The organism is Lentzea sp. NEAU-D7 (genome assembly GCF_026242055.1).
Classification (GTDB): Bacteria; Actinomycetota; Actinomycetes; order Mycobacteriales; family Pseudonocardiaceae; genus Lentzea.
The window spans coordinates 1-57,671 of record NZ_JAPJDL010000023.1 but is presented as its reverse complement, the minus strand read 5'-3'; the positions used below and the strand labels follow the sequence as shown (position 1 = coordinate 57,671).

Here is a 57,671-nt window from a genome sequence, read left to right as displayed (position 1 = left end):
GCCTGGTCCCGCGCCCGGTCGGGCAGCGCGACCTCGGCGAACGTGTCCTCGCCGCGCCTCCACACCGCGCGCAGGCCCTGGAACGTCTCGCCGTAGTCCAGTCCCAGTGCGGCGAGCTCCTGGTAGTGGCCGTCCAGGCCGACGGCCTCCGCACCGGGCGGCGGCCACTCGGCGAGGTCCCAGGACGTGCCCTGGCTCGCCGTCGTCAGCGAACCGGAGGCGTGCAGCGTCCACGCGCCGTCGACCGCGGCGCCGCTGGGGCGCGAGTGCAGGGTCAGCGGACGTCGGCCCGCCTCGTCCGGCGCGCCGACCCACAGCTGGACGTGCACGCCCGCGTTCTCGGGCAGCACCAGCGGGGCCTGGAGGGTGAGCTCCTCGATGCCGGTGAGCCCGGTCTCGTCGGCCGCGCGCACGGCGAGTTCGACCAGCGCCGTGCCGGGCACGACGACCGCTCCCATGACGACGTGGTCGGCGAGCCACGGGTGGGTCCGGGTGGACAGGATGCCGGTGAACAGGAACCCGCCGGCGTCGGCGACCGAGACGGCGGCACCGAGCAGCGGGTGGTCCAGCGAGCTGAGGCCGAGCCCGGAGGCGTCACCCGCGTGCGTGGTGACGGGCAGCCAGTAGCGGTCCCGCTGGAACGGGTAGGTGGGCAGATCGACCACGCGGGCACCGGAGAAGTACGCGGCCCAGTCGACCCGGCCGCCGTGGACGTGCAGCGCGGCGAGTCCGGACAGGATGGTCGCGACCTCGTCGCGGTCCCGGCGCAGCGCGGGGACGAACTTGCCCTCCGCGCAGTCCTGCCCGGCGGCGGAGAGCACGCCGTCCGGGCCCAGCTCCAGGTACCGCGTGACACCGGCCGCCGCCAGGGTCCTGACGCCGTCGGCGAACCGGACGGCCTCGCGGACGTGCCGGACCCAGTAGCCGGGGTCGCAGATGTCCTCGGTGCGGGCGAGCTCGCCGGTCACGTTGGAGACGAGGGCGATCTTCGGGGTCTGGTAGGTCACGCCGCGCGCGACCTCGGCGAACTCCTCGAGCATGCCGTCCATCAGCGAGGAGTGGAACGCGTGCGAGACCGCGAGCGCCTTGGTCTTGCGGCCGGAGGCGGCGAACCCCGCGGTCATCGCGGCGACGGCCTCGGCGTCCCCCGAGATCACGACCGCCTCGGGGCCGTTGATCGCGGCGATGTCGACACCGTCGCGCAGCGCGGCCCTGACCTCCTCCTCGTCGGCCTGGATCGCGGCCATGGCGCCGCCGGTGGGCAGCGCCTGCATGAGCCTGCCGCGCGCCCGCACCAGCGTCGCCGCGTCCTCCAGCGACCAGACGCCGGCGACGTGCGCCGCGGCCAGCTCACCGACGGAGTGGCCGATCAGGAAGTCCGGTCGCACACCCCACGACTCGACCAGCCGGTACAGCGCGACTTCGAGTGCGAACAACGCCGGCTGCGCGTTGCCCGTCTGGTTCAGCACCTCGGCGTCGTCGATCTCCCGGATGCCCGGCAGCAACGCCGCGATCTCGTCGTAGGCCTCAGCGAAAACGGGGAACGCCGCGTACAGCTCACGACCCATGCCGAGCCGCTGGGAGCCCTGACCCGTGAACATGACGGCGAGCTGGCCGCCCACGGCCTCGCCGGTGGTGACGCCGGGCGCGCCGGCACCCTCGGCGACGGCGCGCAGACCCGCGCGCAGCGAGTCGAGGTCGGTGCCGGTGACGACCGCGCGGCGCTGGGCGGTCGCCCGCGTCGCGGCCAGCGAGTAGCCGATGTCGGCCGGGTTTTCGTCAACCGACAGCAGCGCCTGCGCCTGCGCCCGCAGAGCGGCGTCGGTCCTGCCGGACAGCACCCAGGGGATCAGCGCGGGCGCGGGCCCGCGCTCGGGCAGCTCCGCCGGCTCCGGTGCCTGCTCCAGGAGGACGTGGGCGTTGGTGCCGCTGATGCCGAACGACGACACACCCGCGCGGCGGACGCGGTCGGCCGGCCAGGTGCGGTTCTCGGTGAGCAGCGAGATCGCGCCGGACGACCAGTCGACCTGCGGGGTGGGGGCGTCGATGTGCAGGCTCGCGGGCAGCACGCCGTTGCGCAGCGCCAGGACCATCTTGATCACGCTCGCGACGCCGGCGGCGGCCTGCGTGTGACCGATGTTCGACTTGACCGAGCCGAGGTGCAGCGGACGGCCGGGTTCGCGGCCGCGGCCGTAGACGGCCTGCAGCGCCTGCACCTCGATGGGGTCGCCGAGGGTGGTGCCGGTGCCGTGCGCCTCGATGGCGTCGACGTCCTTCGCGGACAGCTGGGCGTCGGTGAGCGCGGCGCGGATGACGCGCTGCTGCGACGGGCCGTTGGGCGCGGTGAGGCCGTTGGACGCGCCGTCGGAGTTGACCGCCGTGCCGCGGATGACGGCGAGGACCTGGTGGCCGTTGCGCTGGGCGTCGGACAGCCTCTCGAGCACGACCACACCCGCGCCCTCGCCCCACCCGGTGCCGTCGGAGGCCGCGGCGAACGCCTTGACCAGGCCGTCGCGGGACAGGCCTCGCTGGCGGGAGAACTCGACGAAGGCGCCGGGGTCCGACATCACCGTGGCGCCGCCGGACAGCGCCAGGTCGGACTCGCCCGCGCGCAGCGAGCGGACCGCGAGGTGCAGGGTCACCAGCGACGCCGAGCACGCCGTGTCGACGGTGACGGACGGGCCTTCCAGGCCCAGCACGTAGGAGATGCGGCCGGACAGGACGCTGCCCGCGGTGCCGGTGCCCAGGTAGCCCTCGACGCCTTCGACGCCACGGGGCAGGTCGCGTGCGTAGTCCTGGCCGTTCGTGCCCATGAACACCGCGGAGCGGCTGCCCTTGAGCGAGGTCGGGTCGATGCCCGCCCGCTCCAGCGCCTCCCACGAGGTCTCCAGCAGCAGGCGCTGCTGCGGGTCCATCGACACCGCTTCGCGCGGCGAGACGCCGAAGAACTCCGGGTCGAACTCGTCGGCGTCGTGCACGAAGCCGCCGAGCCGCACGTAGCTCGTGCCCAGGTGGTCGGGGTCGGGGTCGAACAGGCCCTCGACGTCCCAGCCCCGGTTGTCCGGGAACTCGGTGATGCCGTGCCGGCCGGTGACCAGCAGGTCCCAGAACTGCTCGGGTGTGCGCACGCCGCCGGGGAAGCGGCAGCCCATGCCCACGACGGCGATCGGCTCGGCTTCCCGGTCCTCGACCTCGGCCAGGCGGTTGCGGGTGCGCTGCAGCTCACCGGTGACCCGGGTCAGGTAGTCGCGCAGCTTGGCGTTCTCATCCATTGTTGCCCCACTCATTGGTCAAGATCACGAGCGCCGGCTCAGGTGCCGAGCTGTTGGTCGATGAAGGCGAAGAGCTCGTCGTCGGACGCCTCGGTGAGGTCGGTCCGCGCCACAGCTCCGCGGGAAGTCAGGGGTGCGGAGCCGAACTCCGCGACGAGCGCGTGCAGGCGCTCCAGGACGGCGGCGTGCGCCTCGCTGCCCGCGTCGAGGCCGCCGAGCACGTCGCCGGCCCTGTCCAGGTCGCGCAGCAACGCTTCCGCCGCGCGTTCGGGACCCGCCACCTCGGCCCACAGGTAGTTCGCGAGCGCCAGCGGTGTCGGGTGGTCGAAGATCAGGGTGGACGGCACCGACAGCGACGCCGCCGCGTCCAGGCGGTTGCGCAGCTCGACCGCGGTCAGCGAGTCGAAGCCGAGCTCGCTGAAGGCGCGGTCCGGTTCGATCGTCGTGCTGCTCGGGTGTCCCAGGACCTTGGCGACGACCTCGCGGACCAGGTCGAGCAGCACGCGGCGCTGCTCGGGCTCGATGAGTCCGGCGAGCCGTTCGCGCAGGTCGGGCCCCGCCGTCGCGGCGGGGACCTCCGTCTGCCGGCGGGGGATCTCCGCGAGGACCGGTGCGTGTCGCGCGGTGTCCAGGTAGGCGGGCCAGTCGAAGTCCGCCACGGTCACCGCGACGTCGCCCGCGGCGAGCGACTCGAACAGGGCGTCGACGGCGGCTCGGGGAGCCATCGGCCGCAGTCCCATCCGGCGCACGTCGTCGTCGACCGTGCCGGCCATGCCGCCCTCGGCCCACGGCCCCCACGCCACCGCGGTGGCGGGCAGTCCGTCGGAACGGCGCTGCTCGGCGAGCGCGTCGAGGTGCGCGTTGGCCGCGGCGTAGGCGGCCTGGCCGCCGTTGCCGAGCACCCCGGCGACGGAGGAGTACAGGACGAACGCGTCCAGTTCGAGGTGCCGGGTGAGGTCGGCGAGGTGGTGGGCCGCGTCGACCTTGGGCCTGGCGACGGCGTCGAACCTCTCCGGGGTGAGGCCCGAGATCAGGCCGTCGTCCAGCACTCCGGCGGTGTGCACGACGACCCGCAGGTCGTCGAGCTCCGACACGATCGGGGCCAGTGCCTCGCGGTCGGCCGCGTCGCAGGCGTGGATGCTCACCCGCGCGCCGAGTCCGGTGAGCTCCGCGGCGAGTTCACGCGCTCCGGGGGCGTCCTCTCCTCGGCGGGACAACAGGACCAGGCGCTGCGTGCCCGCCTCGACCAGCCGCCGGGCGACCACGGCTCCGAGCGCGCCCGTGCCGCCGGTGATCAGCGCGGTACCGCTGGTGGTCCACGTGCCCGTGGCGGGTTCCGCGGGGACGAGGCGCCGGGCGTGCACGCCGGACGCGCGGATCGCGACCTCGTCCTCGCCGCCGGACAGGACCTCCAGCAGCCGCGTGACGGAGCGGGCGTCCGGAACCTCCGGCAGGTCGACGCAGCCACCCCAGGAACGGGGCTGCTCGATCGCCGCGACCCGGCCGACACCCCACACCTCGGCCTGCCGCGGTGAGGTGACGCGCTCCTGCTCGCCGACCGCGACCGCTCCGCGCGTGGCACACCACAACCGGGTGTTCTCGCGCAGCGACGCCGCGGCCGCCTTGCCGTCGCCGACGAAGGCGAGGACGTTGCCCTCGCGAGCGTCGGCGGTGCTGACGACGGTGGTTCCCAGCGCTTCCGCGGCGGCCTGCGCCCAGGCGTCGTCCTGGTCCGCGACGACCGTCCACGGTCCGGCCGGCGTGCCTGCCGCGGTCGCGACGGGTGTCCACCGGATGCGGTGGCGCCAGCCGCTCGCCCGCTCGACCGGCTCCGGCGCGAGCCAGAACCGCTCCCGTTCGAACGGGTAGGTCGGGAGGTCGACCGGCTGGGCGCCGGTGCCCGCGAAGATGCCGGGCCAGTCGAGCTTGACGCCGTGCGCGAACAGTGTGGCTTGGGCCTGCGCGGCGGTGGTGACCTCGTCGCGGTTCCTGCGCTGCACGGGCAGGAACAGCCCGCCGGGCACGCAGTCGGGCCCCAGCGCGGACAGCGCCGCGTCCGGGCCGATCTCCACGAAGCGGCGGACACCGGCGGTGTGCAGGGTGGTCATGCCCTCGGCGAAGCGGACGGTCCCGCGGACGTGCCGCACCCAGTACTCCGGGTCGGTGACCTGGTCCGCGGTGGCGACCGCGCCGGTCAGGTTGGAGACCAGCGGGATTCGCGGCGCCGCGTACTCGACGTCACGGGCGATCTCCCGGAACTCGGCGAGCATGCCGTCCATGAGGTGCGAGTGGAAGGCGTGGCTCACGGCGAGCCGCTTGGAGCGCTCGAACCGGTCTGCCATCCGGGTGACGGCCTCCTCGTCGCCCGACAGCACGAGCGACTCAGGGCCGTTGACCGCGGCGATGCTCACGCCCGGCAGCAGTTCGACCTCGGCCTCCGAGGCCTTGACCGCGACCATCGCGCCGCCCGCGGGCAAGGCCTGCATGAGCTTGCCGCGGGCGGCGACCAGCCTCGCCGCGTCCTCCAGCGACCACACGCCCGCGAGGTGCGCGGCGGTCAGCTCGCCGATGGAGTGGCCGAGCAGGAAGTCGGGCCGCACACCCCACGACGTCACGAGCTCCGCGAGCGCCACCTCGAACGCGAACAGCGCGGGCTGGGTCACCGCCGTCTGGTCGAGGGCTTCCGGCACGGTGCCGTGCACGACGTCCAGCAGCGAGAAACCGGTGTGCTTGTCCAGGTGTGCCGCCACCTCGGCGAACTTGTCCGCGAACACCGGGTAGGCGGACAGCTCGCGTCCCATGCCGAGACGCTGCGCCCCCTGACCCGTGCACAGGAACGCCACCTTGCCGGTGGTCCGCGTGCCGGTCACCACCTCGGGTGCCTCGGCACCGGACGCCAGGGCGGCCAGCCCTTCCTCCCCGAAGACCACCGCGCGGTGCGGCAGCGCCGCACGACCGGTGGCGAGCGTGAGGGCGACGTCCACGGGGTCGAGACCGGGCACCCGGCGCGCCAGGCGCTCCGCCTGGCGGCGCACCGCCTCGTCGCTGGTCCCGGAGAGCACCCACGGGACGCGGACCGGCGGTTCGGTCGTGCGCTCGGGAGCTGCCCGCGGCGGTGCCTCGCGGAGGATGACGTGGGCGTTGGTGCCGCTGATGCCGAACGACGACACCGCCGCGGTGCGGGGGTGTCCGGCGGCGGGCCAGTCGCGGTGCTCGGTGAGCAGGCGCCCGTTGCCCGAGTCCCACGAGATGGCCGGCGAGGGTTCGGTGACGTGCAGCGTGCGCGGCAGTTCGCCCCGGCGCAGCGCCTCGACCATCTTGATGATCCCGGCGGTTCCGGCGGCGGACTGGGTGTGGCCGATGTTGGACTTGATCGAGCCGAGCCAGAACGGCTCCTCGCGGCCCTGGCCGTAGGTGGCCAGCAGGGCGTCGGCCTCGATCGGGTCGCCCAGCTCGGTCCCGGTGCCGTGCGCCTCGACCACGTCCACCTCCCCCGCGGGCAGGCGGGCGTCGGCGAGCGCGGCACGGATGACGCGCTGCTGCGACGGGCCGTTGGGCGCGGTGAGACCGTTGGACGCACCGTCCTGGTTGACCGCGGAGCCCTGGATGACCGCGAGCACGCGGTGACCGTTGCGCTCGGCGTCCTCGAGCTTCTCCAGCAGCAGGACCCCCGCGCCCTCACCGAAACCGGTGCCGTCGGCGGAGGCCGAGAAGGACTTGCAGCGGCCGTCCGGGGAGAGCGCGCGCTGCCGGGAGAACTCGACGTAGGTGTCGGCGATGGCCATGACGCACACCCCGCCGGCGAGAGCCATCGTGCACTCGCCGGTGCGCAGCGCCTGAACGGCTAGGTGGACGGCGACCAGCGACGACGAACACGCGGTGTCGACCGTCAGCGCCGGCCCTTCCAAGCCGAGCGTGTAGGCCACGCGACCGGACAGCACGCTGCCCTGGGTCCCGTTGCCCAGGAAGCCCTCGACGCCTTCCGGAAGCTCGCCGACGCCGACGCCGTAATCGCCGTACATGAGCCCCGCGAACACACCCGTCGCGCTGCCCTTGAGCGTCGTCGGGTCGATGCGCGCGTGCTCCACGGCCTCCCAGCTGATCTGGAGCATCAGCCGTTGCTGCGGGTCCATGGCCAGCGCCTCGCGCGGCGAGATCCCGAAGAAGCCCGGGTCGAAGTCGCCGGCGTCGTGCAGGAAGCTCCCCTCGCGGGAGTACGAGGTGCCGCGGTGGTCGGGATCGGGGTGGAACAGCTCGCCGAGGTTCCAGCCGCGATCGGCCGGAAACCCCGACACCGCGTCGGTGCCGGAGGCGACCAGGTCCCACAGCGCCTCCGGCGACTCGACGCCGCCGGGGTACCGGCAGGCCATGCCGATGATCGCGACCGGTGCGTGGGCGTCGTCGGCCAGCTTCCGGTTGCGCGCGGCCAGCCTGCTGCTCTCCTTGACCGACTCCCGCAGTGCTGCGACAAGTTCTTCGTTGGAGGGCATCAGGAGTTCTCCGAACCGGGGGTGAGTGACACGAACTCGTCTTCGGTGGCCGCCATGACGCGCTTCACCAGCTCGTCGGCGTCCATCTCGTCGATCAGGTCGGCCGTGGCCGCGAAGGACACCGCGTCGGCGGCGGCCGGGTCGTCCACCGCGGCGACCGGCTCGGCGAGTCCCGGCAGCAGCGAGAGGACGAAGACGGCGACCGCGCGTGGCGACGGGTGGTCGAAGACGACGGTGGCGGCCAGGCGCAGCCCGAACATCGTGTTGAGCTTGTTGCGCAGGTTCACGGAGCTCAGCGAGTCGAAGCCCAGCTCGGTGAACGGGCGCTCCGCGTCGATCAGCGCTCCGGAGCTGTGCCCCAGCACGTCGGCGACCTGCTCCAGCACGGCGTCCAGCACCGCGTCCTGCCGTTCGGCCGCGGGCAGCGCGGCCAGGCGTTCGACGAGGGAGTGTTCCCGCACCTCGCGCGAGGTCGCGTTCCGCCGTCCGGCCGTGCGCACCAGGCCGCGCAGGACGGCCGGGATCTCGGTGGTGCGCGCCAGCCGGTTCAGCACGGTGAAATCGATCTTCACCGGGACGGCCAGCGCGTCGTCCACGGCCAGCGCCGCGTCGAAGGCGCGCATGCCTTCCGCGCGGTCCAGCGAGCCGAAGCCGTCCCGGCCGAGGCGGTCCACCTGTGCGTCGTCCAGGTGGACCGTCAGGCCCCGGTCCTGGCGCCACGGTCCCCAGGCGAGCGACCGCGCGGCAAGACCGCGGGCGCGGCGGTAGGCGGCGAACGAGTCCAGGAAGCAGTTGGCCGCGGCGTAGCTGCCCTGCCCGGGAGAGCCGAGAACGCCGGCTGCCGACGAGTACAGGACGAAGTGCCGCAGACCCAGGTCCTTCGTGAGCTCGTGGAGGTGCCACACCGCGTCGACCTTGGGGACGAGCACGCCCGCGAGCCGTTCCGGGGTGATCGCGGTGACGACGCCGTCGTCGAGCACGCCCGCGACGTGGACCACGCCGGTCAGCGGGTGCTCGGCCGAGATGCCGCTGAGCACGGCGGCGACGTCCCGCCGATCGGCAGCGTCGCATCGCTCCACGACGACCTGTGCGCCCAGAGCCGTCAGTTCGTCGCGCAGCTCCGCCGCTCCCGGTGCGTCGAGCCCGCGGCGGCTGGTCAGGACCAGGTGCCGGACGCCGTGCTCGATCACCAGGTGCCGGGCGGCCAGCGCTCCCAGGTCCCCGGTGCCACCGCTGACCAGCACGGTGCCGTCCGGGTCCCACGTCGCCGGGTCGTCAGCGGCCGCGGCGGGAACCAGACGGGGCACCACCAGTTCACCACCGCGTGCGGCGACCTGCGGCTCACCGGTTCCCAGAGCCGCACCGACCGTCTCGACAGGACCGTCGAAGAGGACGAACCTGCCGGGGTTCTCCGACTGGGCGGAGCGGACCAGGCCCCACACCGCGGCGGAGGCCGGACAGGGTGCGCCGGGGTCGGTCGCACCGGTGGTCCGCACGACCAGGGTCGCCGCGGCGAACCGGTCGTCCTCGAGCCAGGTGCGCAGGACGCCCAGCACGGTCGCGGTGAGCCGGTGGGTGTCGGCGACCGGATCGCCGCCGGACAGCGCCGAGAACACGACGTTCCCCTCGACGGCACCGTCGGCGGGCAGCTCGGAGTAGTCCGTCCAGGGCTGGGCGTGCTGAGCCCGCGTGCCCTGCCATTCGACCGCGTACAGGTTCTCCCGCGTGTCCGCGCTGCGCAGCTGGCCCGCGGTGACGGGCCGGACGGCGATCGACTCGACGGAGATCACCGGCTGCCCGGCGTCGTCCACCGCGGACAGCGTTCCGGAGCTCCCGTCCGCGCCCGTCAACCGGACCCTCAGCGTGCGGGCACCGGTGGCGTGCAACGAGACACCGCCCCAGGAGAACGGGAGTGCGGCGGACTCGCTCGCGCCGGGGGCCAGGAACAGGGTGTGCACCGCCGCGTCGAGCAGAGCCGGGTGGATCGTGAAGCCGTCGGCTCCGGCGTCCGGCAGAGCGATCTCGGCGAACACCTCGCCGTCCCGCCGCCAGGCCGCCCGCAGTCCCTGGAACGCGGGACCGTAGCCGAAGCCGGAGTCGGCCAGGCGGTCGTAGAAGCCGTCGAGGGCGACGGGGTCGGCCCCGCTGGGCGGCCACTCCCCCGGTACCCAGTCCTCGCCCGTGGCGGTGGGCCGCAGCCATCCGTCCGCGTGGCGGGTCCACGACTGCCCCGCGGGGTGCCTGCTGTGGACGGAGATCGGCCGGCGGCCGTCCTCGTCGGCGTCACCGACGACCACCTGCAGCGCCAGCGCGACCTCGGAGCTCAGCAGCACCGGCGCGTGCAGGGTCAGTTCCTCGACCGTGCCGCACCCGACCTCGTCACCGGCGCGGATCGCCAGTTCGACCAGCGCCGCCCCCGGCACGATCACCGTGCCCATGACGGCGTGGTCGGCCAGCCAGGTGTGGGAGGAGAGCGACAGGCGTCCGGCGAACAGCGCCCCGTCCCCGTCCGCGGGCAGGATCGACGCCTCGAGCACCGGGTGCTCCGCCGCGACGAACCCGAGCGCGCTCAGGTCGGCGGGACCGTCGTCGTCGTTCGCGAGCCAGTAGGGGCTGTTCTGGAACGCGTAGGTGGGCACGTCGACGCGGCGGGCACCCGTGTCGCCGAAGAACGCCGTCCAGTCGACCTGGGCACCGCTGATGTGCAGTCGCGCGACCATCGTGGCCAGGTCCTGGTCCTCGGCGTGGTTCTTGCGCAGCGACGGGACGAACACGGCGGCGTCCGGCCGTTCCACGATCTCCATCGCGGCCGCGGTCAGCACGCCGTTCGGGCCCACCTCGACGTAACGGGTGACGCCTTCGCGTTCGAGCAGGCTCACGGCGTCCGTGAACCGGACGGGCTGGCGGATGTGCCGGACCCAGTACCGCGGATCACCCACCTCCCCCGCGCCGGCCTGCTTGCCGGTGAGGGTCGAGATGATCGGGATGCGCGGCGCGGAGTACGTGAGCTCCGCGGTCGCCCGGCCGAACTCTTCGAGGATGCCGTCCATCAACGCCGAGTGCGACGCGTGGCTGACGACGAGCTTCTTGGCCTTGCGCCCCCGGTCCTTGAACCGCTGGGCGATGGCCATCGCGGTGTCTTCATCACCGGAGATCACGACCGACGTCGGCCCGTTCAGGGCCGCGAACCCCACGAGGCCGGTCAGCTCGGGAGCGACCTCCTCCTCCGAGGCCTGGATCGCCACCATCGCGCCGCCCGGCGGCAACGAGTTCATCAACCGGCCGCGGATCGCGACGATGCGCGCGGCGTCGGCCAGCGACCAGACGCCGGCGATGTGCGCCGCGGCGAACTCGCCGATCGAGTGCCCCGCCACGTAGTCGGGGACGACACCGAGGGACTCCAGCAGCCGTGCCACCGAGACCTCGATGGTGAACAACGCGGGCAGCATGTAGTCGATCTGGTCGAGCAGGGTGGAGTCCTCGGCGAACACGACTTCGCGCAGCGGCCGCGGAAGATGGGCGTCGAACTCCGCCGCCACGGCGTCGAAGATGGCGGCGAACGCGGGGTGCGTGGCGCACAGGCTGCGGCCCATGCCCAGGTACTGCGCCCCTCCACCCGTGAACAGGAAGGCGGTCTTGCCGCCGCTCGCGCCGCCGTGCAGGACCTGCTCGCTCCTGCCCCCGTCGGCGAGGACGGCCAGGCCGTCCAGCAGGCTGTCCCGGTCGGTGGCGAGGACGACACCCCGGTCGGCGAGCGCGGACCTGCCGGTGGCGAGCGAGTACGCGATGTCGAGCGGGCTCAAGGCGTCGTCGGCCTCCACAAAGGACCGCAGACGCCTTGCCTGCGCCGACAGCGCCTCGCGGTTCGTCCCGGACAGCACGACGGGAACGGGCGGGTGCGCGCGGTCGCCGGGCCGGTCCTCCGCGACCACCTCGGCCGGAACCTCTTCGAGGATCAGGTGGGCGTTGGTCCCCGAGATGCCGAAGGACGACACGGCGGCACGGCGCGGCTGGTCGCGCCGAGGCCACGCCTGGGCCTCCGTCAGCAGCTCGACGGAACCCGACTGCCAGTCCACGAACGGCGTCGGGGTGTCGACGTGCAGGGTCTTGGGCAAAGTGTTGTGCTGCAACGCCATCACCATCTTGATGACGCTGCCGACACCCGCCGCGCACTGCGTGTGGCCGATGTTGGACTTCAGCGAGCCGAGCCACACCGGCCGGTCGCCGGGGCGGTCCTGCCCGTAGGTCGCGAGGACCGCCTGCGCCTCGATCGGGTCGCCGAGCCGGGTGCCGGTGCCGTGCGCCTCGACCACGTCGACGTCCCTGGTCGACAGCCGGGCGTCGGCGAGCGCCTGGGCGATGACGCTCTGCTGGGCGGGTCCGCTGGGCGCGGTGAGGCCGTTCGACGCGCCGTCCTGGTTGATCGCCGAGCCCCGGACGACCGCGAGCACCTTGTGCCCGTTGCGGCGGGCGTCGGAGAGCCTTTCGAGCATCACCATGCCGACGCCCTCGGACCAGCCGGTGCCGTCGGCGGACTCGGCGAACGACTTGCAGCGCCCGTCGGGTGAAAGGCCGCGCTGGCGCGAGAACTCGACGAACACGCCCGGCCCGCCCATGATGTTCGCGCCGCCCGCCAGAGCGAGGTCGCACTCACCGCTGCGCAGCGACTGGACGGCGAGGTGCATCGCCACGAGCGACGACGAGCAGGCGGTGTCCACCGAGACGGCGGGGCCTTCGAGCCCCAGGCTGTAGGCGATCCGGCCGGAGTGCACCGAGCACGTGGTGCCGGTGAGGAGGTACCCCTCCACGTTCAGGGCCTGCTCGTGCAGCCGCGGTCCGTACTCCTGCGACGAGACGCCGGCGTAGACGCCTGTCTTCGTACCGGCCAGGGAGCCGGGGGCGATGCCCGCCCGTTCGATCGTCTCCCACGTGACCTGCAGCAGCAGGCGCTGCTGCGGGTCCATCGCCAGCGCCTCGCGCGGTGAGATGCCGAAGAAGTCAGCGTCGAACTGGTCCGCGGTGTGCACGAAGCCACCGGTGGTCGCGTAGCTGCTGCCGGAGGCCTCCGGATCGGCGTCGAACAGCCCGTCCAGGTCCCACCCGCGGTTGGTCGGGAACGCCGAGATCCCCTCGCGCTCCTCGTCGACCAGGCGCCACAGGTCCTCGGGGCTCTCGACGTCACCGGGATAGCGGCAGGCCATCCCGATGATCGCGATCGGCTCCCTGTCGCGGGACTCCGCCTGGCGCAGGCGCGTCCTGGTCTGCTGAAGGTCCGCGGTCAGCTTCTTCAGCAGACCGACCAGCTTCTCTTGATCCGCCATCTCACAACCTCAAAAGGAATGTTGACCAGGACAGGGGTGCTCGATCAGGACAGGCCGAGCTCTCGTTCCAGGAAGTCGACGAGCTCGTCGGCCGTCGCGTCCGCCAGGTCGCCCGCCGCCTCGTCCGGACCGGCGGCCGTCGCCGAGAACGTCGACAGCAGCTCCTCCAGCCGCAGCACGATCGTCAGGTGGCCGTCCCCGCCGACCGCCGACAAGCTCGTCTCCAGGCGGTCCAGCTCGGCGAGCACGGCGGCCGCGGACACCTTGGCGGCTCCCTGCGGAGCCAGCAGCTGCTTCAGGTGCGTCGCGAGCGCGACCGTCGTGGGGTGGTCGAAGACGGCCGTCGCGGACAGCCGCACCTCCGCCGCGGTGTTGAGCCGGTTGCGCAGCTCGACCGCCGTCAGCGAGTCGAGGCCGATGTCGGTGAACGGCTTGGTCGTCTCCAGCGCCGCCACGTCGCTGTGGCCGAGGACGGCGGCGGCGTGCCCGCGGACGAGGTCGACCAGGAAGGTGTTCTGCTCCGTCTCCGTCAGGGAGGCGAGTCGTTCCGCCAGCGAGGACGCCTGGGGCACCTCGGTGACCCTGCGGGGTGCGGCGCGACCCAGGTCGTGCCACATCTGGTTGATCTCGTTGTGCTTGGCGAACTTGCGCAGTGCGGCGCGGTCGAGCTTCACCGGGACGGCGAGGGGCTCGTCGGCGCGCAGCGCGTCGTCGAACAGGGCCATGCCCTCGGCCAGGGCCAGTGCGCCGAAACCCTCCTGGCTCATGGCGTCCAGGTCGGCCTGGGACAGGCCGGCTCCCATGCCGTCCTCCCACAGGCCCCACGCGTGGGCCTGACCGACGTGGCCACTGCCGCGGCGGTGCTCGGCGACGGCGTTGAGGAAGGCGTTGGCCGCGGCGTAGTTGGCCTGGCCCTCGGTGCCGGTGATGCTGCTGATCGAGGAGAACACGACGAACCGCGCCAGGTCGAGGTCCCGGGTGAGCTCGTGCAGGTGCCAGACCGCGTCCACCTTCGCGCGCTGCACCACGTCCAGTCGTGCGGGCGTGAGCGATCCGATCAGTCCGTCGTCGAGCACACCGGCGGTGTGCACGACAGCGGTCAGCGGCCGGTCCCGCGGGATGCCGTCGAGCACGCCGGCCAGCGCCTCGCGGTCGGCGGAGTCGCAGGCGGCGACGGTCACGGTGGCACCGAGCCCGACCAGGTCGGCGCGCAGCTGCTCCGCGCCCGGCGCCTCCGCTCCACGCCGGCTGAGCAGCAGGAGGTGGCGGATGCCGTGCTCGGCCACGAGATGACGGGCGACCGCGCTGCCGAGCGCACCGGTGCCGCCGGTCACGAGGACGGTTCCGTCCTGATCCATCGGCCTGGGCAGGGTGAGCACCACCTTGCCGACGTGCTTGGCCTGGCTGATGAACCGGAAGGCCTCCTGCGCCTGGAAGACGTTCCAGCTCCGGGTGGGCAGCGGTGTGAGCTGTCCGCGTTCGAACAGCTCGTCGAGCTCCGCCCAGATCTCCGCGATCCGGTCCGGTCCGGCGTCGATCAGGTCGAACGCCCGGTAGGTGATGCGGCGGTGTCCCCGGCCCACCTCGGCGGCGTCGCGGACGTCCGTCTTGCCCATCTCCACGAAGTGGCCGCCCTCGGTGACCAGGCGCAGCGACGCGTCCACGAACTCGCCCGACAGCGCGTTGAGGACGACGTCGACACCGCGTCCCACGGTCGCCGCCGTGAAGACGTCCTCGAAGTCGAGGTCGCGCGACGACGCGATGTGCAGGTCGTCCAGCCCTGCCTCGCGCAGGACGTCCTGCTTTCCTGCGCTCGCGGTGCCGAAGACCTCCGCACCGAGGTGGTGGGCGAGCTGGGTCGCCGCCATGCCGACGCCGCCCGCGGCGGCGTGGATCAGGACGGACTGGCCCTTCTCGAGGCGGCCGAGGTCGCACAGGCCGTAGTACGCCGTGAGGAACACCAGCGGCACCGCCGAGGCCTGTTCGAACGTCCACCCGCGCGGCATCCGGGTGACCAGCCGGCGGTCGGCGTCGGCGACGGGTCCGATCCCGCCGATGACCAGGCCCATCACCCGGTCGCCCGGACGCAGGTCGGTGACCTCCGAACCGACTTCGAGCACCACACCGGCGGCCTCGTTGCCGATCGTCCCGGCGTCTCCCGGGTACATGTCGAGCACGGTCAGCACGTCGCGGAAGTTCAGCCCGGCGGCACGCACGCCGATGCGCACGTCACCCGGCGCGATCGGTTCCAGCACACCGGGGTTGGGCGTCAGGACCAGGTGGTCGAGCGTGCCCTTGCCCGACATCCCGAGCCGCCACGCGTCCGTGCCCTGCGGGGGCGACAGCCGGTCCTTGGCCGCGGACACGAGCCGCGGCGCGAGGACCTGGTCGCCGCGCACCGCCACCTGCTGTTCGCCCGACCCGATCACCCTGCCCAGCAGCTCACGCCCGATCGCCACACCGGGTTCGGCGTCGACGAGCAGGAAACGGCCGGGGTACTCCTGCTGCGCGGTGCGGACGAGGCCCCAGGCGACCGAGGTCGCCGGGTTGTCCACAGTGGAGTCGACGGCGACCGCGCCCTCGGTCACCACGACGAGCTGGGAGCTCGCGAACCGGTCGTCCGCAACCCAGCGCTGGATGAGGCCGAGCATGCGGTGGGACAGCGTGCGCGCCGCTTCGGGCACGTCCACTTCGCGGTCCACCGGCACGTGCAGGACGACGTGCGCGGGAGCCCGGTCGCCGACCGCCTCGTAGTCCGTCCACTCGACGGCGTCGCCGAGCACCGCCGGTGCCCACTCCACGCGCAACGACCAGTCGTTCTGCCGCTGCGGCTGCAGCCCTTCGGCGGAGATCTCCTTCAGCACCAGGGACTCCACGGTCATCACCGGCTCACCGGTGCTGTCCGCCACCCGGATCGACCAGGCGCCACCGCTCTCCTCGCGGAGCCTGACGCGCAGTGCGCCCGCACCGGACGCGTGCAGGGTGACGCCGTTCCACACGAACGGCAGTGACAACGGGGTGTCCTCGGTCAGGCCGATCGCGTGGAGCGAGGCGTCCAGCAGTGCCGGGTGCAGCCCGTAGTCCGGGTGCCCGGCGTCGCCGGAGATCGTGACCTCGGCGAAGACGTCGTCCCCCAGCCGCCAGGCCGCGGCCAGTCCCTGGAACACGGGACCGTAGGAGAGACCTGTGCGGGCGAGCTCCTCGTAGCGGCCGGTGACCGCCACCGGCTCGGCTCCCGCCGGCGGCCACTCCCGGAGGTCGAAGTCCGGCGCGGGCGCGGCGGGCACCAGCGAACCGGTGGCGTGCCGCGTCCAGGGATCTCCGGTGAGGGCGCTCGCCGTGCGCGAATGCACGGTGAGGGAGCGGCGGCCGTCCGCGGCGGCGGGACCGACCTGCACCCGGAGGTCCACGGCGCCCGACTCCGGCAGCACCAGCGGGGTCTGGAGGGTCAGCTCCTCCACGGTGGCGCAGCGGACCTCGTCCGCGGCGCGCACGGCCAGTTCGACCAGGCACGCGCCTGGGACGATCACCTGGTCCAGCACGACGTGGTCGGCCAGCCAGCCGTGGGTCGCACGCGACAGGCTTCCCGTGAAGAGGAACCCGTCGCCTTCCGCGAACTCGACGGCCGCACCGAGCAGGGGGTGCTCGGCCGACGCGAGCCCGAGGCCGGTCGTACCGGCCTGCGTGCGCGGCGCCTCCAGCCAGTACCTCTCGTGCTGGAAGGCGTAGGTCGGCAACGGCACCCGCCGAGCGCCGGAGAACATGGCGTCCCAGACGACGGGCACGCCGTGCACGTGCAACCGCGCGAGCGCCGTGGTGAACGACTTGACCTCGTCGTGCTTCTTGCGCAGCAACGGGACGAAGACGCTGTCCTCCTCCGCGCTCTCCGCGCCCAGGGCGGACAGGGAGCTGTCCGGGCCCAGCTCGACGAACCGCGTCACCCCGAGCTCCGCGCACGCGGCCACCGCGTCGGCGAACCGCACGGGCTGCCGCGCGTGCCGGACCCAGTACTCCGGTGACGTCACCACACCGGGGCCGACCAGGGCACCCGTCACGGTGGACACCATCGGAACCACCGGTTCGCGGTACTCGATCGACTCCGCCACCGCGCGGAACTCGTCCAGCATCGGCTCCATCAGCACCGAGTGGAACGCGTGCGACACCGACAACCGCGTGCACTTCCGGCCTCGTGCGGCAAGCACTTCGGCCGCTGCGAGCACCGGGCCCTCCGCACCCGACAGCACCACCGAACCGGGACCGTTGACCGCGGCCAGCGACACCTCGTCCGACAGGAACTCCCCGGCCTCGTCCTCACCGGCCCGCACCGCCACCATCACGCCGCCGGGCGGCAGTTCCTGCATCAGCCGCCCGCGCGCCACGACCAGCCGGGCCGCGCCGTCCAGCGAGAACACACCGGCCACGTGCGCCGCCGCGATCTCCCCGATCGAGTGCCCCACCAGGAACTCCGGCCGGACACCCCACGACTCCGCCAAGCGGAACAGCGCCACCTCGACGGCGAACAACGCGGGCTGCGTCACGGCGGTCTGGTTCAGTGCCTCGGCATCGGCGCCGAACACCACCTCACGCACGCCCGGCAGCACCGCGCAGACCTCGTCGAAGGCCGACGCGAACACCGGGAACTCGTCGTACAACCCGCGGCCCATCGCCAGGCGCTGCGACCCCTGACCGGCGAACAGGAACGCCACCGGTCCACTGAGGACGGAGCCTTCCACGACCTCGGCGCCGGCGCCTCCGGCGGCGAGAACCTCCAGAGCTGCCAGCAGTTCCTGACGGTCCGCTCCGGTCACGGCGGCGCGTGCCTCCAGCCCGGCGCGAGTCGTGAGCAGCGAGAAGCCGACGTCAGCCGGGGACAGGGTCGTGTCGGCGCCGACGAACGCGCTCAGCCGCCGCGCCTGCTCCCGCACCGCCGCCGGGGTCTTGCCCGACAGCACCCAGGCGGTCCTGGAGCCGGAGGTGCTCTGGCTCGTCGCGCGAGCGGGAACGTCCGCCTGGTCCGGAGCCTCGAGGATCACGTGCGCGTTGGTGCCGGAGATGCCGAACGAGGACACGGCCGCCCGTCGCGGGCGGTCGAGCGCGGGCCACGGGACCTGCTCGGTCAGCAGCGACACCGCGCCGGTGTCCCACTCGACGTGCGGCGTCGGAGCGTCCACGTGCAACGTCGCGGGCAGCGTCTCGTTCCGCATGGCGAGGACCATCTTGATCACGCCCGCGGCACCGGCGGCGGCCTGCGTGTGCCCGAAGTTGGACTTGACCGAGCCCAGCCACAGCGGCGGTCGGCCGGCGCGGTCCTGCCCGTAGGTGTTGAGCAGCGCCTGCGCCTCGATCGGGTCGCCGAGCCGCGTGCCGGTGCCGTGCGCCTCCACCGCGTCCACGTCCGAAGTGGACAGACCGGCGTTGGCCAGCGCCTGCCGGATCACCCGCTGCTGCGACGGTCCGTTCGGCGCGGTCAGGCCGTTCGACGCGCCGTCCTGGTTCACGGCGGAGCCGCGCACCACCGCCAGCACCTCGTGGCCGTTGCGCCGCGCGTCCGAGAGCCGCTCCAGCACGAGCACGCCCACGCCCTCGGACCAGCTGGTCCCGTCGGCGGCGGACGCGAAGGACTTGCTGCGCCCGTCGGCGGCCAGGCCGCGCTGCCGGGAGAAGTCCACGAACGTCTCGGGCGTCGCCATGACCGTGACACCGCCTGCCAGAGCCAGCGTGCACTCCCCCGAGCGCAACGCCTGCGAGGCCAGGTGCAGGGCGACGAGCGACGACGAACAGGCGGTGTCGACCGTGACGGCCGGCCCCTCCAGTCCCAGCGTGTAGGCGACCCGGCCGGACAGCACGCTGGCCGAGGTGCCGGTGCCGATGTAGCCCTCGACCTCTTCGGGGATCGAGCCCAGGCTGTGGGCGTAGTCGTAGTACATGACGCCGGCGAAGACGCCGGTCCTGCTGCCCTTCAGCGACGTGGGGTCGAGTCCGGTGTTTTCGAGTGACTCCCACACGACCTCCAGCAGCAGGCGCTGCTGCGGATCCATCGCCAGCGCCTCGCGCGGGGAGATGCCGAAGAACTCTGCGTCGAACGCGTCCGCCTCATGCAAGAACCCGCCTTCGCTCGCGTAGGAGGTGCCCCGGTGGTCGGGATCGGGGTGGAACAGGGTGTCCAGGTCCCAGCCGCGGTTCACCGGGAAGCCGGAGATGGTGTCCGTGCCCGACGCCACGACGTCCCACAGGTCCTCGGGAGAGCCCACCCCTCCCGGGTAGCGGCACGCCATGCCGACGATCGCGATCGGCTCGTCCGTCGCGGCCGGGGTGAGGGCCGGAGCGACCGGGTCGGGCTCCTCGCCGAAGAGCTGGACGTGGAGGAACGTCGCGAGCGCGGCGGGCGTCGGGTGGTCGAAGACGACCGTGGCCGGAAGCCGCACGCCGGCGGCGGCGCTCAGGTTGTTGCGCAGCTCGATCGCGGTCAGCGAGTCGAAGCCCAGGTCGGTGAAGGCCTTGTCCTGTTCGACGCGGTCCGCGGAGGCGTGCCCGAGCACGGCGGCGACCTGGGCGCGCACCATGCCGAGCAGCGCCACCTTCTGGTCGGCCCTCGACGTCCCCGCCGACGGCGTGCCCAGTGCGGGCGAGGTGGCGGCACGTCGCGGCCTCGTCCTGACCAGGCGCTCGAGCAGCGGCGGGAGGAGGGCGTCGCGGGACCGTGCTTCGAGAGCGGCCAGGTCGAACCGCGCGGTGACGGCGAGCGGCAGGCCGGAGGCCACCGCCGCGTCGAACAACGCGAGGCCTTCGTGCTCCGCCAGCGCCGGGAAGCCCTGCCTGGCCGTACGGTCGGCCTCCGCCGGCGTCAGGCCGCCGCCCATGCCCAGCTGCCACAGTCCCCACACGAGGGACTGGGCCGGCAGGCCTGCCGCGCGGCGGTGCAGCGCCAGCGCGTCGAGGAAGCTGTTGGCGGCGGCGTAGTTGCCCTGCCCGGCACCTTCGAAGAGGCCGGACGTGGAGGAGTACAGCGCGAACAACCGCAGGTCGAGGTGGCTCGTCAGCTCGTGCAGGTGCCAGGCGCCGTCGACCTTCGGGCGGAGCACGCCCTCGATGCGCTCGTCGTCGAGCGACGTGACGACGCCGTCGGCGAGTGCACCAGCGGCGTGCACCACGCCGACGAGCGGGCGATCCGCCGGGATGGCGCCGATGACGGACTCCAGGGCCGCGCGATCGGAGACGTCGCACGCGCTGATTGTGACGTGCGCGCCGAGCCCGGTGAGCTCGGCCAGCAGTTCGCCGGCTCCTGGCGACTCGGCGCCGCCGCGGCTGGTCAGCACCAGGCTCGTCACGCCGTGGGCCGAGACCAGGTGCCTGGCCAGTGCCGCTCCGAGCCCACCGGTTCCACCGGTGATCAGGACGGTGCCGCCGGCGGGCAGGACCCGCTCGGTGCCGGCGGCAGCAGGAGCGCGCACGACACGCGGTGCGAGCAGGACGCCCTCACGCACGGCCAGCTGTGCTTCACCGCTCTCCGCGGCGGCACCGACGAACTCCGCCGGACCGTCGAGGAGGACGAACCGCCCGGGGTGTTCGGCCTGCGCCGCGCGGACGAGACCGCACACCGCCGAGGAGGCGAGATCGGTCACGTCCGGCCCGGCCGCGCCGGTGGTCACCACGACGAGACGGGAGTCCGCGTACCGGGCGTCGGCGAGGAAGTCCTGCACGGCCGCGAGCACGGTGCGGGTGGCCTCACGCACGCCGGCCGGACCGTCAGCCTCCGGCGAGACGAACAGGGCGAGCACGCCAGGAGCGGCGTCCGCCGCGCCGTAGGTGGTCCACGCCGGTGCGCTCCCGGACGGCACGGGCACCCAGTCCACTGTGTACAGACTGGCGGAGGTGCCGTTCTGGGCCGCCGCGGACGGCGCACGGGACACGAGCGAGTCGACGGTGAAGACCGGTGCACCCGCCGGGTCGACGGCGTGCAGGCTGACCTCGTCGGCGCTCTTGACGGTGATCCTGACGCGGAGCGACGTCGCGCCGATCGCGTGCACCGACACCCCGGACCACGAGAACGGCAGCCGTGCCCGTCCGTCGTCGTCACCGGCCCCGCCGAACCCGATCGCGTGCAGGGAGGCGTCCAGCAGGGCGGGGTGCACGGCGAACTCCGCCGCGTCCGCCCCGGCCGGTTCCGGCAGGGCGACCTCGGCGAACACGTCGTTCCCGGCGACCCAGACACCGCGCAGCCCGCGGAAGACGGGACCGTAGGCCAGGCCGGTGGCGGCCAGGTCGTCGTACACGCCGTCGAGCGCGACCTCCCGCGCTCCGGCGGGCGGCCACGACGTCGTGGACCACTGGTGCGGCGCCGACGGCTCCACGGCCAGTGCACCGGACGCGTGCAGGACCCACTCTCCGGATCCCGACAGCCTGGAGTGCACGCTGATCGCGCACCTGCCGGTGGAGTCGGCGGGGCCCGACCGCAGCTGCAGCTGCACGGAGTCCGTCTCCGCGAGCACCAGGGGTGCCTGCAGGGTCAGCTCGTCGACGACGGCGCAGCCCGCCTCCTCGGCCGCGCGCACCGCGAGGTCGAGCAGCACGGCCCCCGGCACGACGACGCGGCCGAACACGACGTGGTCGGCCAGCCACGGGTGCGTCGCGAGGGACAGCCGTCCGGTGAGCACGTGGCCTTCCCCGCCCGCCAGTGCGACGGTCGCACCCAGCAGCGGGTGGTCCCCGGACTCCAGGCCCAGCGCGGCCGCGTCGGCCGCGGCCGTGCCGGACAGCCAGAAGTGCTCGCGCTGGAAGGCGTAGGTGGGCAGCTCGACGGTGGTCGCGGACGCGGGGAACACCGCGGGCCAGTCGACCCGCGCGCCGCGCACGTGGGCGTGGCTCACCGCGCTGAGCGCCTCGGTCTCCTCCGGGCGGTCGCGGCGCAGCACAGGCCGGAACAGCACGTCGGCCTCGTCCGTCAGGCAGTCCGCGGCCATGGCGGAGAGCACGCCGTCGGGGCCCAGCTCCAGACACGTCTTGACACCGGCCGATTCGAGAACGCGCACGGCGTCGTGGAACCGCACCGCCTCGCTGACGTGCGTCACCCAGTAGTCCGGAGTGGACAGTTCCTCGGGGCTCACGAGACGGCCCGTGACCGTGGAGACGAACGGGATGGCCGGAGCGGAGAAGGACAGGAACTCGAGGAGCTGGCGGAACTCGCGCAGCATCGGCCGCATCAACGGCGAGTGGAAGGCGTGGCTGACGTTGAGGCGCTTGGCCTTGCCGCCCTGGGCCTGCCACCGGTCGGCGATCCCCAGGACGACGTCGGCGGCGCCGGAGAGCACGAGGGAGCGCGGTCCGTTGACCGCCGCGATGCCCGCGGCGTCCTCGTGTCCGCTCAGCAGGCCCAGCGCTTCTTCTTCCGTCGCGCGCAGCGACACCATCGCGCCGCGGACCTCGAGCTCCTGCATCAGCCGCCCGCGGGCGGCCACCAGGGTCGCGGCGTCCTCGAGGGTGAGGACCCCCGCCACGTGCGCCGCGGCGATCTCGCCGATGGAGTGCCCGCTGACGTAGTCGGGCTTCAGGCCCCACGACTCCAGCATCCGGTACAGCGCGACCTCGATCGCGAACAGCGCGGGCTGGGCGTAGGAGGTCTGGTCGATCAGAGCGGCGTTCTCGCTGCCCTCCTCGGCGAACAGCACCTCCAGCAACGGGATGTCCAGCTGAATGTCCAGGTAGCCGCACGCGTCGTCCATCGCACGGGCGAACGCCTCGTTGCGCTCGTACAGCTCGAGGCCCATCGCGCGACGCTGGGAGCCTTGGCCCGCGAACAGGAAGGCGAGGGCGCCGGTCCCCGCGACGTCCCGGAGGGCCGGCGCCGACGTGTCGATCACGGCCGCGAGGCCGGCCAGCAGCTCGTCGCGACCGCGGCCGACGACGGCGGCGCGGTGGTCGAGGGCGGCGCGGGTGGTGGCGAGCGACAGTCCGACGTCGACCGGACTGAGCGCCGGTTCGTTCTCCACGAACGCTTTCAGCCGCTCGGCCTGGGCGCGCAGGGCCTCGGGCGTCTTGCCCGACAGCACCCAGGGAACGGCGACGAGATCGGCGTCCTGGACGTCCCCGGTCCGCTCGTCCTCCACCGGCGGGGGTTCTTCGACGATCACGTGGGCGTTGGTGCCGGAGATGCCGAAGGACGAGATCCCGGCACGGCGCGGGCGGCCGGTCACCGGCCACGGCTGCGCCTCACCGAGCAGCGAGACGGTGCCCGCCGACCAGTCCACGTGGGACGTCGGCTGGGCGAGGTGCAACGAGCGCGGCAGGGTTCCGTGCCGCATCGCCATGATCATCTTGATCACGCCCGCGGCACCGGCGGCCGCCTGGGCGTGACCGATGTTCGACTTGATCGAACCGACCCACAGCGGCTTGTCCGCGTCGCGGTCCCGGCCGTAGGTGGCGAGGAGTGCCTGTGCCTCGATCGGGTCTCCCAGGCGGGTGCCGGTGCCGTGGGCCTCGACGGCGTCGACGTCGGCGGCGGCGAGCCGGGCGTTGGCCAGTGCCTGGTGGATCACGCGCTGCTGCGCGAGGCCGTTCGGTGCGGTCAGGCCGTTCGAGGCGCCGTCCTGGTTGATGGCCGACGCGCGCACGACCGCGAGCACGGGGTGGCCGTTGCGCCTGGCGTCCGAAAGTCGTTCCAGGGCGAGGACTCCGACGCCTTCGCCCCAGCCGGTGCCGTCCGCCGACTCGTCGAAGGACTTGCACCGCCCATCCGGTGCGAGCCCGCGCTGGCGGGAGAAGGAGATGAAGTTGCCGGGGCCGGCCATGACCGCCACGCCACCGGCCAGCGCGAAGTCGCACTCCCCGGACTTCAGCGAGTTCGCGGCGAGGTGCAGTGCGACGAGGGAACCCGAGCAGGCGGTGTCCACGCTCAGGGCAGGACCCTCGAGGCCGAGGACGTACGCGATGCGACCGGACACCACGCTCGTCGCGTTGCCGGTCAGCAGGTGGCCTTCGAACCCTTCCGGAGCGTCCGCCAGCCGCGGGCCGTACTCCTGGGGCTCCACACCGATGAACACGCCGGAACGGCTGCCGCGCAACGAGGTGGGGTCGACGCCCGCACGTTCCAGCGCCTCCCAGGAGACCTCGAGCACCAGCCGCTGCTGCGGGTCCATGGCGGTCGCTTCACGCGGGGAGATCCCGAAGAACTCGGCGTCGAACTCCCCTGCCGCGTCCAGGAACCCGCCGTGGCGGCTGTAGGTCTTCCCCGCCTTGCCCGCGTCCTCGTCGTAGATGCCCTCGACGTCCCAGCCGCGGTCGGAGGGGAAGCCGGCCACGGCGTCGACGCCTTCGTCGACCAGGCGCCACAACGCTTCCGGCGAGTCGACCAACCCCGGGAAGCGGCAGCCGATGCCCACGACCGCCACGTCGTCGCCGTGCTCGAGGGGCCGGAACGCGGACGCGGAGCCGGGCTCGTGGTCACCCGCACCCAGGCGTGCGGCCAGCGCCATCGGGCTCGGGTGGTCGTAGACGACGGTCACGGGCAGCTCGAGGCCGGTGGCCGCGACGAGACGCGCGTGCAGCTCGACCGACGCCAGCGAGTCGAACCCCAGGTCGAGGAACGACCGGGTACCGCTGCCCACCGCGGGTGCTCCGGGCACCATGTCGGCAATGACTTCCGCGGTCACACGCATGACGAGATCGCGCAATGCGTGTGCCGCCTCGCCCGAGTTTCCCGCGGGCAGCTCGTTTCCCCGGTCCACCACCTCGCCGGTGGCAGGACGGAGGTCATCGAACTCGCTCAAGTGCGCACTCCCCAACTACTCCGTGGGACGTCAGTGATGGCGAACAACTTCGCAAGGCGATCCCGTCACAACGGACGGGAATCAGAACTGCTGTAACGTAATCACAGGTCGAGCAAGTGCGGGATGTGCGAGATTCCACCCGCCGACCATCGGGGAAGAACTCCCCTTCCACCGCGGCCACGACCACCGGAATTACTTGGCGATGACCGGAACGCGGAAACGCTCCATTACTCGGCGCACTGGCCCGAACATAGGATCCATTCCTATTTCACCTCAGCCGCGGAGGCGTCGCCATGAGCCGCACAGCAGTCGTGTTCCCGGGAATGGGTCCGTCGAAGTTCGGCGACGTCGGCAGATTCATGACGGTCAGTCCATTCGCCCGGCGGAGGCTGGCCGAGGCGGACGCCGCGCTCGGGTACTCGCTGCTCGACGAGCTGCGCAGCGGCCCCGACGAGTACAGCGCGGCACAGCAGATCGGGTTCCTGGTCAACTCCGTCGCGATGGCCGACTGGATGGAGAAGTCACTCGGCTTCCGCCCGGACATGTGCGTCGGGTCCAGCTTCGGCGAGCGCGCCGCGGTCGCCTATTCGGGCGCCATGCCGTTCGGGGAGGTGGTCCGGCTCACCGCCGAGCTGGCGCGGTGCGAGCTGGACTACTTCCAGGCCGAGCAGCGCGAACTGGTCAGCCAGCTGGTCGTGCGCACGCCCCAGGAACGACTCGACGACGTCCTCGCCACCATGTCGCGGGACGGCGAGTGGCACGAGATCTCCGGGTACTTCGACCACGACGTCCACCTCGTGACGATGCACGAGGACCACCTCGAGGCGTTCAAGCGGAAGATCAGCGACTGCGGCGGCTACAGCCTGACCACGATGCGCCCAGCGGCACATGCGCGCGTTCTGGCGCCTTTGCGCGCCCGAATGCGGGAAGAGGTCTTCACGAAGTTCTCCTTCACAGCGACGAAGACGCCGATCATCTCGGATCAGGACGGCTCTCTGGTCAGTGAGGGAACCGAAGTCGGCGCGATGCTCGACGCCTCCACCGTCAACCCGGTGCACTGGGGGCACATCCACGACCGCCTGGTGAACGAGGGACTGACCAGGATCTGCGTGGCGGGCCCGGACTTCCTCCTCCACCGGCTGAAGCTCCTGAAGAAGAACTTCGAAGTGGTGACGGCCGGCCCGCAGGACGCTTTGAAGGCCCGCCGGCCCTCCAAATAGCGCTCGTCCTTCTTTCGTCCGCGTCGCTGAAAGCGACACCTTCGCCGCGTCTGCCTCCAGCGAACCCACCCCTGACCGCAGTTCCGTCACACCGCTGAGATCCGACGAATCATCGAGGTTTCAAAAAATGGGATTCATGTCGATTATCACAGATGACGAGCCGGCACCAACAACGGGTTTGTCGCCAGATTTCCCCTTCGTCTACGACGAATGGCTGAACCACCCGGCGGGACTCGGTGCCGTGCCGGCCGAGCGGCGGGGCACCGAGGTCGCCGTCATCGGTGGCGGGATCTCGGGCATGGTGACCGCCTACGAGCTCATGAAGCTGGGGCTGCGGCCGGTCGTGTACGAGATCGAGCAGCTCGGCGGGCGCATGCGCACCGTCGGGTTCGACGGGCACCCGCAGCCGCGTGCGGAGCTGGGCTCGATGCGCTTCTCGCCGTCGGCCACGCTGTTCCACTACGTGAACAAGCTGGGCCTGAAAGCCGTGGCGTTCCCCAACCCGCTGGCCGACGCCACCCCCAGCACCGTCATCAACCTGCGCGGGCAGACGCACTGGGCGCGCGGCCCCGAGGACCTGCCCCTGACGTTCCAGCAGGTGTCCGACGCGTGGTCCAAGGCGCTGCACGAGAAGGCCGACCTGCCGGTCATGATGGGGGCGATGGAGCGCCGCGACATCTCCGTCATCAAGGCCCTGTGGAACCGCACGGTCCGCGAGCTCGAGAACCAGTCGTTCTACGGCTTCCTGACCTCCACGGCGGCGTTCTCGTCCTTCGAGCAGCGGGAGATCTTCGGCCAGGTGGGCTTCGGGTGCGGCGGGTGGGACACCGACTTCACCAACTCCGTGCTCGACGTCCTGCGGGTCGTCTACACCGAGGTCGGCGACAAGCAGTACCGCATCATCGGTGGCAGCCAGCAGGTTCCGACGGGACTGTGGCACCACGAGCCGGACGACCTGGTGCACTGGCCGGCCGGCACCTCGCTCGCACGACTGCACGACGGGACGCCGATGCCCGGTGTGTGCAGGATCAGCCGCGGTGACGACGGCACCGGCTACCTGATCGAGGACGTGTCCGGCGGGGTGCGCGAGTACCCGGTGGCCGTCTTCACGGCGCAGAGCTGGAACCTGCTGTCCCGGATCCAGTGCGACCCCGACCTGCTGCCGTCCGACCTGTGGACCGCCGTGGAGCGAACGCACTACATGGGATCGTCGAAGCTCTTCGTGCTGACCGACCGCCCGTTCTGGCGCGACCGCGACGAGAAGACCGGCCGCGACGTCATGAGCATGACGCTGACCGACCGGTTGCCGCGGGGCGTCTACCTGTTCGACGACGGGCCTGACGAGCCCGGCGTGATGTGCCTGTCGTACACGTGGAACGACGACTCCCTGAAGGTCGCCACCCTCACCGCCGAGGAGAGGCTCGAGGTGGTCCTGGCGTCGCTCGCCCAGATCTACCCGGACGTCGACATCCGCTCGCACATCATCGCGCCGCCGGTCTCGGTCACCTGGGAGACCGAGCCGAATTTCATGGGCGCCTTCAAGTCCAGCCTCCCAGGCCAGTACCGGTACCAGCGGGCGTTGTTCACCAACTTCATGCAGGACGGGTTCGAGCCGAAGCACCGCGGTTTCCTCATGGCGGGTGACGACATCTCCTGGCTGGGAGGTTTCGCGGAGAACGCCGTCGAGACCGCCCTGAACGCGGTCTGGGGCGTGATGCGCCACCTCGGCGGCGCGACCCATCCCGACAACCCCGGGCCCGGTGACCTCTTCGACGAGCTGGCGCCGATCGTCATCTGAGACGCGTCCCAGGTCGTGGCCGACGGGGCCAGGACCTGGGACAGCCCCAAAACAGTTCCAGCCCGGCTCAGTACAGTTCCGGCCGCCTGTCGGAGAGGTACGGGGTCTCGGCGCGGACCTCGGCGATCAGCGACAGGTCCAGGTCGGTCACCAGCAGCCCGTCCGGCGCCTCGGCGTCGATCGGGACGACCCGGCCGTCCGGGCCTGCCACCCTGGTGAGGCCGCAGTACTTCAGATGACGTTCCCCGCCGGTCCAGTTGGTGTAGGCGATGAACAGCTGGCTCTCGAAGGCGCGAGCCGGCACCACCGTCTCGGCGACGAAGTGCCACGGAGCCATCAGCGCGGTCGGCACCACCAGGAGCTCGGTGCCGCGCAACGCATGCGCGCGAACCAGTTCCGGGAACTCCACGTCGTAGCAGATGATCAAGCCGATGGTCGTGCCGTCGACGACGGCCTGCACGACCCCCGTGTCGCCGGCGCTGAAGCTCGACCGGTCGAGGTCGCCGAACAGGTGCGTCTTGCGGTACGTGGCCAGACCCGTTCCGTCGGCCCCGACGAGGCGCACGGAGTTGTAGACGCTTTCCCCGGCCAGCTCGGGCCAGCCGTGCACGATCGCGACACCGGCCTCGGCGGCGATCCGCGCGACCTCGCGGCACATCGGCCCGCTCTCCGGCTCGGCGAGCTCACGCAGCCTGCGGCCGCCGAGGTTGTAGCCGGACAACGACATCTCCGGCGTGACCAGCAACCGCGCGCCGGCCTCGGCGGCCCGCTTCGCGCGCTCCCGCAGACGGGCGAGAGCACCCGCCACGTCGGACGGGTGCGTCGTTGCCTGCCAACAGGCGATTCTCATTGCGCACTTCCTCCTGCTCGGCTTTCTCCGCCACTCGTCGGATCGGCGGTCAGCCGATGTACGTCTGCTGGGCGCCGCGGCGCGGCCGGGGCGGACGAATCGTGGTGAGGAGAGGGCCGAAGACGAACCAGGCCGCACCGGTGCCCGTCATGACCGGCATGGCGACCTTCCACATCAGTTCGGTCTGCGCGGGCGTGCTGACGACGAGGACCAACGCGGCCATGATGACCATCGAGATGAGCCACGCGAGCCCGAACTTGCCGAACTGCGCCCATTCGTACCGCACCTTGGCGCGACCGTGCTTCGGCGGGAGGACGGGCGGCGGACCGCCCGCGAAGCGGTGGTGGAAGCGCTGGTCGGCCCACCGCATGATGCTGTGCCCGAAGCCGAGGGTGAGACCGAGGTAGATGGCGGCCGCCGCGTGCGGCCACGTCGCCTCGCCACCCGCACGCAGGTCGAACACCGTTGCGATGAGCAGCACCACGTCGACGAGGGGCGTGCAGAGGAGCAGCGCGCCGCCGACCCTGGGACTGCGCAGCGGATAGCGCGCGACCAGCCCGGCGAGCAGGAAGAACCAGAACCCGATCTCACATCCGATGATCAGTGCGAGGATGAAGTTCTCGCGCACGTACCCAAGGATCTCCGTCATACCCCGATGCTGGCAGCACGATCTATTGTTACTTTATCGTCTATTCTTCCACTATCGCTCGCGCCCGGGAGAGACCGACCGAGCACGACTTCCGCGCGAGCTGCGGCCGGCGCTCTTCCAGGGGATCGAGAACGGTCAGGGCGAAGAAGGCGGAATCCGCCCCTAGTCGTAACCGCGAACGTGCCCGTCCTCGTCAGCGAGACGCTCGTACTCATTCATGCCTTCCTCCTCTCGTTGATGTCTCCCCGCAGGCCGAAGCCTGCTCGGCATCCCGCGGAGCGGAGTTCCGCGGCAACAAGAAGTGGCCCGCACGGCCCGGGAACGGACGGCCGCCGGCCCGCGGAGCGAAGAGCCGCCGATCAGCGCGGTCCGGGATCCATCCACAGTGGACGCCCGGTTGCGGTGCGACCCCGATCACACGATTCGACTCCCGCGGGCCAACAATCCGCTATCGAACCGCCATCGGAACGCCGGGCTCCACCGCGTCCTAAAACGACTGTCGCGGGTTCATCCCGTCAGGACGGCAGTCGCGCCGGACGTGGCGAAGAGGCCGTCGAACACCCGGACGCGGTCGAAGGACAGGGCGTGCTCGCGTGCCCGGTCCTCCATGACTTGCCGTTCCTCGGCCGACATGTCGAGCACGACCCGGTCGATCGCGGCGGCGATGTGAGCGGGGTTCCCCGCCTCGACGACGACGGCCGTCCCGCCCACCGCCTCGCCGACGCCCCCGGTGGTGGTCGTGATCACCGGCCCGCCGCCCGCGAGCATCTTCTCGGTCAGCGCGATGCCGAAGGTCTCGACGAAGTCCGGTTCGGGCTTGGTCGGCAGCGCGTACGCCGCGCAGCCGTTCATCAGCAGCGGCTTCTCCTCGTCCTCCACGTCGGTGAGGAAGAGGATCCGGTCGTCGTGCCGGGTGATCGCCTGGAGGTGCTCCAGTTCGGGGCCCTGGCCGGCGATCACGAGCTTCAGCCGTGACCGCGCCCGGCACCGGGCGAACGCGTCCACCAGGTCGTAGATGCCCTTGGCCCGCGTGACCCGGGACAGGAACAACACGTACCCGTCGCGTTCCAGGCCGCGCCGCTTCAGGGCGGCGTCCACGAGAGCCGGATCGAGGCCCAGGTAGGCCGAGGTGTCGATCGGCGGGTAGCTGACCGATATCCGCCGCACGCACTGGCGGGCGAACCGGGTGCCGCACTGCGCGTCGACGGCCTCCGCGCAGGCGATGATCTCCTGCCTGGTGTACTCCGACACCGCGACCACCTCGTCGTTGGCGAGGAACCGGGTGAACAGGACCACGGCGGCCCCGAACCGCCGCTCGTGCAGGCACGAGCGGATCACGTTGGTGACGTCCGAGCCGACCGCCTTCGCGATGGTGTGGACGTCGGGTGCGTAGCCGGCCGCGCGCGCCGCGTCGACGGCGTCGCGCACCACGGCGTCGTGGGGAGCGAGGTACATCGACACGCAGGTGGTCGGGACCTGGTCGGCGAGCAGTTCGACCAGCCGTCCCGTCAGCCCGGCCAGGTGCCGGCCGTCGGGGACCCGGTAGTCGCCGACCGGCTCGGGCCGCTCCACGGTGATGCCCGCGCTGTAGGGCATGATCCGGTCCAGCGGCTTGAGCGGCAGCCCTGCCGCCTGCAGCACGGATATCGGCCACGTCAGCAGCCGGACGTCGTCGAAGCCGCGGGTGAGCGCGACCTCGGCCAGGTTGCGGGCTTCTCCGGAGTGACCGCAGATGACCGGGTCGGCCCGGACCACGATGACGAGACGGCGGCTTGGCCTGCTCATGTGCGAGCCCCCTTTCCGAGCGGGTCGGACACTGATGGCGGAAGGATCTTGCGTCCCCACTCCGAGGGGTGCGGGCCGAGTTCGAGCAGCAGGCGGCCACCCGCGTGGACGTCGGACGCGCGCAGGTGCGCCGCGTCCAGCGGCTTGCCGTCCAGCCGGGCGGACTGCACGTACTGCGGCGGCGGGTCCTCGTCCAGCCCGTCCGAACTGATGGACGTCTCGCGGTGTCCACGCGTCTCGATGACGAAGTCGCGGTCCCCGAGGTGCAGGGTGGCGCGGCTGAACGCAGGCGCGTTGACGAGGAAGAGGTTCTGCCCGGCGACCGGGAACAGGCCGAGCGAGGCCCAGACGTACCAGGAGCTCAGCCCGCCCGAGTCGTCGTTGCCCGGCAGGCCGCCGGGACCGGTGCCGAACTGCCAGGTCAGCGCCGCGTGCACGATCTCGGCCGTGCGGTCCGGCCGGGCCGCGTAGTGGTAGGACCACGGCGCTTCCATGTCCGGCTCGTTGTTCAGCCCCTCGAACCGGTTCAGCAGGTAGCCGGCCGCCATCTCCACCGGGTCGGGCCGCTTGCCGGGCTGAGCCACACGCGGGGCGCCGTAGCCGAAGAACGTGTCGAGCATGCCGACGAAGGCGTCGTTCCCACCGACCATCGCGATTCTCGCGGCCATGTCGTGCAGCAGCCGGAACGAGTAGTTCCACTTGCCGCCCTCGTAGAACGAGGAGTCGAGGAGCAGGCCGGTGCCCGGGTCGAACGCGTTGGACCACAGGCGGCTGCGCGCGTCGAGGTCGTCGGCCAGCTGGACGTCGTTCAGGCTGCGGGCGACGCCGGAGGTGCAGTGGCAGGCGTAGGCGAGGTCGAGCGTGTGCGAGATCGGGTGCACGACGCCGTGCTCGTAGAAGTCCTCGCCGTACATCCGGCGCAGGTCGTCGTACATGTGCACCAGCGCCCAGGTCCAGTCCAGGTCCCCGAGCCCGAGGGCGTGCGCGTCGGCCAGCGCGGTGTGGACCAGCGCGCTCGCCTGCCGGAAGAACCTGTCCGCGCCGCGCGCCATCCGATAGCCGATGGGGAAGTTGCCCTCCTCCTCGCAGACCCGGATCAGCGACTCCAGGAGGTCGACCGCCCGGTCCGGGCAGATCGCCATGAGCAACGGCAGCTGCGTCTTGTAGATGTCCCACATCGTGCAGATGTCGAACACGAAAGGCCCCGAGGACGGCCAGAACGGGCTCTCGTCGTCGGCGAAGCACGGCTTGATCAGCGAGTGGTACAGGGCCGTCGCGAAGACCTGCCGCCGGGCGGGTGACCCGCCCTCGACCTCCACCTTCCCCACGTGGTCGCGCCACCGGGCCTCGGTCTGCGCCCGGACGACGTCGAACGCGGGCGCCCCGTCACCGCATTCGCGGTACAGGTTCTCGCGGGCCTGGTCGCAGCCGCGCAGGGAGAACCCGATCTGGATCTCGACGCTCTGCCCGGCGGTGGTGGGGCCCATGTACAGCAACCCGAACGGGCGCAGCGTGGTCTGCCTGATGCGGTCGAAGTCGAGCCGCGTGCCACCCTCGATCAGCCGGCGGTCGTGCCAGAGCATCTGCCGCCAGCCAGGACTGTCGACCTTGATGTGGACCGACAGCGGCACGCCTTCGACGACCACCGTCCCCTGGGCGCGGCCGTTGCCGAGGCTCTCCACGTGCGCCCGCAGCGGCACCGTGCGGCCGAGGTCGATGGCCAGCCCGCCGCAGGACAGGTCGACGACGACCCGCGCGCTGCGGTGCTCGGGGAAGACGTACCGGTGGACGGCGACCTTGGCGCCGACGGTGACCTCACATCGGATGCCGGTGTCGAGGGTCGCCGCGTAGTACCCGGCTTCGGCGGTCTCGTCGTGCAGCGGCCAGGCCTCGCCGAGGACGTCCAGCTGCTGCACCATCGGGGTCACCCGCACGTAGTTGTAGTACTTGCGGATCGCACCGGTACCGGACTGCTGGAAGTGGGTGAAACCGGACGCCTGCATCCGGTCGAACAGCTCCTCCGGCTGCCCCTCGGTGTTCTTCATGTAGAGGCCGTAGCCGGTCGGATAGGCACCGGAGTAGGCGCAGGCGGACACCATGCCGAGCGGGGACGTCGCGCCGGGGTGCGTGTTGCCGACCTGCGCTTTCGGCCACCACCAGGTGGCCGCCAGCCCTTGCGCCGCGGGCAGTGAGGTGGCAGCCGTTCCGATGAAGGGATCAATCTCGTCGAGGATGACGAGAACCTATGCGGGAGCGGGCACCCCGTTGGTTTCCGCGACATGAACATGTGGCTCGGGGTGTGCCGAGAATGTGAACTGCCGCGCCGGTTCTCAGGACGCGGGGGCCAGCTGGTCCGCGATGTCGCCGGGCACGCGCAGGCCTCCTGCGCGCAGGTCGCTGACCAGTTGCGTGGTGAGCGCGTCGCGGGTGCCCGCGGTCAGGACGACCAGGCGGCGTGTCCACCGGGGGTCGAAGGGCCGGACCGCGCCGGCGAACCCCGCGGTGACGGCGCTGACCGGTACGACGGTGATCCCCAGGCCCGCCGCCGCCAGCTGAGGCGCGTGCGTCGTCACGGCGGTGCGCGCCACCACCGACCCCCTCAGGTCGAAGTCGAGGTTGCTCTCGATCCACGTGCCGAGCTGGTTCTCCGGCGTGAAGTGCACGAACGGCTGGCCGTGCAGGTCGTCCTGGCGGAGGGCGCGCCGCGAGGCCAGCGGATGCCGGGCCGGGAGTGCCACCACGACCTCCTCCTCGGCGACCGTGGTCTTGTCGAACTCCGTGTCGCCGGGATCGGGCACGAGCAGGAGGTCGGCCTCGCCGGACTTCAACGCGGCGACGGCCGACTCCGCGTCCGTGCTCTCGTGCAACGCGATCGTCACGTCGGGACGTTCCGCGTTCCACCGGGTCAGCACCGGCGCCAGCAAAGCCACCGTGAGGCTCTGCGCGCACACGACGCGGACGGTTCCTCCCACGGCCTGGCCCACCGCGCGGGCGAGGCGGATGGCGTCGTCGGCGGCGGCCACGGCCCGGCGGGCGTCGGGCAGCGCGGCGCGTCCGGCCGCGGTGAGGCGGACGCCGCGGCGGTCGCGGATCAGCAGCGCGGTGCCGGCCTCACGCTCCAGAGCGACCAGCTGGTGCGAGATCGCCGGCTGCGAGAGGTGCAGGTGCTGCGCCGCGCGCGTCACCGAGCCCAGGTCGGCCGCGGCCAGCAGGCACTCCAGCGCACGCAGAGTTGGCATAAACAGAACTTATCACCGACCAAGTTCATATCGATCCTGCGACGGGAAGTGCGGCGGCGCCGAGCGGGTTGCACCTGACATGACCTCAGCATTCATCACCGGTGGTTCCGGTTTCATCGGACGCGCGCTCATCCGGCGCCTGGTCGAGGACGGACACGCGGTGTCCGCCCTCGCACGCAGCGACTCCGCGGCTCTCGCCGTCGAGCGCGCAGGCGCCACCGCCGTCCGGGGCGACCTCCTCGACCCCGGCACGTGGGCCCGTCCCGGCGACACCTACGACGTGGTCTTCCACCTCGCCGCCGAGACCGACCTCGCGGCGAGCCCGGAACGACACCAGCTCATCACGGTCGGAGGAACCGCGGCCGCCCTCGAAGGCGCGCGCCGGGCCGGCGCGAGCCGATTCGTCCACTGTGGAACGGAAGCCGCGCTGCTGGCCGGCGAACCCCTGGTGGACGCGGACGAGACCGCTCCCCTGCGGCCCGACTCGCCCGCGCCCTACTCCGCGGCCAAGGCGCAGGCCGAACAGCTCGTCGCGGAGGCGTCGGACGACCGGCTCACCACCGTGATCATCCGCCCGCGGTTCGTGTGGGGCCCGGAGAGCAGCCTGGTCGACGCCTTCGTCCAGGCCGCGCGCGGCGGCGCACTGGCCTGGATCGAGGGCAGCAGGGTGCTCACCGACGTGACGCACGTCGACAACGCCGCGGAAGGCCTGGTCCTCGGCTGGCTGCACGGCCGGCCCGGCGAGGCCTACTTCGTCACCGACCGCGAGCCGGTGGAGCTCAGGTCGTTCCTCGAAGCGCAGTTCCGGCTCCACGGCGTGGACCCGTCGGTGCCGGACATGGACCTCGCCACAGCGCTGGAGGTGGTGCCTCCGCCGCTGCTCTGGTTGCTCTCGCAGCAGTGCACCCTCGACACCCGCAAAGCGGTGGCGGAGCTCGGATACCGTCCGGTGATCACTCACGCCGAGGCGCTCGGCGCCACCGCGGAGAGCAGGTAACGCGACCGTCGTCTACGGCATGACACTCGCGCAGTTCGCCTGCGAGCCCGAAATCCGCGATCACTCATTGGACATTCCACCGCAGGTGGCGTGAACGCCGATCTGTGAAACGCGTTTGGCGCCAAAGGCGATCTGCTTCTCATGCGGCGTGATCGACCGGGTGACGGATCCGGTGAGAGATGTCATCAGGTGAAGAACGCGATCAAAGGGACGGTGAACGGCACCGCGGTGCAGACCGGGGTGGTGGAAGGAGATCTCGTCATCACGACGGGACAGTCCGCTTCCGGCGTGTCCTTGGCCGTGACCGTCGCGGTCGCGTCGGCGGTCGCGGTCGTGTGGGCCGTTGCGGGCGGCGGGTCCGGTGGCTGGCTCGTGGGTGCAGGACTGGCGGGCCTGCTGGTCGCGGCGGGTGGCGCGGCCTGGGCGTTCCGAGCGGCGCGCACGCCGCCGTCGCTCGAGAACCGCCTGACCGAACTGCGGGAAGTGGTGACGGACCAGTGGAAGGACGAGGTGACCACGCGTGGCCTGGCTGGGCCTCGGCCGTTGCGGCTGAGATGGCGGCCGACGGAACGCCGCGCCCAGGTCGGCTCGCTGCCGGAGTCGGCCCCGTTGGTCGGAGCCCTGGTGCAGGACACCGGCGACGACAGTCCAGTAGCGCACCAGTTGGCGGCCGAGTTCCTGCGCGGACCGCACCACCAACTGGTGGTGCTGGGAGAGCCGGGTGCGGGGAAAACGACACTGGCCGTGCTTTTCACCATCGCGGCCGCGGCCCACGACCGCGTGCCGGTGTTGTTCCCGGTGGCAGGCTGGCAGCCACACGACCCGTCGACCGGCACGGGTGAGCACGTCGAGCACTGGATCGCCCGCCGCCTGGCCGCCGATTACGGGTCACTCGTGGACGGTGTGCCGTTGAGCCGTCTGCTGCCCGTGCTGGACGGCCTCGACGAGATGTCGGAGGACTCGCTGGGCAAGGCCCTGACGGACCTGGACCGCGTGGCCGGGTCAGACCTGCGGATGGTGATCACCTGCCGCGGCCAGGAGTTCGAGGAGGCTGTGGCGGAGAGCGGTGTGCTGACGCGCGCCGCCGTCGTCGACATCGAACGAATCCGCCCGGAGGACGCCGAGGTCTACCTGACCCAGGCCGAGGTGCGAGAAGCCGGGCCCGGCCGCTGGCAGGCCGTGACGCGCACGCTCACCGACGACCCCAGCGGACCGGTGGCCGCCGCCCTGTCCACCCCGCTGATGATCAGCCTGGCCCGGCGCGTCTACAAGCGGCCGCGGGAGGACCCGGGCGAGCTGACCCGGCTGGGCAGCAAGGAACAGATCGAGCACCACCTGCTGGAACAGTTCCTGGTCGCGGCCTACCCACGCGACCGTGACCGCGACCGCGCGCGGCATTGGCTGTCGTTCCTCGCCGCCCACCTGCGCGACCGCGTGGGCGACACGGAACTGGAGTGGTGGCGGATCGCCCGCGCGGTCCCGCCGTTCGTGCTCACGCTCCTGATCACCGCGATCATCACCCTGTCCGGGGCGGCGCTCAGCGTGACGTCGTGGGGACTGCTGGACGAATCGGGCGACGACCTGATCGAGTACGCCTTCGGTGGAGCGGTGCTGGGGCTGCCGGTCGGCCTGGTGGCCGGTTTGAACGTCGCCCGCGCGGCCCACACCTCGCCCTCGCGCGAGCGGCGTCATGTCGCAGTGATCGCCGCCGCCGGAGTGGGACGAGATCTCGCGGTCATCGTGTCGATCGTGTGCGGTGCGGCGGCGATCGCGCTCCTGAGCGCCTACGTGGTCGCGGCGCCCGCGACCACCGAGTTCGTCATCGGCGTCCGCGAATCGGCTCGTACCCCGTCCTCCGCCAGGGACTTCCTGTCCGGCGTGCTCATCTCGGTGACGATCCTCGGGGTGGCCACCCTGACCAACGGCGTTGTCGCGGGACGTGACGGCACCCCGCACAGGAGTTCCTCCAGCGTTCGCGGGCTGTTCCTGCACCTGCCGATCGGGGTGTTCGCTGGTCTCATCATCGGCTCGCCCTGGCTCATCATGGCCGCCACCTGGCGGGTGGACGACAGCATCATGCTGTGGCTGGTCACGGCGGCGGCGGTCGGCGTACCACTGGCGATCGGGCGTTGGCTCGCCGCGCCGGCACCGTGGAGCACCGCGCCTTCCCCGCTCTCGGTGCTGCGCACCGATCGCACTGCGACATTGCTGACCACCGTGGTGACTGGCGTCTGCGGCGGCTTGGCCACTGCCGCGGCGGTGGCTTTCTCCTCGGACTCGCACGTTGGCGTCGTTGAGGCAGCAGCGGTCGCTTCCATCGCGATCCCGGTGATCAGCATCGTCGTCTTGTTCGGGACGGGAACGGCCTGGTCGGTCTACACGGTCGCACGCATCTGGCTCGCCTTGCGCGGGCACCTGCCGTGGCGCCTCATGCGGTTCCTGGGCGAGGCCCACGGGAAGGGCGTCCTCCGCAGCGCTGGGCCTTCCTACCAACTTCGCCACGATCTGCTCCGCGGCTACCTGGCCGACCGGTGGCGAGGTAGCCCTGTGACTGCTCCGAACAGCACGCGCCTCAAACGCAAGCATCCAGCGATCGTCGCCGTCACGATGATCGGCCTGCTGTTCGTCTCGGCCGCTCTGGTGGAGGCACAGAGCCCGCTCCGCCGGATCTACAGCAGCGAGCCTTCTGACGTCGCCGCGATCTCGTTCAGCGGTGATGGGAGGAAGGTGGTCTTCCGCACCAGGTGGAGCGTCGTGGTGCTGGACTTGAACTCAGGGGAATCAAGTGCGCTGACCGATTCCGGCGGATCTGGGACCGTCACCGGGATCGACCACGACGGCACGACGTGCACCCTCTACGAAGCCTCCTACCTGACGAAACGCCGGTGCACCTCGAAGCGGAGCTGGGACCGCGCCGCAAAGATCCCGGACCGGGTGAGCCCCGTCGCTCTGAGCCCGAACGGTGCAACCCTGGTGCTGGTCGAACCCGGCGGACGTCTCTTCTACGTGGACACGGTGACGCTGAAAGGCAAGTACATCGCAGACAGTGATGCGCCGGTGATCGAAGGGGCGTTCAGCTCCGACAGCCAGGTTCTCGCTCTCGCGGGAGAGGACCGGTCCATCCTGGTGTCGGGTTGGGACGGGTCGTGGCATTGGACGACGACGAGTCCTGAAACAGGACTCTCCGGGCTTGCTGTCGCCGGCAACGGAGAGCACGTCGCGGTGGTCGACTCCGTCGACGTGGTCCACCTGTTGCACAAGGACGGTACCCGCCACTCACTGGCCGGTGCTCGAACGGCTTTCAGCCCTGACAGCGAAGTCCTGGCGGTGGCCGGGGCAGAGGGCGGCATCACCTTCTGGTCCTCCAGAACCGGGCAACTCATCACGACGGTGGACACCGGCGACATCCCGGTGCTCGACCTCGCCTTCAGTCCTGACGGCAGCGCCCTCGCCACCGCCGGAACCCTGGGCAGGGTGCTGCTCTGGGACGTGCCGCCACGGCCGGAGTAGCCCCGGCCGTGACGGCACGGCCAGCGCGGCGTGACGCGTGAGCGGGCTCGACCGCCGTCCGGGAATGCGTCCGGGTGGAACGTGCTGAACGTCGCCGACCACTGATTCCGCCCGCCGCGGCTGCACCGGGACGTGGAAGCCGGCGATGTCCAGTCCGTGCGGACAGACGTGGACCGGATGGTCCACGCCCGGGGCCACCTGAGTCCTGATCTACGGGTGCTTCGCCGCGGCCGCCGACTCCATCACCGACGAGTGCGGGCCGGAACGTTCTCGGCGCGGCTCGAGCAGTGCTGACCACGTCTGGTGCCTAGACCTCAACTCCGGCGAGGTCGTCACCGGGACACCGGCCGAGCCGACGGCTGACCACCCTCGTGGGTGTCCCCGGAGAGGGGACACCCACGAGGGGTTCGCGTCAGGACTCGCCGAACGCCCTGCCGGAACAGATCGGCGTCTCGCCGGACTTCACCAGGCAGACCCGGATGGCCACCGGGGTGTTCTCGCCGATGTTGCCGCTCGCCCAGCCGCTGCAGTAGGGCGAGGCGTGGCCGCGGGTGTTGACGACGCGGTCGGTGTCCCAGGTGGCGCCGGGGTTGACGTCCAGCTGGGTCTCGACGCCCCAGCCGTCCGCCAGCGTGTCGCAGGCCCGGATCGCGTCGCCGGGGACGCTGCCGTCCGGGTCGGCGTTGAAGTCGCCGTACCCCGCCAGGTCCGATCCCCGGTAGACGTTGATCCCGGCGTCCGCCGACTGGATGCCGAGCTCGAATCTCGCCGACTCCGGAGCCGCGTTGGCCTGACCGCCGACCAGCACCAGACCCATCGTGCTGGCCAGGACCGCGAGTGCCGCGAAGGTGCGCTTCATCCGTTTTTCCTTCCCTAGAACGGGTTTGTGCACCGCCATTCGTAGGGGCTCGCGGGGTTGTCCAGCAGCAGGTCAGCGGCCTGGCCAATCAACAGCGGCCAACGCGGGCGCCGCAGACGCGGGCGATCACGGCGTCCGGGTCGAGGTCCCACCTGATCACGCGGGGGTCGGCGCCGGTGGACACCAGGGCGTCGCCGTCGAACGCGACGGAGTTGACCGGGCCGGTGTGGCCGGTCAGCGTGGCCACCTGCTCGCGGGTCCCGGTGTCCCACAACGTGATCACCGTGTCGCTGCCGGCCACCGCGAGGCGCGTTCCGGTGGCGTTGAGCGCGAGTTCCCGCACCGCGCCGCGCTGACCGGGCAGGGTCGCGCTCTGCCGGCGGGCCGCGACGTCCCAGAAGATCACCGCGCCGCCGGCGTCCCCGGTGATCAGCGTCCGGCCGTCGGGCGTGAACGCGATGTCCCGCAACGCGTTCCCGAGCTCACCGAGAACCGCGAGCTCACGGGAGTGCTCGACGTCCCAGAGCACGATCCGCCCGTCGTTGCCCCCGGACGCCAGCACCGTGCCGTCCGGGCTGAGGGCCAACGCCTCCACCGCGGCCGTGTGCGCGACCGGGAAGGTGCGCGGCGGCGCGGCGGAAGCCGGGTCCACCAGCCTGATCGTGCGGTCGGCGCCGCCGGAGGCGACCACGTTCCCCGCCAGCGCCAGGCTGGTCACCGGACCGTCGTGCTCGGCGATGGTGCGCACCGGTTTTCGCGAGTCCAGGTCCCACGCGGTGACGTCGCCGTCCTCCCCCGCCGACACCAGGGTTCCGCCGGGGTGGAACGCGACGGACTTCACCGTCGCGGGCGCGGCGAGCTCGGTGATCAGCGTCCCGGACGGGTCCCAGACCCTGATGGACCTGTCCGCGCCCCCGGTCGCGATCCGCCCGTCGGCCGCCGCGGTCACCCCGAACGGCGGAGCCGCGTGTCCGGTGAACGCGGGCAGGGCGACCTGCCACACGCTCACGCTGTCGTCGCCGCCCGCCGCCAGCTTCGTCCCGTCAGGACTCAGCCCGGCCGCGAAGAACGCCCCGGTGCGCGAGATCAGCCCCGTCAGCCAGCCGCCGCCGGGCACCGACCACCACCGCACGCTGCCGTCGTCGGCCGCCGACATCAGCATCCGGCCGTCCGGTCCGAACCCGACGGACCTGATCCCCGCCGTGTGCCGCCGCAGGAAACTCGGCTCTGCTCCGGCCCGCAGCACGACCTGGCTGTCCGCCCCACCGCTGGCCAGCGCACCGCCATCGCTGTTCAACGCCACGGCGAGTACAGGTCCGCGATGGTCCTGGTGGACCTGCTGCGCGCCCGTCGTCCGGTTGTGCACGAGCACGCCGTTCTGCCCGGCCAGCGCGACGAGGTCACCGCCCAGCGCCACGTCGTGCACCTCTCCGAGGGAGTGCGGGATCCGCAGCACCTCCCGGGCGCCTTCCCACAGGACGACCGTGCCGTCCTGCGACGCGGACACCATCAGCCGGCCGTCGTCGCTGTAGGCGATGCTGTTGATCCGGCCGTGCGGCAGGGGAAGGACGTGCGCGGCGACGTTCGTCTTCAGGTCCCACAACACGATCTGCTCGTCCTCACCGCCAGAGGCGAGCCGCGGAGCGGACGGGTGGAACGCCAGCGCGCGCACCGGTTTCGAGTGCTGGGTCAGCGCGATCGGCGGAGCGGTCCCGGAGGGCGCGCGGACCAGCACGGATCGATCGTCCCCGGCGGACGCCAGCAGCGAGCCGTCCTGGTTGAACGCCACCGCCCGCACCGCGCCGCGGTGGTCCTTCAGCAGCACCCGCGGTGGTTTGTAGGCGGCGGTGCTCAGCAACGCGCCGCGCGCCTCGATCGTCGGTGACGTGCGGAAAGCCTGCACGGCAAGGGCTTCCGCCGCGTCCGGCCACGACCCGCTGAGGTCCTGGGCCTGCAACGCGAGCTGCCGGGACAACGCGACCTTCTCCCCGGCGACGGCGGCACGGCGCTGGACGACCGCGACACCCGTGATCACCAGGCACGCGACCAGCGCCACGGCCAGGGCTTTGACGAGGGTGCGCAACCGCCGGGCCTGCTGCCGGACGCCGGCGCGTTCGGCGGTCTCGTGCACCTCGCTCGCCGCGACGAACTCCCGTTCCAGCTGCGACAACGCGACGGGCGAGTCCGCGGCCAGCGACCGCGCGACCTCCAGCCGCACACCTCGGTACAGGGCACCGGAATCGCGGTCGACGGCGTCCCAGGCGTGCGCGGCCGTCGTGAGGTCCTGGTGCTGATGAAGGCGTTCGCGGTCCTCCTCGATCCACGTCCGCAGCCGCGGCCAGGCCCTGGTCAACGCCTCGTGCGCCAGCTCCACGCCACCGTCCGCGACCACCACGAGCCGCGCGGTGACCAGGGCGTTCAACGCCGGCCCCATCACCTCGTCCAGCGCGACCCGCCGCCGCAGGTCGTAGGCGCCCTGACCGGGCTGCACCAGCCGGAGCAGCAACGAGCGGGCCGCGGCCTGGTCAGCGCGACCCAGCTCCGTGAACGTCTGCTCGGCGGTGGCCGCGATGGCACCGGACACCCCGCCGCTCGCCCGGTACCCGGCCAGGGTGAGCCTGTTGTTCTCCCGCCTCCGCCAGGTCTCCAGCAGAGCGTGGGACAGCAGCTGCGCGTCCCGCAGCGCCGTGACCAGCGCGGGGATCGCGGCACACCGGTCCAGGAAGTCGATCCGGCAACCGATGACCACCTTGGCGTCACACGCCAACAACGCCGAGACGAACGCCTCGCGCTCGTCCCGGTCGGCGCACAGGGTGAACGTCTCCTCGAACTGGTCCACCACGACCAGCCCCGGCCGGTCCGCGGTCCTGGCCCTCAGCTCCCGCACCGGGTGGGCGGTCGGCGTCAGCACCACCGGCGACAACGACAGCGAGGGCACCAGACCGGCCCTCAGCAACGACGACTTCCCCGATCCGGACGCCCCGAAAACCCCCAGGAACGACCGCTTCCCCACCTCCCCCACCAGGTGCTCGACGAGTTCCTCACGGCCGCGGAACAGCGACGCGTCCTCGGGCTGGAACGCCGCGAGACCGAGATAGGGAGCGCTCTCGTCGCCGGGCGCGAGGATCTCGGCGACCACCTCCCGCCACTGCCGTTCCCAGTGCTCCGGATCCCCCTCGCAGGCCTCGACGTACCCCAGCGTCACGGCCAGCGTCGGCAGCTGCGTGCCCCCGGCCGCCTCGGACAACGCCGTGGACGAGAAATGAGCCCTTCTGGACAACTCCCGGTAGCTCGGAGAACCGGCCTTCTCGCGCAGCCGGCGCAACTCCCACGCGAAGCGCTGGACCGGGCCTTCGTTCGGGTCGAGCGGACGTTCTGGCCGTCCCACCCGCACCTCCTCTGTTCGACTACGAATGATTGTCCAGGCTGATCAACCGTTGCTGGACAACTCCCGCCGCATGAACCTGGACGCCGTGAAACGACTCGGGTTCATCGTCGCGATGGTGTTGCTGGCAGCGGGAACGCCGGCCGCAGCAGCGCCCAACCAGATCACCGAACGGGACGGTTCCGCGTTCTCGCTGACGCCGGACTGGTCACTGGACACCCAGGCCGCGGGACTCGCGTCCACGCTCGGTTCGCGCCTGCCGGTGTCGGACGTCCTGGCGGCGGCCAACCGGTCCACGAACGACTGCTCCACCAGTCGCAAGCAGGCCCAGCCGGAGTTCTACGACCGCACGGACATCCCGTTGCAAGCAAACCAGATCCTGCACAGCAGCGACCGGTTCTGCTGGGACGACAGCGACAGCAAGGTGTCCTACTGGGTGCCCCAGGGCGTGACCGGATCGTCCGACGCGGACGACGACGGCCAGTGGGGACCGAACAAGGTCATGGCCGTGAGCTGGCACTACGACACCGCGAAAGCCGGGACGCCGACGGACCACGGGGCACGGCTGTCCCTGGTGGACCGGGTGAGCGGCAAGTACCGGCACGTGCTGCTGGTGGAGCCCACCAGCTCGTCGAACTTCAAGGCGGTGCCGATCCACGCCGGTGGTCTCGCGTGGCTGGGGCGCTACCTGTACGTCGCCGACACCTCGCGCGGCCTGCGGGTGTTCGACATGGAGCGCGTGCTGGAGGTCGCCACCGACCAGGACGACGTGATCGGCAAGAGCGGCACCAAGCACTACGCCTACGGCTACCGCTACGTCGTGCCGCAGGTCGCGACGTACCGGCAGGCGGTCACGCCGCCGTCCCCGTGCGTGCCCCAGCCCGGCGCGCTGTGCTACTCCTCGCTGGCGCTGGACCGCAGCACCACGCCGGACACGCTGGTCGTCGGTGAGTACCGGGACGGCCGCAGCACCGACCTGTCCATCGACGGCGGCCGCGTCGTGCACTACGACGTCGACGCGTCCACCCGCAAACTCGCGCTGACCTCCGGCAAGGCCGTGCCGAGCAGGGCCGTGACCGCGCCGAAGAGCAACGTCCAGGGCGTCCAGACGTGGCAGGGCGAGTACTACCTGGGCCGCAGCTCGGCGGACAAGCACAGCTTCCTGTTCGCCGGATCCGCGGACATGAACACCTACAGCTGGGCGGTCGGCGGCGAGGACCTCTACTTCGAACACGGCAGCGGTCTGCTGTGGACGGCGACCGAGCACGCCTTCAACGCCGCGGGCACGCTGATCGACAAGCGGATCGTGTTCGCCGTCCCGCTCGCCGGGATCGCCCCTCGTTGACCGAAGCGGCTCCCGTGTCCTGGGGGCACGGGAGCCGCTGGACACGGACTGAACACTTGTTCAATAATCAGAACATGCGTTCAGCGTCTGATCTGACGGCACGAGCCCGCATCCGCGAAGCGGCACTCGCCCGGTTCGGTGCCGACGGCATCGCGGGCACCTCGGTCCGCGCGGTGGCGGCGGACGCCGGGGTGTCGCCCGCGTTGGTGGTGCACCACTTCGGGTCCAAGGAGGGACTCCGGCAAGCCTGTGACGACTACGTCCTCGACGCGATCCGCGACGGCGGCGAAGCCGCCACCGAGGCCTTGGGCGAGGTGTTGCAGGCGGCGACGCCGGTCCGGCGTTATCTGGCGAGGGCCTTGCTCGACGACACCCCCGCGGCCGGCGCGCTGTTCGCCGAGATCGTCGACCGGACGGAGGCCTGGCTCGCGGCGGGCGAGACCGAGGGCTGGGTCCGCACGTCGGCCGACGCACGGGCGCGGGCGGTCACCTACGTCTCGTGGCTGCTGGCGCCGCTGGTGCTCGGTGACCACGTCGGCCGGTTGCTGGGAGGCGATCCGGCCGAGACCGCGACCGCGGTGCGCGGCGCCCGCGCGGGCCTGGAGATGCTGACCCACGGCCTGTTCGCCGACGACCGCTGGCTCACCGCGTTCACCGCGGTCGACGAGAGGACCAGCCGGTGAAAGCCCTGCTGGTCACCCATGGCACACGTGGTGATGTGCAACCGTTCTTGGCGCTCGCGGTGGCTCTCCGGCAGGCAGGCCACAGTGCGCTGCTCGCCGCCCCCGAGTCCTTTGCCGACAGCGCCGCCTCGCACGACGTGGAGTTCGCGCCGCTCGACGAGGGACCGAACAGGCTGCTCCAGGACCCGGTCGTGGTGACGGCGGTCGAGAACGGATACCGGGGTGTGCGCGGCAAGCTCACCGCCATCTCGACGATCCGGCGCATCAAGCCGCTGATGGCGGACGTGCTGCGCGACGTCGGTGCCGTCGCACGCTCCTCGGGCGCCGACCTCTTGGTGCACTCGCCGAGCCTGCCCGCGCAGCACGCGGCGGAAGTGCTGCGCGTACCGGCCGTTCTGGCCACGCTGCAACCCGGCTGGGTCCCGACGTCGCAGTTCCCGTGCCCCATGGTGCCGCTGCCGAAGGTGCCCCGGTTCCTCAACCGGGCCACCTATCTCACGGTGTCGGCGACCTTGCGCGCCTACAACGGTGTCGTCAACACCTGGCGTGCCGACGACCTCGGGCTGGCCCCCGGTCGCGGCCCCGACCACGCCAGGGTGTTGCAGGCGTTCAGCTCCGCCGTCGCGCCGGTCGACCCCGGCTGGCCGCACTCCGTGCGCACCACCGGTTTCTGGTTCCTGCCGCGTGACCCGGGATGGTCACCGGGCACGGCGCTGCGGGAGTTCCTGGAGGCCGGTCCACCTCCGGTCTACCTGGGTTTCGGCAGCATGGCGGGACGAGACGCCCAGCGCACCGGTGACATCGTCGCCGAAGCCGTCAGGGCCTCCGGGGTGCGCGCCGTCATCGCGACCGGATGGGGTGGGCTCGCCGCACGCTCCTCGGACGACCTGCTCGTCATCGACCAGGCACCGCACGACTGGCTGTTCGGCAAGGTCAGTGCGGTGGTGCACCACGGCGGAGGAGGAACGACCGCCGCGGCTCTAGCGGCAGGTGTGCCGCAGGTCGTCTGCCCGTTCGTCGCCGACCAACCCCACTGGGCGCGGCGGATGCACGCCGTCGGCGTCGCCCCACCACCACTTCCCCACAAGAAGATCACCGTCGCCTCGCTCAGCGAAGCGATCACACGAGCCGTGACCGATCCCGCGCTCCGGGAACGCGCCGCCGAACTCGGCGAGCGCACACGCGCCGAGAACGGTGTCAGCGCAGCGGTCCGCGCGCTGGAGGAGGTCCACAGTGGACTTGGCTGACCGGGTCGCGAAGACCTTCCGCATGACGGACGAGGCGTGGCAGCGGCACGCCAACCCGTGGAGCGTCTGGACGCGGTTCGCCGCGATACCGCTGATGCTCCTCGCTGTCTGGAGCCGCACGTGGATCGGCTGGTGGAGTCTCCTGCCCGTCGGCGCCGTGGTCGTCTGGCTGTTCGTCAACCCGCGTGCGTTCCCGCCCGTGCGCGAACCCCGCGGCTGGACGGCCCGGGGCATCTACGGCGAACGCGCGTGGCTCGAGAACCGCGACCTCGTACCGCCGGACCACCGCGCGGTGCTGCGCCTGCTGGTCTCGGTCGGCGTCATCGGGTTCGGCATGATCCTCTGGGGCCTGATCGCCCTGGAGGTGTGGCCGACGGTCTTCGGCACCTGCCTGGTCGTGATGGCGCAGCTGTGGCGGATCGACCGCTTCGGCTGGCTGTGGGAACGCCACCGGGCTCAGCGGTCCTGATCGGCGTCGCGCCACCGCACCGGGGTCGTCACGACGACAGCTTGACGCAGTGCGCGGTCCGCTCGATCTCCGACACCGGCAGCCGCCGGGCAGCAGGCTCGAGGTAGCGCGCGGTGAACTCGCGCGGCCCCAGCTGTTCGGTCTGCGCCCATCCGTAGGCCGCGACGAACGGCGCCACGTCGTCCGGCACCAGGCCGAACTTCCACATGCGCCGCTTCGTCACGAACTCGCGGTGGGCCGCCTCCGCGCCGAACAGGGCCTCACCGTCGAGGAAGTCCTTGCGCAGGAAGGTGAACACCAGCTCGCTGCCAGCAGGTGCCTGCGCCAGGAAGTCGAAGGTCGCTCGGACGGCGTCCTCGGTCAGGTACTGGGTGACCGCCTCCCAGACGAAGAACACCGGGCCGTCACCCTCGTACCCCTTCTCCGCCAGGGAGTCCGCGAGGCTCTGCCTCTCGAAGTCCACCGGTACCAGGGTCAGTCGCTCGGGTACCGAGCCGAACAGCGCGCGCAGCCGGTCGTGCTTCGCCTCGACGTTGGCCGGCAGGTCGACCTCGAACACCCTGCCGTCCCAGTTCCCGCAACCGCGGGTGTCGAACCCGGCCCCGAGCACGACAGCGGTACGCGCCTCGGTGGCGTCCAGACGATCGTCGATGTAGCGCTTGCGGCACAACATGCTCGCCCACAGGCCGGGGATCTTCTTCTCCGTCGCGGCGAACAGCGCGTTGCGCACCGGGCGCCACCGCGCGGCGGCCACGGCCAGCCGGCCGGACACGGGCAGGATCCGGGCGGCGAGGTCGTCCCGGACGAGCGGATGTGCGTCGAACTGGTCCACGGCGGCGATGACCATCGGCCCCACGGCCGTTCCGGTGACAGCGGTGTTCACGAGGACTCCCTGGTCTCGGCGTCGTCCAGCACACGCCGACCAGGCTTCCCGGCACACCTGGCGGGGAGTCTACAACCACGTCAAGCCCGCGCCGGGCCGGTTCGGCACCAATCCGCGGCACCCGGCACTCCGAACAACCACCATGCAACGAGGAGACATCGCCCCCGACTTCACCCTGCCCGACGACACGGGTGAACCCCGCACGCTGTCGGAGTTCCTGGCCACCGGCCCGGTCGTGCTGTTCTTCTACCCGGCGGCGCTGTCCGGCGGCTGCACGCAGGAGAGCTGTCACTTCCGCGACCTCGCCGGGGAGTTCCGCCAGTTCGGGGCGCACCGGATCGGGATCAGCCCGGACGCGGTGAGCAAGCAGAGCGAGTTCTCGCGCGCCCACGGCTTCGACTACCCCCTGCTGTCCGACGTGGACGGTGCGGTGGCGAAGCAGTTCGGTGCCTGGCGGCGCTTCCTGCCGCTGCACGCCAGGAGGCGCACCTTCGTCATCGACACCGACCGCCGGATCCTCGAGGTGGTCAAGAGCGAGCTGAAGTTCGACGTGCACGCCGACCAGGCCCTGGCGGTGCTCCGGGAGCAGGCCTCCCGGGCCGGATGACCCCGCTGGAGCGACTACCTCGCCGGTGACAGGTCGATGTCCTCCAGGGCGCGTTCGAGCTCCCGGCGGTTCTTCGCTCCGAGCTTGTTGCGGATGCGGGTGACGTGGTGCTCGACCGTCTTGGCGGAGATGAACAGCGCGTCACCGACCTCCCGGTAGGTGAGGCCGTCGCGCACCAGCGCGGCGACCTCCTGCTCGCGGTCGCTCAGGACGTCGGCACCACCGTCGCCACGCCCGCCGTTCGTGCCGTGGAACTGCCGGGCGATGTCGAGCAGCTGGGTCATGGCCTTGCGCTCGGTGGTGTGCATGGCCGCGTGCCCCGCGAGCCTGGCCGCGTCCGCGCGCATGCCGTGGGCGTGCAGTTCCCGCGCGGCCGCCTCGACGCGCGCGTGGTCGACGCCGCCGTGGCCCGCCTGGACCCAGCAGTGGGCGGCGGCCGCGAGCGCGCGGGCGAACGGCAACGCGTCCGCCGCGTCGTCCAGCGCCGCGAGATGGTGCTTGGCCGTCGCGTGGTCACCCAGCAGAAGCGCTGCGTGGAAGGCGTTCCACCGGGGCAGCACCGACCACAGTGGAGGGTCGCCCAGGTCGCCGAGCAGCGTCCACGCCTCGTCCAGGTGCGTCTCCACGCGGTGGAACTGCCCGATCCTGGCCGCGGCGACGGCGATCTCGGTCAACGGGATCAGCGTGTAGAGGTCGACGGGGTGCACGACGAGGGCCTGCTGGGCCGGCTCCCACGCGGACCGCAGGGTGCGGAGGTCGCCGGTGCGGCGGGTGATGCCGAGTTCCAGCGCCGCGGCGAGCAAGGCCTCCCGCGGCTCTCTGGCCAGGTCGGGACGCAGGAGTCGTCGTGCCGCCTCGGCATCACCGCCGAGAAGCTCCACGCAGGCGAGCAGCAGCTGGTGCCGGTCCGCGTGCAGCCCCCTGCCGTCGTCGCCCTGCACGGCTTTGACGAGCAACGACCTCGCCGGGGTCAGCTCGCCCGCGTGGACGCAGATCAGCGCGGCGAGCGCGGTGGGGCTGTCCGGTTGCACCGAGGCGCGGGCGCCGGCCTGGTTCACCCCCGCTGTGGCCACCGCGGTGGCCACAGCGGCCATCGGCGGTCCGGTGACGGTCTGGAGGACCACGTCGGCCAGCCGGTGCCCGAGCGTGTCGGTGAGAGTTCTGGCGGGCCGCGACCGCGCGCCGGCCTGGACGGCGCGCGCCTCCTCCAGCCGTCCGGCACCGAGCAGGCCGCTCACCGCGAAGCCGAGTCCGAGGCCGTTGTCCGAGCGCTGGAGCAGCTCACCGCCGCGGCCGACCTGTCCGCGCAGCGTCAGCACGGTCGCGGCGACCAGCAACGCGTCGGCGTCGGCGTGTTCCAGGTCCACGACGTCCACCGCGCCGTCGAGGTCGCCGCTGAGAGCCCTGGCCCGCGCCAGGAGCGCGGAGGAACCGGAACCGGCGGCGGTGAACAGCCGTGCCGCCAGTGCTGGGTCGTCGTCGATCACCTCGTGACCGGCGGCGGCGAACACGTCCGCGAGTCCGGGGTCCACCACGCCCAGCTCCAGCAGCGACGTCGCGTAGCCGGCCACCGGCTGGGCGCGGCCGGCCTGGGCGAGAGCGAGCTCGCGCAGCAGGTCCGCCCGCTGTTCCGCCGGGGCGAGCGCCTCGACCGCGTCCGCGGCGACGGGGAGGGCGGCTCCGTCGATCCTGAGCAGACCGGCCGATCGCAGGGCCTCGACGGACTCCGACACCACGTCCGGGGTCAGTGCGAGCACCGCCGCGAGCAGGTCGGTGTCGAAGGGCGCGCCGAGAGCGCGGACCAGCAGCAGGTCGCTCGCGGCGACGGACAGCCCGTCCAGGTGGCGGGCGAACGTGGCGCGGGGATCCGGTGAGAGCTCGTCCAGCACGAACCGCGGTGTACCTCCGGTCCGGTCGTGCAGGCGCTCCGCGAACTCCTCGCTCACCTCGGCGTCGAGGACGTGCGCGGCGAGAGCGCGCACGTGGCCGGGCGACAACGGCCGAAGCCGCACCCGGACCACCGAACCCGGCAACCGGCCGACCAGGCGGGCCAGCGCGCGGTTGTCCGGCCGCAGCCGGTGGGCGACCACGACCCTGCCGCCGGCGTCGACCTCCTCCAGCAGCCCGTCGACCTCGTCCTCACCGAGCACGTGCCCGTCGTCGACGACGATCGGCTGGCCGAAGGTGCGCAGCAGCGTGGTCTTGCCGCACCCGGCCGGCCCGGTCAGCACGACGTGGTCCGCGCCGCGCGCACGTTCGAGCGTCCGCCTGGTCCCGTCGTCGAGCAACAAGGGCGTGTCCGACATCGAGGACATGGGCGCGTGCACCTCCTGGTGGCCGACGGGTTCATCTGTACTTCGGAGCGTCACCCGTTCAGGTTTGGTCACGGCCCCAAGATCGGGAGTTACCCCTATACCCCTACTCGGCGTGGAGCAGATCCCCGATCACCGCACCCCGAACGAGACCCTGCATGTCACCCGATGTGGCGAACGTCCCGCTCTCCGTAGCTTTCAGTGGCACCAGCACAACGACGCACCTGGAGTTCGACGTGGACCTGCCCCAGACGCTGCACGACTTCACCCTCAACCTGCTCAGCGACCCCGACGCCCGGTCTGCCTTCCAGCTCGACCCTCAGGGCTCGCTCGACTCGGCCGGTCTCGGTGACGTGCACCCGGCGGACATCCAGGAGCTGCTGCCGCTCGTGCTCGACTTCGCCCCGGTCACCTCCCTCGGTGACTTCGGCTCGGCGATCTCCGGCCTCGACCTGGACCAGCAGCTCGACCTGATGAGCACGCTGCAGAACACCACCGGCCAGCAGGTCGACGACAACACGGTCCTCGGCGCGGTCTCGGGCCTGACGGCCGCCGTGCACGGCGTCACCACCGGCTTCGACGTGCTCGGCGACCCGTCCACCGCGCTCGACGTCGTCCCGGCGACCGAGATCACCGACGTCACGAAGACCGTCACCGACCTCGAGGTGACCGACACCGTCGGCAACCTCAGCAACGGCACCGACGTGCTCGACACCACCCACGTCACCGACGTGGTCGGCGACGTCACCGGCAACACCCACACCGGTGACCTGGGCGTCGAGGACGTGCTCAGCGGCGACATCACCTCCGCCGTCGGCAACGTGACGGGCAACGACCTGTCGCTCGAGCAGGTCGGCAACGTCGGCGACGTCGTGTCGCAGGCCGGCAACCTCGGTGACGTGACCGGCGTCGGCCACGTCGGCGACATCGGCAAGATCGGCGACATCTCCGGCGAGCTCGGCGACGTCAACGTCGGCGGCGTGCTCAACGACCTCGACCTGAGCCTCTGACCCACCGCTCGCAAGGCCGCCCCGACCGCGCTCCGGGGCGGCCTTCCCGCGTTCGCGAGTCCATGTCGGAGGCGACCCGGCCGGCGCCGCTCGACCACACAGCGGCACCGCCACCGGACCCGGCAGAATTCCCTCGAGGACACCGACCGGGTGACCGGTGCGGTGGAGGAGCGAAAATGGCGCGAGCGGGCGAGCTGCGACGGGAACCGCTGATCACCGCCGCGACGCTGTGGGCACTGGGAAGCACCTGGTACCTGATCTCAGAGGCCGTCGCGGCGTCCGCGTTCCCGGGCTACAGCTACACGCGCGACTACATCAGCGATCTCGGCGCCGTGCGGGAGGACCCCCTCGACGAGCGGCGGATCGACTCTCCCCTGGCGGAGGTCATGAACCTCGGCTTCCTGCACCAGGGCCTCTTCTACCTGCTCGGAGCGGTGTTCCTGGTGCGGGCTCTCCCCGGTGGCCGGGGGCGGTGGGCCTTCCTGGCGCTGGCGGTCGTGCACGCGATCGGCAACGGGCTGGTCGGCACCTTCCACAGCGATCGCGCTGACGGCGCCGCCGCGCTCCTGCACCCCACCGGCGCGGTGATGGCCATCCTCGGCGGCAACCTCGCGACCATCGCGGCGGCTCTCCTGCTCCGCGGCCACGCCCGGACCCGCTTCGCCCGGATCGCGGGCTTCACGCTGGGCGGCATCGGCCTCACCTCGCTGCTCGCGCTGGGCTTCGCCACCACCTCCGGGACGTCCGTGCTGTTCGCCGCCGGGACGTGGGAACGCGGCTCCGTCTACGCGATCACCGCCTGGCAGCTCGTCGCCGCGACAGTCGTCCTCACCGCCGGGTGCGCGCGGACCGGAGAGGTCCCCGCGCGGTAGGCACGTCATCGATGAGGACGGAGCAGCAGAACGACGCGCTCATCGGCGTGCTGCTGTCACAGAACCGGGGCCTGTCCGGTCTTCCTGGACGTGAGCCACTCCCTGGAAACGAGCACCGGCACCGGCGAGCCGGTCGTCGTGATCAAGAACTACACCGTGCCGGCCGGCGAGGCCGAGCACTTCGTCGACGTGTACCGCGAGAACGCGCGGATCATGTCGGCCCAGCCCGGCTTCGTGCGCTCCCGCCTGCACAGGCCGCTCGCCGACGGCCCGGACGTGCGGTTCGTGCACGTCGCGGAGTGGAGCTCCGGGACCGCTCTGGACAGGGCCGTCGTCAACGCCGAGTGGCGTGCCTCGCTGCAGCGGATGTTCGACGATCCCGGTCTGCACATCACCTCGGACCCCGCCTCCTACCGCGTCGTGGCCGAACTGCAGCCCTCTGGTGGCGCGATCAGGACCGTCGAGGACCTCCGCCGCCACCTGCAGTGGGCGATCGAGCTGGAGCACGCGACCATCCCGCCGTACCTGTGTGCGCTGTACTCGCTGGACCCCGGCCGCAACGCCGAGGCCGTGCAGGTGGTCGGCAGCGTGCTCGCGGAGGAGATGCTGCACCTGGCGCTCGCGGCGAACCTGCTCAACGCGGTCGGCGGCGAGCCCAGGCTCGACACCCCCGAGCTGCTGCCGCCGTACCCGCACCCGCTGCCCCACGGCGACCGGTCCCTGCAGGTCCAGCTCGTCCCGTTCGGGCATGAGGCCCTGGAGCTGTTCTCGCGGATCGAGCAGCCCGCTCCGGTGGGCGCACCGCCCGAGGCGGACGGGTACGAAACGATCGGGCAGTTCTACGCCGCCGTCGAAGCGGGGATCCGCTGGCTGTGCGACGAACTGGGCGAGGACGCCGTCTTCACCGGGGACCCGGCCCGGCAGGTCGGCGAGTTCCACCTGCGCGGCGGTGGCGGCGCGGTCATCCCGGTGCACGACCTGAAGTCCGCGCTGGCGGCGCTGACCGAGATCACCGAGCAGGGCGAGGGAGCCGGGCGCACCGACGTCTGGGACGGCGACCGCGACGTCTTCCACCCCGAACGGGACGAGGTGGCGCACTACTACCGGTTCCAGGAGCTCAGGCACGGCCGGCGCTACCAGACCGGCGACACGCCGCGGTCCGGTCCGACCGGGGAACCGATCGCGGTCGACTTCGACGCGGTCATGCCCATGCGGCCGAACCCCCGCACGGCCGACCACCCGGAGGGCAGCGAGATCCGCGTGGCCCAGGAGCGGTTCAACGCCACCTACTGCCTGCTGTTGCGGCAGCTGGAGGAGGCGTTCAACGGCGAACCCGCTCGCCTCGGCGCCACCGTGGGCACGATGTACCAGGTCAAAGCCCAGGCCCAGGCACTGATGACGACGCCGCTGGAGGACGGGACGGCGACAGCGGGCCCGACGTTCGAGTACGTGCCGCCCAGCCTGCGGGCCTGACCGGCCGGGAGTGGATCCGCGGCGCGGCCGTGCTGCCGGCGTCCTGACGTGTGCAGGACGCCCGGCCGCCATGTCGTCGTCAGCCGCCCGCGGGCACGGGTTCGGTGGTGAACTCCACGTCGGTCACACCTGCGATCGCGCGGATCAGCACGTCGGCGACGTGACGTTCGGTGGCGCTGCCGCCCTTGTCCACAACGGACACCTTCCCGCCGGTGACCGCGACCTTCCACCGCCGCGGACCGCCGACCACGCCGAGCCGGTTGCGGATCTCCGCCTCGACGACCCGGTCCGCGCGGCTGATGGCGCCGAGCATGTCGCGGCGCGTCACGATTCCCACCAGGCGTCCCTCGTGCACGACCGGCACGCTGCGCACCCCGTGCTGGAGCATCAGGTCCGCGGCCTCGGCGAGGTCCGCGTTCGGGCTCACCGTCACCGCCGGCTTCCTCATCACCTGGGCCACCACCTCCGCGGGCTGCTGCCTCGCTTCGGCGGGTTCACCGTGGACGAGCCACCTAGGGTCCTGCGGCAGGCGGTCCCGCAGCAGCTCGGCCTCGCCCACGACGCCGGCCAGGCCGCCGAAGGCGTCGACGACGGGCAGCGCGGTGAACCCGCGCCCGGCGAGCAGACGGGCCGCCTCACGTGCCGGGGTGTCCGGTTCGACGACCACGACGTCGGTGGTCATCACGTCTCGGATGCGCATGTCGCTCCCTCAGCCGAAGATCTCGGTCTGGCGCGGGTGCGCGGTGTCGTTCCACCCGCACCGCAGCTGGTTGTGCACGTCCACCACGCCCGGCAGGGCGCGCACGAGGTGCTCGGCGATCTCGACCTCGCTCTGGCGCTCCAGCTGTCCCTCCAGCGTCACCACTCCGCCGGTCACCTCGACGTCGACGGTGCTCGGGTCCACCCACAGCACCCGGCCGAAGATCTCGTCACGAATCGCCGTGCGCAGCTCGTCGTCCTCGCGCAGGAAGAGCTTCAACAGGTCGCGGCGGGACAACACGCCGACAAGCGCGCCGTCGGAGTCCATGACGAACAGCCTGCGCACCCCCGCCGCGGCCAGTTCCCGTGCCGCCGCGCTCGCGGAGAGGCCGGGCGCGACGCTCCTCACCGGTGACGTCATCACGTCGCGGGCGGTCACCCCGCTCGCCTGCTCCCACCGGTGTTTGGCGGGCCGGCCCGCGAACATCCCGGGCGCGTCCTCGGTGCCGCCGCGGAACTCCTCCTTGGGCATCAGGTCGGCCTCCGACACCACGCCGACGGGGTAGCCGCCGTCGAGCACGGGGACCGCGCTGATCCTGTTCTCCTCCAACAGCTGCACGAGCTCCTTGAAGGAGCTCCCGACGTCCGCGGTGATCACCTCACGAGTCATCAGCGAGGCGACTGTCGGTTCACGCATGACACCCTCCGGCGATCTTCGGTTCCTGTGCCTCCCAGCCTTCACGCCGCACCGGCCCCCTCACACCTGCCAAGGGCGCGGGTGGACCGGGCGTTCCGACCTCCCGAGTCAGGACCCAAGGACCCTGCGCCGGAGCACTCGTCGCCAGCACGCTGGAGTCATGAGCGCAAAGTCACGCATCATCGTCGGTGTCGACAAGTCACCGGCAGCTCGGGCCGCACTGGCCTGGGCGGTAGGGGAAGCCAAGCGCACCAACGCTTCCGTGCTCGCGGCAGGCGTGTGCCAGCTGGGCTTCGAGGCGCCGCACAAGGAAGAGCTGCGGGTGGCACTGGAGTCACTCGGGCCGGACACCGACGGCGTCGAGGTGGAACTGGCGACACCGCACGGTGCCCCGGGACCGGTGCTGGTCGAGCTGTCCCAGGGCGCGTCGAGCCTCGTCGTCGGCGAAGCCGGTCATCTCAGGCGGGACGTGCTGGTCTTCAGTTCGGTCACCACCCACTGCCTGCGCCACGCGCGGTGCCCCGTCGTGGTGGTGCCGGTCGACGACGAGCGGCACTCCGGTCCTCTGATGCTGCGGTGAGTGGTGCCGGTCCCGGTGAAGCCGGGACGCAGGGCCCTCATCAGCGGCCGCCGGTGCTGCGAGTTTCAACGACAGGACTTCTACGTGGAGGTGAGCGGGATGAACCGCGGTAAGCCCGACGAGGCAACGGTGCGAGCGGCGGTGGCGCTGGCCTGTCGCGCGCCGTCGGTGCACAACTCCCAGCCGTGGCGCTGGGAGGTGGGTGCGCACAGCCTGCACCTGCACGCCGACCGGACCCGCGCGCTGCCCGCGACCGACCCGCTCGGCGCGGACCTGGTCATCAGCTGCGGAGCCGCGCTGCACCACCTGCGGGTGGGACTGGCGGCGCTCGGCTGGCGCGCCAAGGTCCACCGCCTGCCGAACCGCGCGCAACCCGATCACCTGGCCGCGATCGAGTTCGAACCGATGGAACCACGCGAGTCGCACGTGGCGCTCGCCTCCGCGATCCCCCGCAGGCGCACCGACCGGCGCGCCTTCTCCTCGTGGCCCGCCCCCGACGAGCTCCTGGACCAGCTCGTCGACACAGCCCGGGCGGAGGGCGTGGACGCCCACGTCGCCACGGGCAAGGCGCGCGACGAGCTCCTGATCGCCATCGGCAAGGCCGCCGACGTCCAGGGCACCGATCCCGCCTACCGCGCGGAGATCCGCGAGTGGAGCGGCGTGTACCCCGGCGCGTCCGCCGGCGTTCCCGCCGCGAACATCCCGGCCGGTTCCCACCACTACGGCGACCTGCGCATGCGCGAGTTCGCGCCGGGTGCCCTGCTGCAGGGCGGACCCGCCGTGCTCGGCGAGGACGCGGGCTCCCTGATCCTGCTCAGCACCTCGTCCGACGACGACCTCTCCCGGCTGCGGGCCGGGGAGGCGACGAGCGCCGTTCTGCTGGAGGCGACCTCCGCGGGCCTCGCGTCCTGTCCGCTGAGCCAGCCGCTGGAGGTCGTGGAGACGAGGGAGCTGGTGCGCGACGAGGTGCTCGGCGGTTCGACCTGCCCGCAGCTCGTGATCCGCGTGGGCTGGGCCGCGTTCAACGCCGATCCGCTGCCGGCCACACCCCGCCGCCCCGTCATCGATCTTCTTCGAGACCAGGAGCGGTGACCACCCGCATCCGCCGGAGAACTGGAACGGGTGCCGCTTCCCCGGCGGTGCTGCGCATCGCGACCGGTTTGCTGTTCCTCTGAGCGTTCGCCGACAAGGCGTTCGGTCTGGGCTGCGCGGCGACACAGCCCGGGAACGCGTGGTTCGAGGGAGGATCGCCCACGAAGGGCTTCCTCAGCCGGGTCGCCGTCGGGCCGTTCGAGTCGGTGTTCCACGACATCGCCAAAGCCTGGTGGGCCGACGTGCTGTTCATGGCCGGGCTGCTCGCGATCGGCGTGGCGCCGGTGCTCGGCGTCGGCCTGCTGATCGCGGCCGCCGCCGGCGCGGTGATGATGCTGCTGATGTGGGTCGCCGAATGGCCGCCGCGCGGCACACCTCGGCCGCAGAGCCCACGATGTCGACCAACCCGGTCATCGACCACCACGTGGTCTACGCCCTCCCTGCTGATCGCGGTGGCCGCTGCGGCCGCAGCGGCCACCTGGGCTCGGGCCCGCTGGTGGAACGCCCTGCCGGTGGTCGAGGCCGATCCCTGGCTGCGGTGACGACGAACGACGAAGGGCGAGGG

Annotated in this window: 28 protein-coding genes and 2 pseudogenes (1 of these 30 running past the window's edge); 15 read left to right on the top strand and 15 right to left on the bottom strand. The window is 71.8% G+C overall.

The window, feature by feature from the left end:
- The 4 genes and pseudogenes from ORI60_RS35505 to ORI60_RS35490 all read right to left on the bottom strand — a co-directional run.
- Nucleotides 1–3,272: the beginning of a type I polyketide synthase gene (locus ORI60_RS35505; RefSeq protein WP_266042385.1), read on the bottom strand. It extends 18,847 nt beyond the left edge of the window; 3,272 of the gene's 22,119 nt are visible here — the first part of the coding sequence; it begins with the start codon at nt 3,270–3,272; its stop codon lies beyond the left edge, outside the window.
- Nucleotides 3,273–3,310: 38 nt separating this feature from the next.
- Nucleotides 3,311–7,762 (bottom strand): type I polyketide synthase, encoded by a 4,452-nt coding sequence (locus ORI60_RS35500; protein WP_266042384.1) that lies wholly within the window; start codon nt 7,760–7,762, stop codon nt 3,311–3,313.
- Nucleotides 7,762–13,077: pseudogene (locus tag ORI60_RS35495) on the bottom strand (type I polyketide synthase); the annotation flags it as partial. The pseudogene ORI60_RS35495 and the gene ORI60_RS35500, both read right to left, overlap by 1 nt.
- Before the next feature lie 50 nt (nt 13,078–13,127).
- Nucleotides 13,128–24,764, bottom strand: a pseudogene (locus ORI60_RS35490) (SDR family NAD(P)-dependent oxidoreductase); the annotation flags it as partial.
- A 374-nt stretch (nt 24,765–25,138) separates the two neighbouring features.
- Between ORI60_RS35490 and ORI60_RS35485 the strand changes: the two are divergent.
- Both ORI60_RS35485 and ORI60_RS35480 read left to right on the top strand, forming a co-directional pair.
- On the top strand, nt 25,139–26,065 hold the full coding sequence (locus ORI60_RS35485) for an ACP S-malonyltransferase (RefSeq protein ID WP_266042381.1): 927 nt from the start codon (nt 25,139–25,141) through the stop codon (nt 26,063–26,065).
- Between the two features lie 127 nt (nt 26,066–26,192).
- Nucleotides 26,193–27,863, top strand: a complete 1,671-nt coding sequence (locus tag ORI60_RS35480) for a flavin monoamine oxidase family protein (protein ID WP_266042380.1) — start codon at nt 26,193–26,195, stop codon at nt 27,861–27,863.
- A 67-nt stretch (nt 27,864–27,930) separates the two neighbouring features.
- On the opposite strand, the gene ORI60_RS35475 is transcribed toward ORI60_RS35480, so the two are convergent.
- The 5 genes from ORI60_RS35475 to ORI60_RS35455 all read right to left on the bottom strand — a co-directional run bounded on the left by ORI60_RS35475 (nt 27,931) and on the right by ORI60_RS35455 (nt 34,386).
- On the bottom strand, nt 27,931–28,713 hold the full coding sequence (locus tag ORI60_RS35475) for a carbon-nitrogen hydrolase family protein (RefSeq protein ID WP_266042379.1): 783 nt from the start codon (nt 28,711–28,713) through the stop codon (nt 27,931–27,933).
- A gap of 49 nt (nt 28,714–28,762) precedes the next feature.
- The gene (locus ORI60_RS35470; RefSeq protein ID WP_266042378.1) at nt 28,763–29,362 is read right to left on the bottom strand and encodes a hypothetical protein; all 600 of its coding nucleotides are present in this window, start codon (nt 29,360–29,362) and stop codon (nt 28,763–28,765) included.
- Nucleotides 29,363–29,869: 507 nt separating this feature from the next.
- The gene (locus ORI60_RS35465; protein ID WP_266042377.1) at nt 29,870–31,147 is read right to left on the bottom strand and encodes a glycosyltransferase; all 1,278 of its coding nucleotides are present in this window, start codon (nt 31,145–31,147) and stop codon (nt 29,870–29,872) included.
- On the bottom strand, nt 31,144–33,357 hold the full coding sequence (locus ORI60_RS35460; protein WP_266042440.1) for a glycoside hydrolase domain-containing protein: 2,214 nt from the start codon (nt 33,355–33,357) through the stop codon (nt 31,144–31,146). The genes ORI60_RS35465 and ORI60_RS35460 overlap by 4 nt, the downstream gene beginning before the upstream one ends.
- A gap of 120 nt (nt 33,358–33,477) precedes the next feature.
- The gene (locus tag ORI60_RS35455) at nt 33,478–34,386 is read right to left on the bottom strand and encodes a LysR family transcriptional regulator (RefSeq protein WP_266042376.1); all 909 of its coding nucleotides are present in this window, start codon (nt 34,384–34,386) and stop codon (nt 33,478–33,480) included.
- Nucleotides 34,387–34,465: 79 nt separating this feature from the next.
- Between ORI60_RS35455 and ORI60_RS35450 the strand changes: the two genes are divergently transcribed.
- Together ORI60_RS35450 and ORI60_RS35445 are read left to right on the top strand one after the other, a co-directional pair.
- Nucleotides 34,466–35,383, top strand: coding sequence for an NAD-dependent epimerase/dehydratase family protein (locus tag ORI60_RS35450; protein ID WP_266042375.1), 918 nt, complete (start codon nt 34,466–34,468; stop codon nt 35,381–35,383).
- Between the two features lie 189 nt (nt 35,384–35,572).
- On the top strand, nt 35,573–38,893 hold the full coding sequence (locus tag ORI60_RS35445) for an NACHT and WD40 repeat domain-containing protein (protein WP_266042374.1): 3,321 nt from the start codon (nt 35,573–35,575) through the stop codon (nt 38,891–38,893).
- 412 nt (nt 38,894–39,305) lie between these two features.
- On the opposite strand, the gene ORI60_RS35440 is transcribed toward ORI60_RS35445, so the two are convergent.
- Both ORI60_RS35440 and ORI60_RS35435 read right to left on the bottom strand, forming a co-directional pair.
- On the bottom strand, nt 39,306–39,752 hold the full coding sequence (locus tag ORI60_RS35440) for a hypothetical protein (protein WP_266042373.1): 447 nt from the start codon (nt 39,750–39,752) through the stop codon (nt 39,306–39,308).
- A gap of 88 nt (nt 39,753–39,840) precedes the next feature.
- Nucleotides 39,841–43,140, bottom strand: a complete 3,300-nt coding sequence (locus ORI60_RS35435; protein ID WP_266042372.1) for a hypothetical protein — start codon at nt 43,138–43,140, stop codon at nt 39,841–39,843.
- Nucleotides 43,141–43,165: 25 nt separating this feature from the next.
- Between ORI60_RS35435 and ORI60_RS35430 the strand changes: the two genes are divergently transcribed.
- The 4 genes from ORI60_RS35430 to ORI60_RS35415 all read left to right on the top strand — a co-directional run bounded on the left by ORI60_RS35430 (nt 43,166) and on the right by ORI60_RS35415 (nt 46,881).
- Nucleotides 43,166–44,482, top strand: a complete 1,317-nt coding sequence (locus tag ORI60_RS35430) for a hypothetical protein (RefSeq protein ID WP_266042371.1) — start codon at nt 43,166–43,168, stop codon at nt 44,480–44,482.
- 74 nt (nt 44,483–44,556) lie between these two features.
- A complete protein-coding gene (locus ORI60_RS35425; protein WP_266042370.1) occupies nt 44,557–45,165 on the top strand; it encodes a TetR/AcrR family transcriptional regulator in 609 nt (202 codons plus the stop codon).
- Complete coding sequence (locus ORI60_RS35420; protein WP_266042369.1) at nt 45,162–46,412, top strand: glycosyltransferase; 1,251 nt, start codon at nt 45,162–45,164, stop codon at nt 46,410–46,412. Before ORI60_RS35425 ends, ORI60_RS35420 begins: the two co-directional genes overlap by 4 nt.
- Entirely contained in the window at nt 46,399–46,881 is a 483-nt protein-coding gene (locus ORI60_RS35415) for a DUF6653 family protein (protein ID WP_266042368.1), read from the top strand. Before ORI60_RS35420 ends, ORI60_RS35415 begins: the two co-directional genes overlap by 14 nt.
- 28 nt (nt 46,882–46,909) lie before the next feature.
- Here the strand turns inward: ORI60_RS35415 and ORI60_RS35410 are convergent, their stop codons facing one another.
- Nucleotides 46,910–47,764: an SAM-dependent methyltransferase gene (locus tag ORI60_RS35410; RefSeq protein WP_266042367.1), complete on the bottom strand. Its 855-nt coding sequence runs from the start codon at nt 47,762–47,764 to the stop codon at nt 46,910–46,912.
- A gap of 142 nt (nt 47,765–47,906) precedes the next feature.
- Here ORI60_RS35410 and ORI60_RS35405 point away from each other — a divergent pair, with 142 nt between their 5' ends.
- Nucleotides 47,907–48,371 (top strand): peroxiredoxin, encoded by a 465-nt coding sequence (locus ORI60_RS35405; RefSeq protein ID WP_266042366.1) that lies wholly within the window; start codon nt 47,907–47,909, stop codon nt 48,369–48,371.
- A gap of 14 nt (nt 48,372–48,385) precedes the next feature.
- Here ORI60_RS35405 and ORI60_RS35400 read toward each other — a convergent pair whose 3' ends face one another.
- Nucleotides 48,386–50,686 (bottom strand): LuxR C-terminal-related transcriptional regulator, encoded by a 2,301-nt coding sequence (locus ORI60_RS35400; RefSeq protein ID WP_266042365.1) that lies wholly within the window; start codon nt 50,684–50,686, stop codon nt 48,386–48,388.
- A gap of 155 nt (nt 50,687–50,841) precedes the next feature.
- Between ORI60_RS35400 and ORI60_RS35395 the strand changes: the two genes are divergently transcribed.
- The 3 genes from ORI60_RS35395 to ORI60_RS35385 all read left to right on the top strand — a co-directional run bounded on the left by ORI60_RS35395 (nt 50,842) and on the right by ORI60_RS35385 (nt 54,038).
- On the top strand, nt 50,842–51,693 hold the full coding sequence (locus ORI60_RS35395; protein ID WP_266042364.1) for an IniB N-terminal domain-containing protein: 852 nt from the start codon (nt 50,842–50,844) through the stop codon (nt 51,691–51,693).
- 176 nt (nt 51,694–51,869) lie between these two features.
- Entirely contained in the window at nt 51,870–52,565 is a 696-nt protein-coding gene (locus ORI60_RS35390) for a DUF998 domain-containing protein (protein WP_266042363.1), read from the top strand.
- 90 nt (nt 52,566–52,655) lie between these two features.
- A complete protein-coding gene (locus tag ORI60_RS35385; RefSeq protein ID WP_266042362.1) occupies nt 52,656–54,038 on the top strand; it encodes a ferritin-like domain-containing protein in 1,383 nt (460 codons plus the stop codon).
- Nucleotides 54,039–54,117: 79 nt separating this feature from the next.
- On the opposite strand, the gene ORI60_RS35380 is transcribed toward ORI60_RS35385, so the two are convergent.
- Both ORI60_RS35380 and ORI60_RS35375 read right to left on the bottom strand, forming a co-directional pair.
- The gene (locus ORI60_RS35380) at nt 54,118–54,738 is read right to left on the bottom strand and encodes a CBS domain-containing protein (RefSeq protein ID WP_266042361.1); all 621 of its coding nucleotides are present in this window, start codon (nt 54,736–54,738) and stop codon (nt 54,118–54,120) included.
- Nucleotides 54,739–54,747: 9 nt separating this feature from the next.
- On the bottom strand, nt 54,748–55,434 hold the full coding sequence (locus ORI60_RS35375; RefSeq protein ID WP_266042360.1) for a CBS domain-containing protein: 687 nt from the start codon (nt 55,432–55,434) through the stop codon (nt 54,748–54,750).
- A 160-nt stretch (nt 55,435–55,594) separates the two neighbouring features.
- Here ORI60_RS35375 and ORI60_RS35370 point away from each other — a divergent pair, with 160 nt between their 5' ends.
- From ORI60_RS35370 to ORI60_RS35360, 3 genes are all read left to right on the top strand, one after another.
- Entirely contained in the window at nt 55,595–56,014 is a 420-nt protein-coding gene (locus ORI60_RS35370) for a universal stress protein (RefSeq protein ID WP_266042359.1), read from the top strand.
- Between the two features lie 99 nt (nt 56,015–56,113).
- Complete coding sequence (locus ORI60_RS35365; protein ID WP_266042358.1) at nt 56,114–57,106, top strand: Acg family FMN-binding oxidoreductase; 993 nt, start codon at nt 56,114–56,116, stop codon at nt 57,104–57,106.
- 206 nt (nt 57,107–57,312) lie between these two features.
- Nucleotides 57,313–57,648: a hypothetical protein gene (locus ORI60_RS35360; protein ID WP_416234542.1), complete on the top strand. Its 336-nt coding sequence runs from the start codon at nt 57,313–57,315 to the stop codon at nt 57,646–57,648.
- The last annotated feature ends 23 nt before the right edge of the window (nt 57,649–57,671 follow it).

What these genes read in the sequence shown, in the direction of transcription:
- ORI60_RS35500 (WP_266042384.1), bottom strand. Translation starts at nt 7,762, where the DNA reads ATGCCCTCCAACGAAGAACTTGTCGCAGCACTGCGGGAGTCGGTCAAG.
- ORI60_RS35485 (WP_266042381.1), top strand. Translation starts at nt 25,139, where the DNA reads ATGAGCCGCACAGCAGTCGTGTTCCCGGGAATGGGTCCGTCGAAGTTC.
- ORI60_RS35480 (WP_266042380.1), top strand. Translation starts at nt 26,193, where the DNA reads ATGGGATTCATGTCGATTATCACAGATGACGAGCCGGCACCAACAACG.
- ORI60_RS35475 (WP_266042379.1), bottom strand. Translation starts at nt 28,713, where the DNA reads ATGAGAATCGCCTGTTGGCAGGCAACGACGCACCCGTCCGACGTGGCG.
- ORI60_RS35470 (WP_266042378.1), bottom strand. Translation starts at nt 29,362, where the DNA reads ATGACGGAGATCCTTGGGTACGTGCGCGAGAACTTCATCCTCGCACTG.
- ORI60_RS35465 (WP_266042377.1), bottom strand. Translation starts at nt 31,147, where the DNA reads ATGAGCAGGCCAAGCCGCCGTCTCGTCATCGTGGTCCGGGCCGACCCG.
- ORI60_RS35455 (WP_266042376.1), bottom strand. Translation starts at nt 34,386, where the DNA reads ATGCCAACTCTGCGTGCGCTGGAGTGCCTGCTGGCCGCGGCCGACCTG.
- ORI60_RS35450 (WP_266042375.1), top strand. Translation starts at nt 34,466, where the DNA reads ATGACCTCAGCATTCATCACCGGTGGTTCCGGTTTCATCGGACGCGCG.
- ORI60_RS35440 (WP_266042373.1), bottom strand. Translation starts at nt 39,752, where the DNA reads ATGAAGCGCACCTTCGCGGCACTCGCGGTCCTGGCCAGCACGATGGGT.
- ORI60_RS35430 (WP_266042371.1), top strand. Translation starts at nt 43,166, where the DNA reads ATGATTGTCCAGGCTGATCAACCGTTGCTGGACAACTCCCGCCGCATG.
- ORI60_RS35425 (WP_266042370.1), top strand. Translation starts at nt 44,557, where the DNA reads ATGCGTTCAGCGTCTGATCTGACGGCACGAGCCCGCATCCGCGAAGCG.
- ORI60_RS35405 (WP_266042366.1), top strand. Translation starts at nt 47,907, where the DNA reads ATGCAACGAGGAGACATCGCCCCCGACTTCACCCTGCCCGACGACACG.
- ORI60_RS35400 (WP_266042365.1), bottom strand. Translation starts at nt 50,686, where the DNA reads ATGTCCTCGATGTCGGACACGCCCTTGTTGCTCGACGACGGGACCAGG.
- ORI60_RS35395 (WP_266042364.1), top strand. Translation starts at nt 50,842, where the DNA reads ATGTCACCCGATGTGGCGAACGTCCCGCTCTCCGTAGCTTTCAGTGGC.
- ORI60_RS35390 (WP_266042363.1), top strand. Translation starts at nt 51,870, where the DNA reads ATGGCGCGAGCGGGCGAGCTGCGACGGGAACCGCTGATCACCGCCGCG.
- ORI60_RS35380 (WP_266042361.1), bottom strand. Translation starts at nt 54,738, where the DNA reads ATGCGCATCCGAGACGTGATGACCACCGACGTCGTGGTCGTCGAACCG.
- ORI60_RS35375 (WP_266042360.1), bottom strand. Translation starts at nt 55,434, where the DNA reads ATGCGTGAACCGACAGTCGCCTCGCTGATGACTCGTGAGGTGATCACC.
- ORI60_RS35370 (WP_266042359.1), top strand. Translation starts at nt 55,595, where the DNA reads ATGAGCGCAAAGTCACGCATCATCGTCGGTGTCGACAAGTCACCGGCA.
- ORI60_RS35365 (WP_266042358.1), top strand. Translation starts at nt 56,114, where the DNA reads ATGAACCGCGGTAAGCCCGACGAGGCAACGGTGCGAGCGGCGGTGGCG.